Below are 44087 nucleotides of genomic sequence, written 5' to 3' on the forward strand. Positions count from 1 at the left end.
GCCGTGGTCAACGTGACCGATCGTGCCCACGTTCACGTGCGGCTTGGTGCGGGTGAATTTACCTTTTGCCATTTTTCGACTCCGAAAAAAACGATTTCAACGCATGCAGATGGGTCGCAAGCCTGTCGTTGCAACCCCAGAAAACTGGTGCCCTTTGCGGGAATCGGACCCGCGACCTCTCCCTTACCAAGGGAGTGCTCTACCACTGAGCCAAAAGGGCTTTTGTTCTAACCAAATCGCTTCCGGCGCCGAACCGGGTCTCTGGAGCGGGAGACGGGAATCGAACCCGCGTCATCAGCTTGGAAGGCTGGGGCTCTACCATTGAACTACTCCCGCATCGGGGGCACTTCAAGGCACCCAAAGCGCTAGATCCAATCGCTCTTAGAAACCAAATTCATCGCTGGTGGAGAGGGCTGGATTCGAACCAGCGTACTCGTAAGAGGGCAGATTTACAGTCTGCTGCCATTAACCACTCGGCCACCTCTCCGGCGAACCTCGAAATATAGCACGATTTTGTGACTACACAGGATTCCCAGCAAAAGATGAAGCGTGGAAACCTGCTCGAGGTGTGAAGCCTCTGATTATGAGCGAAGTTCGGAGCCTCCCGACTGCTGCGCCTCACGCCATGCACGGGCTTGGCCGAAATGACCGCAGCCGATGAACGGAACCGGCGGCCGAAGCGCAGAAAGCGGCGACGGATGATTCGACATCAGCACCTTATGGCGCTCAACGTCGATCAACGCGCGCTTACTTTGCGCGTGCGAGCCCCATAGCATAAAAACAACAGGCCGTTCGCCCTGCGCCACGTGGCGAATCACGGCGTCGGTGAGCACCTCCCAGCCGCGGCCCGCGTGGCTGGCCGGCTGGGCCTCTTCGACCGTGAGACAGGTGTTGAGCAGCAGCACCCCGTGCGTCGCCCACTTCACGAGGCTGCCGCCCGGGTTCGGAAACGCCGGCGGCGGCGTGCCCAGGTCGCGCTGGAGCTCCTTGAAGATGTTGCGCAGCGACGGTGGCAGCGCCACGCCCGACGCCACCGAGAAGGCCAGGCCCTCGGCCTGCCCTCGCCCGTGGTACGGGTCCTGCCCCAGGATCACCACCCGCACGTCTTCCGGCGGCGTGAGTTCGAGTGCGCGCAACGGTTGCGGCGGAAAGATCACCGCGCCGGCGTCGAGACGCTCGCGCAGGAAGCCCTGCAGCTTCTGGCCGACCGCGCCGCCAAAGAAATCGTCGACCAGCGGCTGCCAGCCCGGTGCCACCGGCCAGTCGACAGGATCGCTGCTCGACAGCTGATCCGGCCGCGTCATTTGAACAACGCAGCGAGGGCCTCGCCGGGTTCCTTGGCGCGCATGAAGGCTTCGCCGACCAGGAAGGCGTTGACGCCCGCGGCGCGCAGCGTGGCGACGTCCTCGCGTGTGGCAATGCCCGATTCGGTCACTGGCAGGCGATCCGCCGGCAGCTTGGGCAGCAGATCGATCGTCGCCTGGATCGACACCTCGAAGTTGCGCAGGTTGCGGTTGTTGACGCCGATGAGCGCCGTCTTGAGCTTCAGCGCGCGCTCGAGCTCGGCCGCGTCGTGCACTTCGACCAGCACCGCCATGCCCAGCCCGCGCGCAATGGCTTCGTAGTCCTTCATCTGCGCGTCGTCGAGGCAGGCGGCGATCAGCAGGATCGCGTCGGCGCCCATCGCGCGCGATTCGTACACCTGGTAGGCGTCGACGATGAAATCCTTGCGCAGCACCGGCAGGTCGCACGAGGCGCGCGCCTGCTTGAGGTAGTCGACGCCGCCCTGGAAGAACTGCTTGTCGGTCAGCACCGAGAGGCAGGCCGCGCTGACCACGCCGTCGCCCTCGGCATAGCTTTGCGCGATGTCGGCCGGAATGAAGTCTTCGCGCAGCACGCCCTTGCTCGGGCTGGCCTTCTTGACCTCGGCGATCACCGCCGCCTGGCCCGCTGCGATCTTGGCGCGCAGCGCGGCTTCGAAGTCGCGCGTGAGCACCCGGCTTTCGGCGTCGAAGCGCACGGCCTCGAGCGGGGCACGCTTCAGTGCGGCGGCGACTTCCTGGCGTTTGACGGCGACGATCTTGTCGAGAATGTCTGACATGGCTTGCTCTGCTTTCGGTGGCACGACGGCCTGATTCTCAGAAGGAGGTGGAGGCCTTGACCAGCTCAGTGAGCTTGGCCTTCGCCGCACCGGATGCGATGGCCTGGCGCGCACGTTCCACGCCGGCCGGCACCGAGTCGACCACGTTGGCCGCGTAAAGCGCCGCCCCCGCATTCAGCAGCACGATGTCCAGCGCCGGACCAGCCTGGTTGTCCAGCACGCCAATCAGCATCGCCTTCGACTGCTCGGGCGTCTCGACGCGCAGCGAACGGTTGCTCGCCATCTGGAAGCCGAAGTCCTCGGGGTGCAGCTCGTACTCGCGGATCTCGCCGTCCTTGAGCTCGCCGATCATGGTGGCGGCGCCCAGCGAGATCTCGTCCATGCCGTCGCGGCCGTAGACCACCAGCGCATGCTCGGCCCCGAGGCGTTGCAGCGCACGCACCTGGATGCCCACGAGGTCGGGGTGGAACACGCCCATCAGGATGTTCGGTGCGCCGGCCGGGTTGGTCAGCGGGCCGAGGATGTTGAAGATCGTCTTGATGCCGAGCTCCTTGCGCACCGGCGCGACGTTCTTCATCGCGGGGTGGTGGTTCGGCGCAAACATGAAGCCGATGCCGACCTGCGCGATGCACTGCGCGATCTGCTCGGGCTTGAGGTTGATGTTGACGCCCAGCGACTCCAGCACGTCGGCACTGCCCGACTTGCTCGACACGCTGCGCCCGCCGTGCTTGCTCACCTTGGCGCCGGCCGCGGCCGCCACGAACATCGAGCAGGTCGAGATGTTGAAGGTGTGCGAGCCGTCGCCGCCGGTGCCGACGATGTCGACAAGGTTCGTGGTGTCGGCCACGGGCACCTTGGTCGACACCTCGCGCATCACCTCTGCGGCTGCGGTGATCTCGCCGATGGTTTCCTTCTTGACGCGCAGGCCGGTGATCAGCGCGGCCATCATCACGGGCGAACACTCGCCGCTCATGATGAGCCGCACGATGTGCAGCATCTCGTCGTGGAAGACTTCGCGGTGTTCGATGGTGCGCTGCAGCGCTTCCTGGGGGGTGATCATGGGAATGTCTCCTCGGTGTGTGCGTGTAGCCAGGCCTCAGGCCTTGAAGAAGCCGCGGATCGCCGCGACCGCGCGGTCGACGCCTGCGGCATCGACATCCAGGTGCGTCACGAAGCGCAGGCGGTACAGCCCGGTCGCAAGGATGCCCTGCTGGTTGAGGCTGGCGAGCAGCTCCGCAGAACGCGCCTGCGCCGCCCCCGTGAGGTCGACGAACACGATGTTCGTGTGCGGCGCCTCGACGGTCAGGCCTTCGATGCCCTCGAGCCCCTGTGCGAGCCGTTGCGCCAGCGCATGGTCGTCGGCCAATCGGTCGATGTGGTGATCGAGCGCGTGCGACGCAGCTGCGGCAAGCAACCCCGCCTGCCGCATGCCGCCGCCTGCCATCTTGCGGATGCGGTGCGCGCGCGCAATGAACTCACGCGAGCCAACCAGCGCCGAGCCGATGGGTGCGCCCAGGCCCTTGCTGAAGCACACCGACACGCTGTCGAAGCACTGCGCGATGCGGCGGGCTTCGGCTCGGATGTCGCTGCGCTTGTTCAGCGCGGCCTGTGCGGTGGCGGCATTGAGGAGCCGCGCGCCATCGAGGTGCCGCTGCAGCCCCTTGCTTTTCGCCAGGTCGGTCGCAGCCTGCACGTACTCGAAGGGCAGCAGCTTGCCGCCCAGCGTGTTCTCCAGCGCCAGCAGCTTGGTGCGCGCGAAGTGCGCGTCGTCGGGCTTGATGGCCGCCTCGATCTGCGCGAGCGGCAGCGTGCCGTCGGGCGCGTGGTCCAACGGCTGCGGCTGCACGCTGCCGAACACCGCGGCGCCGCCGCCTTCCCAGCGGTAGGCATGCGCCTGCTGGCCGACGATGTACTCGTCGCCACGGCCGCAGTGCGACAGGATCGCGCACAGGTTGCTCTGCGTGCCGGTGGGCACGAACAGCGCCGCCTCGAAGCCCAGCAGCGCGGCGATCTTCTCCTGCAGCGCGTTGACGCTCGGGTCGGCGCTGAAGACGTCGTCGCCCAGCGGTGCGGCCGCCATGGCCTCGCGCATCGCGGGCGTGGGCTGCGTGACGGTGTCGCTGCGCAGGTCGACGAGGGAGGAGCGGTCGGTCATGATGATCAGTCCAGGAAGTTCTTGAGCATGGCGTGGCCGTGCTCCGTCAGGATGGATTCGGGATGGAACTGCACGCCTTCGATGCGCACATCGTGTGCGAAGCCGGTGTGCCGCACGCCCATGATCTCTCCGTCGTCGGTCCACGCGGTGACAGCCAGTTCCTTCGGGCAGCTCTCGCGCTCGATCGAGAGCGAGTGGTACCGGTTGACGATGAACTTCTGCGGCAGCCCCGCAAACACGCCCTCTTGCGTGGTCGTGATCTCGCTGGTCTTGCCGTGCATGAGCTGCTGCGCGCGCACGATCTTGCCGCCGAAGGCCGCACCGATGGCCTGGTGGCCCAGGCACACGCCCAGGATGGGCAGCTTGCCCGCGAAGGCCTCGATGGCCGCCACCGACACGCCCGCCTCGGCCGGCGAACACGGCCCCGGCGACACCACCAGCCGCGTCACGCCCGAAGCGATCAGCTCACCGATCTGCGCCACCGTGATCTCGTCGTTGCGGTGCACCTGCACGTCCGCCCCCAGCTCGCCGAAGTACTGGACGATGTTGTAGGTGAACGAATCGTAGTTGTCGATCATCAGCAGTTTCATGGCTTGCTCACAATCCGGTGCACGCCCTTCACGACGGGGAACACGTTGAAGTTGATGAGAAGGCCCAGCTTCAGGCCCGAGAGGCGCAATGCGGCCAGCACCTGCGCGCGGTGCAGGTCGGTCAGCACATCGACCGCCTTGAGTTCGACGATGACCGACTGCTCGATCACGAAGCCCGCGCGGTACACCTCGCCGAGCGACCGGCCCTTGTAGGTGGCCGACAGCGCCACGTCGCGCGTGAAGCCGATCTCGCGCTCGGCGAGTTCGATGGCCAGCGCTGCGGCATAGGCCCCTTCGTCGAGCCCCGTGCCGAGCACGCGTTGCACCTCGACGGCGGCGCCGATGATCTCGTGCGAGAAGTCGTTCTGGATATCAGGTGCGGAATTCATCGTATTACCTCCGTGCTGCGCACTGCGGTGCGAGCTTGCTTGGGGCGGCCCGGCGCTGCGCTCATTCCAGGCCTTCCTCGACCAGTTCGGCGGCACGCAGGAGTGCGCGCGCCTTGGCTTCTGTTTCTTTCCACTCCAGCTCGGGCACCGAGTCGGCGACCACGCCGGCCGCGGCCTGCACGTGCAGCATCTGGTCTTTCACGATGCCGGTGCGGATCGCGATGGCCACGTCCATGTCTCCGGCATAGCTGATGTAGCCGCAGGCGCCGCCGTAGAGGCCGCGCTTGGTGGGCTCGAGCTGGTCGATGAGTTCCATCGCATGCACCTTGGGCGCGCCGGTCAGCGTGCCGGCGGGGAAGGTGGCCTTGAGCACGTCGATGGCGGTCATGCCGTCCTTCAGCGTGCCTTCGACATTGCTCACGATGTGCATCACGTGGCTGTAGCGCTCCACCGCGAAGGCCTCGGTCACCTTCACGGTGCCGGTCTTGGCGATGCGCCCGATGTCGTTGCGCGCCAGGTCGATCAGCATCACGTGCTCGGCGCGCTCCTTCGGGTCGTTGATGAGTTCCACCTCGGCGGCCTTGTCGAGCTCGATCGACGCGCCGCGCGGACGCGTACCGGCCAGCGGGCGGATGGTGATCTTCTGCTCACCGTCGCCCGTGTTCTCCTGGCGCACCAGGATCTCGGGCGAAGCGCCCACCACATGGAAATCGCCCAGGTTGTAGTAGTACATGTAGGGCGACGGGTTCAGCGAACGCAGCGCGCGGTACAGCGACAGCGGCGACTCGGTGTAGCGCTTGCTGATGCGCTGACCCACCTGCACCTGCATGAAGTCGCCGGCGGCGATCATCTCTTTGGCGCGCTCCACGGCCGCGATGTAGTCGGCCTTGGCAAAGCTGCGCTCGGGCGGGTGCGCCTGCGTGGGCTTCACGACGGGCGCGCTCACCGAGTACTTGAGCTTGTCCTTCAGCTCGCGCAGGCGGCGCTTGCCCACGGCATAGGCCTCGGGCTGCTTCGGGTCGGCGTAGACGATGAGGTAGAGCTTGCCCGACAGGTTGTCGATGACGGCCAGCTCTTCGCACTGCAGCAGCAGGATGTCGGGGCAGCCCAGCGCATCGGGCGGGCAGCTTTTTTCGAGCTTGCGCTCGATGTGGCGCACGGTGTCGTAGCCGAAGTAGCCGGCGAGGCCGCCGCAGAAGCGAGGCAGGCCGGGCCGCAGCGCGACCTTGAAGCGCTTCTGGTAGTCGGCCACGAAGTCCAGCGGGTTGCCCTTGGCGGTCTCGACGACCTGGCCGTCGGTCACGACTTCGGTGACGGCCTCGTCGCCGAAGCCGGAGGCACGCAGCAGCGTACGAGCAGGCAAACCGATGAAGCTGTAGCGCCCGAAGCGCTCGCCACCGACGACCGATTCGAGCAGGAAGCTGTGCTTGCCGCCGCCCTGCGAATGGGCGAGTTTGAGATACAGGGAAAGAGGCGTTTCGAGGTCGGCAAAGGCCTCGGCCATCAGCGGGATGCGGTTGTAGCCCTGGGCGCTGAGGCTCTTGAATTCAAGTTCGGTGATCACGGATCGTTCTCCAGTTGCCTGCCGACGCTCCTTCGGTCGGTGGCAAGGTCATTCACGAGAGTGGCCCGGTGCCGGCATGCGTGCCGGCTCGGAACCGCGGGCGCACGGCGTGCGCCGCGCAATCAAACAGTCAGCGATGTATGGCGACGCCAGGGCCAGGCTCCCCGGCTGCCTTCACCTGTTTGAATGATGTGATGAACGAACATGGAGCGCTGAGTTTAGCCCACGAAAACGAGGCCTTGTGCAACCGCTGGCTTCAGGGTTCCCCCGGAGCCTGCGACATAAAACAAAAAGATACATTCGCACGACCGTTCGCAAATTCAAGGAGACTCACTTGCTCGCACCCTCGCTTCCGGCCGTGTTCTCCCGCTTCGCGGCGCTCGCTTTTCTCTCCTGTGTGCTCTGCACCGGCGCCTCGGCCGCGCAGGTCGACGTGGCCGGCGTCAAGCTCGAAGACCAGATGGACCTGCGCGGCGCCCCGTTGGTGCTCAATGGCGCGGGCATCCGCTACAAGACCATCATCAAGGTCTACACAGCCGGGCTGTACCTGGGCAAGAAGGCCTCGACCACCGAAGAGGCGCTGGCCGTGCCGGGCCCCAAGCGCGTGGCGATCACCATGCTGCGCGACATCGACGCCAACGAGCTCGGCAAGCTCTTCGTCAAGGGCGTGGAAGACAACTCGCCCAAGAGCGAGATGGTCAACCTGATCCCCGGCCTGCTGCGCATGGGCCAGATGTTCGCGGACCAGAAACAGCTCAAGGCCGGCGACACCTTCACCATCGACTGGGTGCCCGGCACGGGCACGCTGATCACGGTGCGCGGCGTGCCGCAGCCCGACCCGGTGAAGGAAGTCGCGTTCTTCAATGCGCTGATGCGCATCTGGCTCGGCCCGAACCCGGCCGACTGGAAGCTGAAAGACGCGCTGCTCGGAAAGCAGTAAGGGGCAGTCCGTCCGTCAGGCCGCCGCGAGGTCGGCCAGCGAATCCACGAAGCCGTCCGCATCCACGCCGCGCACCGGCTCGCCGTGGTTGTAGCCGTAGGTGACGAGCACCACGGGGCAGCCGGCGGCGCGCGCGGCACGTGCGTCGTTGCTCGAGTCACCCACCATCAGCGTGCGCGACGGCACCGTGCCCAGCGCCTCGCAGGTCTTCAGCAGCGGCAGCGGGTCGGGCTTCTTGCGCTCGAAGGCATCGCCGCCGAACACCTGTTCGAAGAAACCGTCGAGCCCCTTCGCGGCCAGCAGCGGCTTGGCGAACGCCGTCGGCTTGTTCGTGAGGCAGGCCAGCCGCAGCCCGCGCGCACGCAGCGCCTTCAGGCCTTCGACCACGCCGGGGTACGCGGCCGAATGGCGGCCGTTGATCTCCAGATAGTGGTGCTGGTAGCGCTCCCACGCGCGATCGAACAGCGCCGCCGGGGCCGGCGCGCCCACGTGCGCCAGCGCCGACAGGATCAGGTGCTCCGAGCCCTTGCCCACCATGCGCTCGATGGCGGCGGGCAGCACCGGCGGCAGGTCGAGGTCGCGCAGCATGCGGTTCAGGGCCTCGGCAAAGTCGCCGAGCGTGTCGACCATGGTGCCGTCGAGGTCGACGATGGCAGCGTCGAAGCGGGAGAGATCGGTGCGAAGAGTGTCCAAAACAGGCGGCTCCCGGAGAGCAAAGTAAGTGGAGGATGCGCGAGGCACGCATTCTCCCCCGGCCGCAAAATAGGCGCCCATGACCCCCACGACGACCCCGCCCTCCGCCCCTCGCCCCATCCGCACCGCCGCCACGCTGGTCGTCTTGCGCGACGGCCCCGATGGCCTCGAGGTGCTGATGTTGCGGCGGGCCGAGAAGGCCAACGACCAGAACAGCGGCGCCAGCGTCTTTCCGGGCGGCATGGTCGATGCGCACGACCGCCTGCTGCACCCGCTGTGCACCGGCCTGGACGACGCCGCCGCGAGTGCGCGCCTGGGCCTGCCCGAAGGCGGGCTCGACTTCCACGCCGCGGCGATCCGCGAATGCTTCGAAGAGGCCGGCCTGTTGCTGGCGAACGATGCGCAGGGCCGGCCGGTCGAGCTGCTCGCGCTCACGTCGGGCGAGCTCGACGCGATGCGCGCCGCCGCCGAACGCAGCACCGACGCGCTGCTCGCGCTGTGCGCCGAACGGGGCTGGTGTCTCGCCGTCGACCGCATCGCGTACTTCAGCCACTGGCTGACGCCGCCCGGCATGCCGCGCCGTTTCGACACGCGCTTCTTTGCGGCGGCGATGCCCGTCGGCCAGGCCGTGCGCCCCGACGGTCGCGAGACCGTCGAGCACCTGTGGCTGAAGCCTGCCGATGCAGTGAGCCCCGCACGCGGCCTCAAGCTGTTGAACGTGACGCGGCGCGTGCTCGAACAGCTGGCCACCTTCACCTGCGTCGACGGCTTCATGGCCCATGCGCGCGCACTGCGCCGCATTCCACTGACCATGCCGCGGCTGGCCGATGGCCCCGCAGGCCGTCGGCCGGTGAACATGGAAGAACCCGCCTACGACGAGATCGGTCACCTCGACCCCGACGGCCAGGGCGGCGGTCGCTATGCGCTCGAAGCGGGCCTCGTCACGCCGCTGTCCGCGCGCGTGGTGCGCGTCGTGCACGACAGCGGCCTCAACAGTTTCGTGATCGGCGGTACCGAGGGCTGGGCGCTGATCAACCGCGTGCCCGGCGACGCGGCGCACGAGGCCGCGCTGCGGGCTGCAGCGCCCGGACCGGTGCGATGGGTGTTGTCGGCTGACGCTGCGCCGCAGTCCCTGGACCTTGGCGGTGCCACGCTGCGGGCGTTGGGCGCGCGAGGTTTCCTGCTGGTCGAAGAGCGCATGCTGTTCACGGACGACGCAACGACGCCCGCACCCGAGACGGACCACAGCGTCGAATGGATCGTGCCCTCGCGCGGCTTCATGCGCCGCCCGGCGTCGGCTGCCGCCGACTGAGCCTCTTCAGGCCTGCTGCGCTTCCGTCAGCGCCTGCGCCGCCACCACCGCCTCGGTGCGGTTGCGCACGTTGAGCGCGCGGAAGATGGCTGCAAGGTGGATCTTCACCGTGCCTTCGCTGATGCCCAGGCTGCGCCCGATCAGCTTGTTCGGCTTGCCTTGCGACAGCAGCTGCAGCACCTCGACCTGCCGCTCGGTCAGCACGCTGCGCAGGTGTTCCAGGGTCTGGGTGCCGCCGCCATTGCCACGCGCAAAGGGCTCGCCCGCCGCGGCAGACGAGGCCGACACGCCGGCCACGATGCCCGGCGGCAGCGCCGTGAGCATCATCGGCGGCACATACACGCCGCCCGCCAGCACCAGGCGCACGGCCGACAGCATGACTTCGGGTGAATAGGCCTTGGGAATGAAACCGAGCACGCCGCGTTCGAGCGCGCTGCGCATGATGGACGGGTCTTCGTAGCCCGACAGCACGATCACGGGCACGGCCGGGTGTCGTCGCCGGATCTCGTCGATGTGGGCCTGCCCGTCCGCGCCGGGCATGTTGAGGTCGATCAGGGCCAGGTCGAGATCGTCGGTCGCGCCGGCAAGCAATTCGTCGACGCTCAGCGCCAGGACGAACTCGATGCCGGCACCCAGTTCCGACAACTTGGCTTTGACCGCCTCGATGACGAGCCGGTGGTCGTCGGCGATCAGAATTTTCATGGCATACCCCAGTGTCCCAACGTCAATGTGCATTGGATTCTTCTGCGACTGCGAAGATAACGGCGATTGCCCCGTCCAGCAAGGCCGCTGCGCCCTACCAACGGCATAGACCCCAAGCGGTATGGCGGCCCGGTGGACCCCTTGAAAAAATGAACGCCCACTCGAACCACCGGGGACATGGGCATGTGCGATCGCTGCAGACGCCGGTGCACGGCATGCTTCGCAATGCACGCTTGAGAAGCGGGCACCCCTCATGGCCCGCCTGCTCGACTGCTTCTCGCCCTTCATCGCTTTCGGTCTCGGCCTGGACGCATCGATCGCCGCCGGGCAACCCACCCTCCCCCACGGCGACGCCCAGCGCGAAGCCCTGCGCTTGCTCGACATCGCACGTGCCGATGCGAAGGTGGCGGGCGCCAGCGCGGCGCAGATCGAATCGGCCGCCTTCGCGATGGTCGCGTGGCTCGACGAGATCCTGGGGCGCCACCCCGATGCGGTGGACGGCGCCGCGCCGCTGCAGGTGCAGCTGTTCAACTCCAACAACGCGCACAGCGAGTTCTTCCACCACCTCTCGGCCCTCGGCGCGCAGGACCACGCGGTGCGCGAGGTCTACTGGCACGCGCTGGCGCACGGCTTCAAGGGCCAGTACTACTTCGAGTCGGGCGACGAAGGCGAGCTGGGCAAGCTGAAGGACCTGCACGGCCGGCAGCTGCAACCGCCGCCGCTCGAACTCGGCAGCCTCGCGCAGGACCGCATCACGCCGCAGCCCTATGGCGTGCCCGACCCGCGCGGCCCGGCCGACATGCGGCGGCGCGACCGCACCGTGCTGCGCACCGGCACCGCGCTGGCCGTGCTCGTGCCCGCGCTGTTCCTGCTGTGGCACTGGCTGGCCGGGCCGCCGGCCGCCGACACGGCGCTCACGCAGCGCATCGACCGGCAACTCGCCAGCTATGCCTGCGCCGACCTCGAAGCGTCGATCGACCCCGACGGCCGTCCGCGCGTGACCGGCTTCGTCTCGCAGCGCGACGACCTGCTGAAAGTGGCGGACGACGTCGCGGCCATCCCCGGCGTGCGCGCGCCCCACTTCGACATCGGGCTGCGCGTGTGGCCGCACTGCGAGGTGTTCGCCATCCTCAAGCCCTCGCAGGCGCGCAACCGCCAGAAGGGCTACGGGCTGAGCGTGAGTGCCCCGTCAGCGCACGACGGCCGGCTGCGCGAGGGCGATCCGGTGCGCGTGCAGGTGGTGGCGCCGCGCCACGAGAGCTACATCTGGGTCGACTACTACACCGCCGACGGCTCCGTGATGCACCTGAACACCGGCCAGGCGCCGACACGGCTGCGCGCGGGCGAGTCGCTGGAGCTGGGGCGCGACATCCCCTCGAGCTGGCTCGTGAGCCCGCCCTTCGGCAACGTGCTGATCACCGTGCTGTCGGCGCCGATGCCGTTCAGCGAAACCTCCGACCGCCCGCCGTACGAGATGGCCTCGGCCTACCTGCTGCGCCTGCGCGAGGCGCTGGCGGCCAGCAAGAACAGCGAGCGGCTCATCGCCGATTTCATCTTCCTCGAAACCATGGCGCGCTGACCGGGCCCTTCCTCCCCATGTTCGACACGCTCTCGCCCGCGCACCTCTTCTGGCCCTTGCTTGCGGCCTGCCTCATTGGCCTGGCGCTGCTGTACGCCGCCGTGCGCGACGCTGGCCGCGGCGCACGGCGCCGGGGGCTGCTGCGGCGCGTCGACGCGCTCGGTGCGCCGGCCGATCACGCCGCCGTCGATGCGCTGAAAGAGGCCATGGCGCAGGCGCGCAACTCGCTGCGGCAGGCGCCGCGCACGCGCGCGACGGCGCCGTGGTTCCTCTTCATCGGCGGCCCGGCCACCGGGCTGCCGGGGCTGCTCTCGGCCGCCCGCGCCGAATGCGTGGCGCCGCCCGCGAACGAGGCACCGGGCACCCCCTGGTGGCGCTGGTGGACCACCGGCGCGCTCACGGCCATCGAACTGCATCCCGACGCCATCGGCGACCAGGCCGGCACGGCGCCCGCGCGCGGGCTCTGGCTGCAGTCGCTGCTGGCGCTCGCCGAGCGGCGTGAACGCCTGCCGCTGCACGGCGTGGTGGTGTGCGTGGCGGCCGGCGACCTGCTGCACGGCGATCCGGCGCTGCGCAAGCGCGCCACCGCGAACATGCGCCGCCTGCTCGACGAGGCCGGCGAGACGCTGCGCCTGCAGCTGCCGGTCTACCTCGTCGTCACAGGCCTCGAAGGACTGAAGGGCTACGCCACGCTGCGCGCCGCGCTGCCGCCCGAGGTGCTCGCCCAGGCGCTCGGCCACCGCGTGGAACACCCGTTCGCAGCGCACGCCACGCGCGCCGCCGACCGGCTCGATGCGCTGTTCGATCCGCTCGTGGACCAGCTGCACGGCCTGCGCATGGCCCTGCTGCGCGAGCAGCCGGGCCCCGCGGGACGGCTCGCGCTGCATGGCTTCGTGGAAAGCGTGCGCACCTTGCAGCCGGCCTTGCGGCAAGTGGCGCAGGGGCTGTTCGAGGGACACGGCAAAGGGGCGCGCGCGCCGCGCTGGCGCGGGCTGTACCTCACGGCCACCGCATCGGAGGGCGGTGCGGGCGCCGCGTTCGTGAGCGACCTGTTCGGCCGCTTCCTGCCGGCGGACCAACCGCTGGTGCGGCCGGGGCGCTTTGCGCCCACGGTGCCGGCGGAACTGCGCTGAAAGCCTTGGATGCGGCTGACGCTACTTGGCCGCAGCCTCCACGCGGATCTGCCGCGCGCCGAAGCTCACGTTGAGCACCTGCGCCTGGCCCGGCACGACCGCGCGCACCTCGCGCCAGCGTGCGCGGTCGAGGTCGCGGAACGCGGCCATCACGCCGATCGCCTTGGCATCGGCCGGCAGGGTGAGCTCGAGCTTGCGGCTCTCGCCGGGGCGCAGCAGCATCTCTTCGCGCTGCACCAGCTCGGCGCCGAGCGTGGCCTGGTCTTTCTCGAACAGCGAGAAGAAGTCGGCGCCCTCGAAGGGGCCTGGCGACTTGAGTGCGTAGACGCGCACCGTGAGCGGCGAAGCGCGCCCGCGCGCATCGGGGTTGGCATCGGCGCCGGCGGTGAGCGTGATCGACACCGGCGTGACCACCGGTTTGCTCGCACAGCCCGCCAGCCAAAGACCCGCTGCAGCAAGGCCAAGGGCCGCGATACGGCGTCGCGATGCGACAGCAAGGAGGCCCTCATAGGACGAATGGTGTGTACCCAGCGTGCGCATGCTATTCCCTTCGTTGCATTGACCGGTCCTGACGCATCTTTGATTATCACCAGCGAACTCGAACAGGCAACATGCTGACTCCACAACTCGTCGACGCACTGCTCACGCCCATCGGCGAGGCCTCGCCTTGCGGGGACGACCTGGAGTACGACGCGGACTTCATGGCGCTCATCGCTGCGGCGCAGGGCAAGGCCGAGCAGCAGTTCGGCGACACCGTGATCCCCGCTGTCGAACCCGACTGGCGCGACGTGGCCGAACGCGCCGATGCGCAACTGCGTCGCAGCAAGGACGTGCGCGCCGCCGTGCTGCTGCTGCGCGGCGCCACACGCCTGCAAGGCGCGGCCGGCTTCGCCGCCGGCCTGCAATTGCTCACCGGGCTGCTCGACACCTTCTGGGACGGCATACATCCAAAGCTGGATGCGGACGACGACAACGACCCCACCATGCGCCTGAACGCGCTCGCGCCGCTGGGCGACGACAGCATGGTGCCGCGCGACCTGTACGACGCCACGGTGGGCCACGCGCCCGGCGTGGGCCCGATCCGCGTGCGCGACATCGCCATCGCGCACGGCGTGCTGAACGCCGTCGGCGGCGAGGCTTCGTATTCGCCGGCGCAGGTGCATGGCGGGCTCGAGGCCCTGCACGCCGCGCACCCCGAACAACTGCAGGCCGCCATCGGCCTTCCCGCGCTGCTCGACCGCCTGCAGAAGCTGCTGGGCGAGCGCACCGGCCGCACCGATGCCATCGACCTGGGCACGCTGCGCACCGTCGCACGCGCGGTCGCGAAGGCCTGCACGGCGGCAGCCGGCGCGCCGGAGGCGTCTGCCGATGAAGGCACAACCGCAGACGGCGACGCACCCTCCGGCAACGCCGCCCGACCCGCCGCAGCGCGCGGCGAGATCCAGAACCGCCAGGACGCGGTGCAGATGCTCGACCGCGTCATCCGCTACCTCGAACAGGCCGAGCCCGGCAACCCCGCGCCGCTCCTGATCGAACGCGCCAAGAAGCTCATCGGCGTGAGCTTCCTGGACATCATGGCCAACCTCGCGCCCGGCGCGATGGACGCCATCGAGACCGTGACGGGCAAACGCCAGTCCGAATGACCGCCCCCGTTTCCACCCGTCCCCTTTCATTCCCGCAAGGAGCATCGCCATGGCCAAGAGCAGTCAGAAATTCATCGCACGCAACCGGGCGCCCCGGGTCCAGATCGAATACGACGTCGAGCTGTACGGCGCCGAGAAAAAGATCCAGCTGCCCTTCGTGATGGGCGTGCTGGCCGACCTGTCGGGCAAGCCCGCCGACCCGCTCGCGTCCGTGGCCGACCGCAAGTTCCTCGAGTTCGACGTCGACAACTTCGACGCCCGCATGAAGGCCATGAAGCCGCGCGCCGCCTTCGCGGTGGAGAACTCGCTCACCGGCGAGGGCGACCTGAAGGTCGAGCTCACCTTCGAGAACATGGACGATTTTTCGCCCGCCGCCGTGGCCCGCAAGGTGGGCGCGCTCAACAAGCTGCTCGAGGCGCGCACGCAGCTGTCGAACCTCGTGACCTACATGGACGGCAAGGGCGGCGCCGAAGACTTGCTGGCCAAGGTGCTCGAAGACCCGGCCCTGCTGCAGACGCTGGCCGCCAGCAAGAAGCCCGAAGACGGCGAAGCCGCCGCCTGAGCCCGCCCGAATTTCCTGACAGACACACACCGGTACACGAGGAGAAACCATCATGGCCGACGCACTCGAGCAGAGCGCACTGAAAGACGTTGCGTATGCGGGAAGCGACTTTTCGTCGCTGCTGCAAAAGGAATTCAAGCCGCGCAGCGACGAAGCCAAGAGCGCTGTCGAAGCCGCCGTGCTCACGCTGGCGCAGCAGGCGCTGAGCAACAGCACCGTCATCGGCAAGGACGTGACCAAGTCGATCCAGGCCATGATCGCCGCGATCGATGCCAAGCTCACCGAGCAGGTCAACAAGATCATCCACCACCCCGACTACCAGAAGCTCGAGAGTGCATGGCGCGGCCTGCACTACATGGTGAACAACACCGAGACCGACGAGAACCTGAAGATCCGCGTGATGGACATCTCCAAGCAGGAGCTGGCCAAGAACCTCAAGAAGTTCAAGGGCGCGGCCTGGGACCAGAGCCCGATGTTCAAGAAGATCTACGAGGAAGAGTACGGCCAGTTCGGCGGCGAACCCTTCGGCGCGCTGGTGGGTGACTACCACTTCGACCAGAGCCCGCCCGACGTCGAGCTGCTCGGCGAGATGGCCAAGATCGCCGCCTCGGCGCATGCGCCCTTCATCACCGGCGCCAGTCCCAACCTGATGCAGATGGAGTCGTGGCAGGAGCTGGCCAACCCGCGCGACCTGACCAAGATCTTCTCCACGCCCGAGTACGCCGGCTGGCGCAGCCTGCGCGAGTCGGACGACTCCAAGTACCTGGGCATGTGCATGCCGCGCTTCCTGGCGCGCACGCCCTACGGCGCCAACACCAACCCGGTGGAAGAGTTCGACTTCGAGGAAGACACCGCCGGCGCCGACCACAGCAAGTACGCCTGGGCCAATGCCGCCTATGCGATGGCGACCAACATCAACCGCTCCTACAAGCTGTACGGCTGGGGCTCGCGCATCCGCGGCATCGAGTCGGGCGGTGCGGTGGAAAACCTGCCGCTGCACACCTTCCCCAGCGACGACGGCGGCGTGGACCAGAAGTGCCCCACCGAGATCGCCATCAGCGACCGGCGCGAGGCCGAGCTCTCCAAGGCCGGCCTGCTGTCGATGATCCACCGCAAGAACTCCGACTTCGCGGCCTTCATCGGCGCCCAGTCGCTGAACAAGCCGGCCGAGTACGACGACCCCGACGCCACGGCCAACGCCAACCTGGCGGCGCGCCTGCCTTACCTCTTTGCCTGCAACCGCTTTGCGCACTACCTGAAGTGCATCGTGCGCGACAAGGTCGGCAGCTTCAAGGAGCGCGACGACATGCAGCGCTGGCTCAACAAGTGGATCATGAATTACGTGGACGGCGACCCCGCCAACTCGTCGGAGATCACGAAGTCGCAAAAGCCGCTGGCGGCGGCCGAAGTGGTGGTGGAAGAGGTCGAGGGCAACCCGGGCTACTACACCTCCAAGTTCTTCCTGCGCCCGCACTACCAGCTCGAAGGCCTCACGGTCTCGCTGCGGCTGGTGTCGAAGCTGCCCACGGCCAAGGGCGCGGGTTGAAAAAAATCTGCGCAATCTTCTTGAAATCCCGCTTCCGTTTCGTTCTATGAGTAACTGCCGGGCATCGGGACTTTCCTCCCACCACCGGCAGCCAATTTTTTCGTTTCGATCATCAACCGCCCGCATGCAATCGGGCTCCAAGGAGTAGGAACATGTCTTCTGACTTTCACATCAAGTTCGACGGCGTCACCGGTGAATCCACCCACAAGGATCACAAGGACGAGATCGAAGTCCTGTCCTGGTCGTGGGACGTGAGCAACGCCTCGGGCGCTTCCTCGGGCGGCGGCTCGGGCAAGGGCAAGGCCACGCCGGGCAGCTTCAGCTTCGTGCACACCTTCGACAAGGCCTCGCCGGTGCTGGCCAAGAACTGCGTGAGCGGCAAGCATTTCAAGGACGCCGTGCTGACCTGCCGCAAGTCCGGCGACGGCCAGGGCGAGTACCTGAAGGTCACGATGAAGGAAGTCTTCATCTCCCACGTCTCGCCGGCCGGCTCGCAGGGCGGCGACGTGATGGAGAACGTCGCGGTGAGCTACAAGGACATCGAGTTCGCCTACAAGGCCCAGAACGACAAGGGCGCCACCACCGGTGACGTGAAGTTCGGCTGGAACACCGCGTCCACCGAAATCCGATAAGCCCCCTTCCGGCGCTGTGCGGCAGCGAGGGCCGGGCCCGTGCCCGGCCGCGTCCGCCAGCCCAAGGAGCACACATGGCACACACGTACATCACCAAGCTGGGTGGGTCGGCCTACAACATCGACTGGGCAGTGGGTGCCACCGGCACCAACGGCCAGGCCGACGTCATGCTGATCCAGACGCTGTTCAACATCCTGTACTTCGACCACGAAGGCAACCCGGGCGAGAGCCGCTCGCAACGCTACTTCCCGCCCGGGGATGCGGCAGCACTGGTGGTCGACGGGCGCTACGGTCCGCTGACGCAGCGCTACATCGACCACTTCCAGGACACGCTGCGCGCGGCGGACGCCTGGAGCATGCGCCCGGACCATCGCATGGACCCGTTCTTCGGATCGTCGTACAGCCCGATCCAGCACGAGCCCTATGCGCTGACCCTGCTGTCGCGGTACTGCCACTTCGGCGACATCGACACCGGGGTGTATTCGTACCGCGACCTGCCCAACAACCCGGAAGCGCCGATCACGCTGCGCAATGCGCTGCACCAGCACAAGAAGGTCCCGGCGCAGTACGCCTACCACCCCCCGAAGAAGAAGCCCGCCTTCAATCCGTGAGTGCGCAGCCGGCCCGGGACACCAGGCCGCTGCGGCAGACGGAAAGAAAGCCTCTCGCGCCGCCCACCCGGGCGGCTTTTTCTTTCAGGGGGTCGGCGCGGCCGGCTCGTCGATGTCCAGCAAACGCGTCGCGTCGTCGTCATCGCGGATCACCCACAGCGTGAGCGCCGTGTAGTTGTCATGGCCCGGCTTGGCGTTGGCCTTGATCTGCGCGTCGAGCAGCTCGGTCCACTGGCTCGGCGTGCGCGACGCATGCAGCGTGTCGACCAGGCACTCGTCGCCCAGCGGCTCCCACACGCCGTCGCTGCACAGCAGCAGCACGTCGCCGGGCATCAGGCGCATGCGGTCGGACACCGCGATGTCGGGCGGCTCCTCGATCGAGCCCAATGCCGACAGCAGCATGTTGCGCTGCGGATGCAGGCGCGCGCCCTCCTCGTCGAGCATGCCGCCCGCGACCATCTGCTGCACCAGGCTGTGGTCGGTGGTGCGCGCCACGATGGCGCCGCCGCGGAACAGGTAGGCGCGGCTGTCGCCGCTGTGGACCCAGGCCAGCACCTCGCGCTCCAGGTCGATCACCGCGAACACCACCGTGGAGCGCATGCCGGCGAGCTTGCCGCCTTCGGCCTGGCGCGCCACCACGTCGAGATTGGCACGTTCGACCAGCGCGCGCAGCGCGGCCTCGTCCAGCGAGGGCGCGGCGGAGAAACCGCCGAGCATGCTGGCGCGCACCGTGGCCGCCGCCACGTCGCCGCCGCCGTGGCCGCCCGCGCCGTCGGCCACCAGGCAGGCGACGTAGCGATCGTCGTGCCAGTGGCCGTGCACGTCCTCGTTGTAGGTGCGCCCGCCCTGCCGGGAGAGCGTGACGATTTCGATTTCCAAGCGGGGTGCCTCGCGAGTGCTGGGGGTTGTTCTGGTTGTCTTTTCAGGGGTCGGACTTCAGGCGCGCCATCTGCTCTTCGTAGGCCGCGAGGAAGGCCTTGCCGAAGAGGCTGTGGAAGTCGTCCTCGGCCTCGCTCGCGATGCCGCCGTACAGCGCCACGAACTGGTCCCAGAGCTTGGCCTTGCGGTTGGCGGCAAAGAGCGCGTCGAGCGCGGTCTTGGCGCTGATCTTCTTCTCGAGCTCGGCCGGCTCGAAGCGCCCGATGACATGGGCCAGCGCCGCGCGCATGCCCACCATCACGCCGAACTGGTGCGCGCGCAGGTCGTCGAAGGCGTCGCGCATCGCGGCCTCGGGCGGCATGAAGCCGCGCACGCCGGGCCCCAGCAGATGCGCCAGCGCGACCTCGACCGTGGGCGAGAACTTCAGCGGGTTGTTGGCCTGCGCCGCGATCATCGTGACCTCGGCGCGCACCTCGCGCTTGAACTCCTGGCGCGTGAGCAGCAGCTGCAGCGTGCCTTCGGTGGCCGAACGCAGCATCGAACCGATGCGCTCCATGAGGCCGGGTGTGAGCATCTCGGGCGGCTGGTGCGTGCTGGCCAGGCCGCGCAGGAAAGCGGCGAGCAGTTCGTCGTCGGAGGCAGTGCGTGTGGGCGACGCTGCCGGCGTTGCGGGTGACGGCGCGACATGCACGGGCGGCGGTGGTGGTGGTGGCGGTGGCGGCTCCGCAACGCGGCCGGCGTTCTCGGGTCCGCTGATGCGGATCGGCTGGCCTGTCATGTCGTCGAAGTTGGCCAGCGGTGCGGCAACAGGGGGTGGTGGCGGCGGTGGCGGCGTGATGGCCTTCGGCGGCGCAAAGCCGAACTGGTCGATCGGCAGATGGTCGGAGCGCGGCACCGGCGTGGCAGGCGCGGCGCGTTGGAACGCGGCCAGCGGATCGGCGTCCGACGCGGTGTTGGGCTGCAGCAGCGGATCGGCCAGCGGCGACAGCGCGAGCGGATCGCCACCGATGCCGCCGGCCCCTGCCGTGCCGCCGAACAGCGAATCGATGCTCGCCGCCTTGCCGTGCGCGGGCGGTGCGCCCAGGTCCGAGAAGTCGTCGAGCGCACCGAGCCCGGCAGCGGGCGCGGCCGACGGCGCGGCGCCCAGCAGGTCGGCGAAGGGATCGATCTGCGCGGCCTGCGCATTGCGCGAGCCGGTGGCCATCGGGTCGGGGAACAGGATGGCATCGGCAGGCGCCGCTGAAGCAGCAGGCGCCGGCGCCGCAGGCGCGGTGGCCGGTGCAAGGCCCGCCAGCAGATCGGCAAAGGGATCGTCGCTCGATGATGACGCAGCCGCCACGGGCACCGCCGGGGCGCCGCCGAACATGGTGTCGGGAATGGCCTGTGGCGAAGACGGCGCCGCCGCAGCGGCCATCACGCGCACCGCCAGCTCGAAGCTCCCCACCACCAGGCGCGCGCCGTCGGTCAGCACGGCCTCCTTGCCGGACCCCAGCGACACGCCGTTGCACTGCATCGGGTTGCTGCCACGGTCGATGACGACGTACTGCCCGTCGCGGCACAGCACCTGTGCATGCACGCGCGAGACGGTGCGGTCGGGATCGTCGAGCACCAGCGTGTTGGTCTCCGCGCGGCCGATGGTGCCGCCGTGGGGGCCGAACTCCGCGGCCATCGGCGGCCCCGCCGGGAGGCCTTGCCGGGTGACAACAGTGATTTGAATCATGAACCGGCCCTCAGGGCGACGCCCAAACGCTGCTTGCATGTGGCAAGCAAGGAAACGCTGAAGGAGTATTCATTTCGGGTGTCGCGTTGGCAATCTCGCCGGAAGAGGTATGCCTTTCAAGGGGATCGATCGGTCCGGGTCCAGTCGTCGATGCACGAGACTTCTATGGCGCCAGCAGCAGCACCAGCGCCTGGCTCGGCACGACGCGCACACCGGGACAGTTGGTGCTGTTCTGCAGCGAGACGCTGGTCAGGCGCGTGGCCGGCATGCCGCAAAAGAGCACGGTGAAGGCGGCCGTCAGGTGACGGCTCGGCCCCATCACCGTGCCCGAGGCCACGCCCATCATGACGCCGGCGTTGTCGCCGTTGGTCATCGGAATGGTGGTGCCCAGGTTGTGCGCCGGCATGCCCATGAGCAGGATGGTCGGGCAGTTGGGAATCGCCATCGGCCCCATCGCGATGTTGGGGTACGGCACGGGAATGGGCGATGGCGCGGCCGGCGTGATGCAGACATCGGGAAAGCCCATGTCGGTGCCCATCATCTGGCAGTTGGCGAACATGTGGGACTCCGGTTGCGGTGAGATGCGGTTCAGCCGAAATGGATCTGGCCGCCGCGCGCCTTCACGAGGTCCTGCCCGTTCAGCAGCAGGTGCTGGCCGGAGATGCGCGCCAGCTGCTGGGCCTCGCATTCGAGGTGCGTCGCCTGCACGCGGTCGATGCCCTCGGTGGTGCGCACATGGCTCTTGCTGAAGTGCGCCACCCGTTCGAAGACCGTCGAGAACACCGAGCCCACGAGCTTGATGGTGCTGCCGATGAAGTGCAGCTTCTTCCCGACCCATTGCGTGTCGTCCACGGCGAACCGGGCCGTCTGCGCGCGCAACGCGAAGTGCTCGGCGGCCAGCGTGAGCGCACCGCCCTCGACCTCCAGCCGCGTCGGCCCCTGGCAGCGCAGCACGTTCTCCACGTCGTCTTCGCGCTGCAGCACGGCCACCACCCACAGCTCGTCGGGCGCCACCAGAAGGCCAGCCACGGTGTCGCCAATGCAGGGCTCGAGCAGGCAACTGACGGCGCGCCGGCCGCGCACGCGCTGCGAACCGCTGGCGATGGTGAAGCCGCCCTCGTCGCTGGCGACGACCAGGCCGACGCAGTGCTGGGCCATCGTCGGCCCGCCGAGGTCGACCGTGCGCTTGCGGGGCATCGCGGCGGTGCTGTTGCTGTGTGTCATGGAGGATCTCCTGGGAGCATGTGAGGTGCGGGCGAGCGGTGCGGCGTGGCCTTCAGCCGACCACGGCCCAGCGTTCGGCCTTGGCCAGTTCGGGATCGGTTTCGAGCGCGCGGGCGCGGTCCGTCATGCGGGCGTTGTCGGTGGCGGCGCCGTGCAGGCAGGCGCGCAGCAAGGTGGCCTGGCGCAGGTCGGCGCCGCTCAGGTCGGCGTGGCGGAAATCGGCGTAGGTCAGCTCGGCCCCGGTCATGCTCGCGCCCGCCAGTTGCGCCTTCGCGAAGTGGCACTGGTACAGGTCGGCCTCGTCGAAGCGCGCACCCTGGAACTGGCCCGCCGTGAACAACGACTGCCGCAGCTTCGCGCCGCTGAAGTTCGCCTGCGCGCCCTGCGCCTCGCAGAACAGCACGTGGCTTCCGCTGGCGCGCGAGAAATTGGCGCCGCCGACCCGCGCACCCTGGAAGTTGCATTGCTGGATCGATGTGCCGGAGAAGTCCGCGCCGCTCAGGTCCGCCGAGGAAAACTGGCAGCCGTCGAGCACCAGCCCCACGAAGGAGCGGCCGGGCATCGCACTCTGGATGAAGGCACTGCGCGTCATGCGGGCGCGCGCCCAGGTCAGCTGCGCGAAGTCGCACTGCAGCACCGTCGTGTGCTTCCAGTGGGTGTCGTCGGCGTTCACGTCGAGCAGAGACGTCTCGGTGAACGTCGCCGCCTCGAGGTCGGCGCCGGCCAGGCTGGCGTGGTCGAGCTTGCAGCGCGACACCGTCGCCATGCCGAGCCAGGCCTGCCCCAGCTGGGCATGCGCGAGCGCGCATTCGCTGAAGGTGGCGTTGTGCAGGTTCGCGCCGCGAAAGTCCGCGTGGTCGAGCTTGCAGCGGTTGAACACGGCGCGGCGCAGGTTGGCGCCGCTGAACATCGCGCCGTCGAGCGTGCACTGGTCGAACACGCTCTCGCGCAGGTCCGACTCGCGGAAATCCGCGTCCTGCAGGTCGGCCTGGGTGAACACGCCGCCGCCCAGGAAGGTGCGCGCGAACTGGCCCTTGCGCAGGTTCAGGCCGTCGACCGGTTCGCCCATGCTCAGGGCAAAGGAGAGCGTCTCGGCTTTCACAGCGGTCGCTCCGCGGCGTACTGCGCCTGCTGGTCCGGCGACAGGCGCGGCCAGGTGCGCACGCGCTCGAGCAGGGCGCCGTCGAAGCGCACGTCGCCGTCGAGCCTGGTGCGCGACAGGTCGGCGCCGAACAGGTTGGCCTGGCGCAGGTCGGCGCTGCGCAGGTCGGCATGCTGCAGCACGGCGTCCTTGAAGCTGGCGCCCGCCAGCCGCGCGCGGGACAGTCCGGTGCGGCGCAGCAGCGCGCCTTCGAGGTTCGCCAGCCGCGCGTCGCAGCCGTCCAGCTGGGCCAGCGACAGGTGCGCGCCCGTGAGCTGCGCCTTGACCAGCTTGGCACCACGCAGGTCGACCTCGGCCAGGTTGGCGTTCTTCAGGCTGGCCTGCGACAGGTCGGCGCCCGCGAGCGAGCAGGCCTTGGCGAACACGACGCCGTCGAGCTGCGCGCCTTCGAGCCGCGCGCCGGCCAGGTTGCATTGCAGGAACGTGGCGGCGCCCAGCCGCGCGCCGCGCAGGTCGATGCCGCCCAGGTCGCACTCGATGAAGTTGCTGCCCGAGAGATCGGCCTCGGTGAGCTGCAACCCCTGCAGCTTCAGCTTGTAGAAAAGCGACTGCGCGCCCTGCACGCGGCTCCAGTCCGCCACGCCCCAGGTGGTGTCGAGCAGATGCGCCCCCGCGATGCGCGCGCCGCGCAGCTGCGTGGCCGCCAGGTCGCAGCCGCTGAGCATCGTGCCGGCCAGCGTGGCATCGTCCAGCACGGCCCCGGCCAAGGTGACGCGCCCGAGGTTGGCCGCCGTGAAGTCGGTGCCGATGGCCACGGCCTGGTCGAGCTTCGCATGTGCCAGCACCGCCCGCGCAAAGCAGGCGCCCGACACGTTGGCGCCTTGCAGGTTGGCGCTTTCGAGCCAGGCGTCGGTGAAGTTCACGTCGCGCAGGTCGAGGGCCGACAGGTCGGCGCCCGTGAGATCGATGCCCGGCAGGTTGCGCAGCCCGTGTTCGAGCATCCATTTGAGCTGCGTGCGGCCGTCGATGGCGGCCTGGCCTTGCAGCGGATATGCGGGCGGCTGCAGATGGGCGCTTTGCAGGTAGGCGGCGCGTTCCGCTGCTTCGCGCTGGCCCAGCTTGCGCTCGACCACGGCAGCATCGAACACGGCGCCCTGGCTGCGCTGGGCCATCAGCTCGGCCATGTGCAGGTCGGCGTTGTAGCGCGGCGGTCCGCGATGCGCGAGCTTCTTCAGGTCGACCTTGCCCGCGTCTTCCAGGTCCATGGCGCGCTTCAGCTCGTCGACGATGCGCTCGACGCCGGCCCACTGCTGCACCCGCGCTTCCTCGCGCTTGGCCTTGATGTAGGCCGGCAGTTCGGCCAGGGGCGGCGTTTTTTCCGGCGGCGGCAGCTGCAGGCCGAGCGCATCGGGGTCCTTGCCCTGCGCGGCGGCGGCTTCGCGGGCGAGCTGGATTTCCATCTCGGCACGGCGGCGCTGCGCGTCGCCTTGCAGGCCGTCCATCTGGAAGGCCTCCTGGACCTGCTCGCTCGACGGATCGGTCATGTCGATGCCGTCGGGCAGCAGGTCGGTGTCGTTCAAGGCCTCGATGCCGCCGTCCACCGGGTCGCTGCGGCGCGCGAGCACGTCCACGTAGTGGGCGTCGTCCTTCGCTTCGCCCAGGCGCTCCACGCCGCCGAGCACGGCGGCGATGTCGGAGCCGTCGTCCTCCGCGCATTCAGCCATGCCGTGGAAGACCAGCGCCATGCGTTGCGCATGCGGAAAGAACCAGACGGTCGTGAGGCGCATCGGCACTTCGCGCAGCTTCTGCTGCGGTGGCGCGCCCTTGCCGCCGGCGAGGTTGTAGTTGACGAACATCCGCACGCGCAGCGCAGGCAGCCGGCCTTCGATGCGACTTTGCGTGGGATGCAGGTTGTCCAGCGCAAAAGGCTCGTCGCCCTTCAGCGGCGCGGCCAGCCACTGGTCGCTGGGGGCGAGGTTGAAATGCTTCCAGTCGAGGTCCGGCGCAAAGCCGGGCGAATGCGCCTGGAGGTAGGTCTCGTCGTAGGTGCCGCGGTAGGCCACGCGCTGCGGGTGCACGGTGTCGAGCGGGCCGAAGCCGGCGGGAATGACTTCGGAGCGCGGCGTGAGCACGCGCGAACGCGGCAGCTCCAGGTTGGGCAGCCAGCGCCGCCCCTGGGTCTCCACGCGTCCCGCGCCCACCGCATTGAGCGGGTAGTCGGGGCCGCCGTAGGCCTTGTCCCAGGTCAGCGGAATCGGCTCGACCGCGGCAGGCGGCACGGCCTTGGGCGCGTCGCCGTCCCAGTAGCGGTCGGCAAAAGCCAGGATGGTTTTCTCGGTGCCGCCCAGGCGCACGCGCACCGCGCAGCCCTGCGTGGCCTCGGGCCCCGGGTACGCATGGCCGTGCACCAGGAATTCCGGCGTGAGCTTGGCAATGCCCTCGTCGAGCATCGGCACCGCCATCTCGCCGGCCACGAAATTCCACAGCGATTGCTCGCCCCAGATGCGCCCGCGGTCGCCCTGCTCGAAAGGCACGTGCAGGAAGCCGCTCAGGCACAGGCCGAAGCGCTTGCGGTACTCGACCGCGCGACTGAGCAGCCCCAGCGACAGCGGCTTGTAGACCTGCATCAGCCGCCTCCCGATCCGCCGCCCGATCCTGATCCGCCGCCTGATCCGCCACTTCCTGACCCGCCACCCGACGGGCCGGGTGCAGGTGGCGCGGTCGGCGGCGTCGGCTGCGTGGGCGCCGCCCGGGGCGCCTCGTGCGGGGCCGGCGGGCCCGGTGGCGTTGCGACGGTGGCCGGCAACACGGCATCGCCGGCGGCCGCTCCGATGCCTGCGCCGATCAGCACGCCGCCCGGTCCCAAGGCAGCGCCGCCGACCACGGCACCGATGGCCGCGCCCGCGCCGGCCCGGCCCTGCGCGAGCCGGCGATCGGCCGCCGACGCCATCTCGTTCAACTTGCTTTGCAGCACCGGCATGTCGTCGAGTTCGGCCGCCGTGTCGCGCAGCGCCTTGGCCGCGTCGGCGTATTGCTGCAGCGTGGCGGCGACGCCGGAGACCCCCATGGCCGCGGCGCCCAGCCCGGCCAGCGCCGACACCGCCACCATCGCGCCCGCCGCGGCGCCGCCGCCGGCGCCGGGGTTCACGACCTTGATGCCGGTCGAGTCGATGTCGAAGGCCGACAGGCTCAGGTCGAGCGCGCCGATGTTGCCCATGCGCAGGCCCGCGCAGTTCTCCATGCTGATGGCCAGGGCGTTGTCGATCGAGGCGCCCATGAAGTTGCCCATCTGCAGGCCCAGGAAGGTGCTGGTCGCCAGGCCCATGTTGGCTTCGTTCGACATGCCCAGGTAGCCGCTGCTGTTCGAGCCGAGCACGGTCGTGTTGGAGCCGGTCGAGGTCTGGTTGATGTTTGCGTACGACATCAGGTCGACGTCGCCCGCGCTCACGATCTTGATGCCCGAGGTGGCGGCGATCATGTGGCTGCCGCCGCTGGTGTCCTTGCGGTCGGCGGCCGAGGCGACGCTGATGTTGCCCGAGGCCCCGATGCCCAGCGTGCCCACCGCCATGGTCACCGGGCCCGAGGTGAGCGCCAGCGAAGCCGAGTACTGCGTCATGGCGCCCGTGACGTTGGTGTTCAGCGTCTGGCCGATGATCATGTCGACCTTGCCGGCGATCTGGTTGAACTGCCCCTTGTCGCCGACGATGTTCTGCTGGTGCTGGCCGATGTGGTTGTACTGGCACCAGGTCACGTTGGTGTGCTGGTGCTGGTGAATGATGTTGCGCTGGTCCTTGTCGACCTCGCGCTTCTCGTTGCCGATGGTGTGGACCGTGCGGTCGTTGTCCACCGTGATGCTCTGGTCGTGGCCCACGGTGGTCGAGTCGTCCACCTCCACGGAACGGGACATGTTGCGCTCGGCGTGGATGTTGACCAGCTCCTCGCCCTTCTTGTCCTCGAACATGATCTCGTTGTAGTTCGCGTTGCCGCCGCCCGGCGTGGAGCGCGTCTTGAAGCCGCTCTGCGTGGCCGACTTGTACGGGATCGGCTGGTCGTCGTTGTAGACCCGCCCCACGATGATCGGCCGGTCGGGGTCGCCGTTCATGAAGTCGACGATCACCTCCTGGTGGATGCGCGGCGCGAAGTAGCCGCCCCAGCCCTTGCCGGCCCAGGGCTGCGAGACGCGGATGCGGCAGGTCGACTTGTCGTCGCGCTGGTCGTAGCGGTCCCAGTGGAAGTGCACCATCACGCGGCCCATCTCGTCCACGTCGTGCTCCTTGCCCTTGCCGCCGACCACGATGGCACTCTGCGGGCCCGGCATGGTCACGCGCGGCGTGAGCCGCGGCGGGCGGAACGAGGTCTTGGCCGGCAGCGCCGTGATCAGGAAGGTGCCGGTGCCGCGCGTGGCGCTGCGCAGCGCCGGCGTGCTGCGGATCATCTCGACCAGCGGCGCCAGGCAGTCGACATTCACCGCGTCGGCCGCGATGGCCTCGCGCAGCACCTCTTCGACGGGCTGCGAGGCGGCCTCCTGGCCCAGGCCTTCGTAGCCCGGATGGGTCACGGCGAAGATGCAGCCGCCGATCAGGTAGTCGCCGTTGCGCGTGCCGTCGGGGTCGCCCTCGAGCGTGAAGCTGCGCCCGGCCGTGACGTCGGGCCAATGCGTGATCGCCCAATGCAGTTGGCGGCGCGCCATCATCTCGTCGGCGCGGCGCGGAACGACCACGTCGGATTCCTTCGGCTTGAAGTACCCACCGGGGTACTCGAAGACCTCGAGGCTGGAGAGCTCGTGGTCGTCGGCCACCGTCGCGGTCGGCTTGAGCACCCGGTTGATCGCCTTGTAGTCGGTGTCGCGCGAGGCGTAGGTGCCCGACTGGAACTGGCGCGCACTGACCCACTGCTCGAACTCGTTGAAGCGCGCCTCGCCCGCGCCCTTGGGCATGAAGCGCATCACGCCGGACACCGGCAGCGCGGCGTGCGCCATGTCGCTCGCATCGGACAGGCACATGGTGCCGGGCGTGTCGTGCGCGTCGAACCAGTAGTAAATGCCTTCGTCTTCCAGGATGCGCGAGAGAAAGCTGAAGTCGCTTTCCTGGAACTGCACGCAATAGCGGCGCGGGTCGTGGGTGGCGATCACGCCGTCGACGTTGGTCTTCTTGATGCTCGTGATGGGGCTGTCCTCGAACACCGCGTCGAGCACCTCGAGCACCGGCTTGTCCTGCAGGATGCGCGAGTTGATGCGCTTGGTGAGCAGCCAGAACCACGAGCGCAGGCTGATGCGGTACTCGAAGTAGCGCCCGATCTGCGCCATGCGCGTGAAGCGCACGGCATGGCCCTTGGCATGGCGTTCGTGCTTGCCCTCGTCGGCATCGAAGAACTCGATCACCACGTCGAAGGCCCGCCCGAGGATGTCGCTGGCCGAGATGTCCTCGCGCGCCGACAGCACCGTGAGCTCGTAGCTCGACGGCCGCGCCAGTCCCTCGTGCCCCACGATGCGCCAGAACTTCAGGTCGTCGTTGGCGGGGGAATCGCTGTCGATGCGGAACTCGAGGTCGGCCATCTTGTGTCTCTGGAGGTTGGGGCGTCCGGTCGTCGGGGCGCCCGTCAGTCGAACGCGTAGGTGAAGTCCGCGTCCTTCACGTCGAGCGCCACGCGGCGGATCTCGCCGCCCGAGGCCAGGCGTTGCAGGTACTCGACGGAAATCGTGGGCAGCACGGTGTTGGTGAGGATCGCGTCGATCACGCGCCCGCCCGACTCCGGGTCCTGGCAGCGCGCGACGACCTGCTCGATCACCGCCTCGGTGTATTCGAAGGGCACGCCGTGGTTGGTCTCCACGCGCTTCTTGATGCGGCCCAGCTGCAGCCGCACGATCTTCTTCATCATCTCGGGCGACAGCGGGTAGTAGGGAATGGTGACGATGCGGCCCAAGAGCGCGGGCGGGAACACCTTCATGAGCGGCGCCTTCAGCGCATCGGCCAGCGCATTCGAATCGGGCAGCAGTTCGGGGTCGCGGCACATGCTCATCACGAGCTCGCTGCCCGCGTTGGTGGTCAGCAGGATGATCGTGTTCTTGAAATCGATCATGCGGCCCTCGCCGTCTTCCATCCAGCCCTTGTCGAAGACCTGGAAGAAGATCTCGTGCACGTCGGGGTGGGCCTTCTCCACTTCGTCGAGCAGCACCACGCTGTAGGGGCGGCGACGCACCGCCTCGGTCAGGATGCCGCCCTCGCCGTAGCCCACGTAGCCCGGAGGCGCACCCTTGAGCGTGGAGACGGTGTGCGCCTCCTGGAACTCGCTCATGTTGATGGTGATGATGTTCTGCTCACCGCCGTACAGGGCCTCGGCCAGCGCCAATGCGGTCTCGGTCTTGCCCACGCCCGAGGTGCCGCAGAGCATGAAGACGCCGATGGGTTTCTGCGGGTTGTCCAGGCGCGCGCGCGAGGTCTGGATGCGGCGCGCGATCATCTCCAGGCCGTGCTTCTGGCCGATGACGCGCTGGTTGAGCGTGTCGGCCAGCTTGAGCACCGCTTCGACTTCGTTCTTGACCATGCGGCCGACGGGAATGCCGGTCCAGTCGGCGACCACCGAGGCCACGGCCTGTTCGTCGACCGAGGGCAGGATGAGCGGCGACTCGCCCTGCACCGCATGGATCTTCGTCTGCAGTTCGTGCAGCTCGGCGAGCAGCGTGGCGCGGTCGGGGCCGGCCTCGGCGGCAGCTTCACCGGCCGCCGGCTCGTCGACCGGCTTGTTGCCCGCGCGCAGCTTGCTGCGCAGTTCGAGCAAACGATCGACCAGCCCCTTCTCTTCCTGCCAGCGCGCATTCAGCGCCTCGAGCTGCACCTTCGATTCGGCCAGCAGCGTGGCCACGAGCGCGGCGCGCTTGGTCACGTCGATGCCGATGGCTTCTTCGCGGCCGATGATCTCCTGCTCGACCGTGAGGCCCTCGATGCGGCGCATGCAGTCTTCCACCTCGGGCGGCGTCGCATGCTGCGACACGGCCACGCGCGCGCAGGCCGTGTCGAGCAGGCTCACGGCCTTGTCGGGCAGCTGGCGCGCGGGAATGTAGCGGTGCGAGAGCTTCACGGCCGCCTCGATCGCCTCGTCGAGCAGCTGCACGCGGTGGTGCTTCTCGAGCACGCTGGCCACGCCGCGCAGCATGAGGATCGCCTTGGTCTCGTCGGGCTCTGGCACCTGCACGACCTGGAAGCGCCGCGTGAGCGCCGGGTCTTTCTCGATGTACTTCTTGTACTCGGCCCAGGTGGTGGCGCCGATGGTGCGCAGGTTGCCGCGCGCCAGCGCCGGCTTGAGCAGGTTGGCCGCGTCGCCGGTGCCGGCCGCGCCGCCAGCGCCGACCAGCGTGTGGATCTCGTCGATGAACAGGATGATCGGTGTGGGCGAGCTCTGCACCTCGTCGATCACCTGGCGCAGGCGCTGCTCGAACTCGCCCTTCATGCTCGCGCCGGCCTGCAAGAGGCCGATGTCGAGCGTGAGCAGCTTCACGTCCTTCAGCTGCGGAGGCACGTCGCCGCGCGCCAGGCGCTGCGCGAAGCCTTCCACCACCGCGGTCTTGCCCACACCCGCCTCACCCGTCAGCAGCGGGTTGTTCTGGCGGCGGCGCATGAGGATGTCGACGATCTGGCGGATTTCCTCGTCCCGCCCGGTCACCGGATCCATCTCTCCCTTCTTGGCTTTCTCCGTGAGGTCGACAGCAAATTTCTTGAGGGCATCGCCCTTGCCCATGGCGGCCGGCGCCATCGCGCCCGAGTCTTCGCCGGGTGCACCGCTGCCCATGCCGGTGCCGTCCTGGGCGCGCATCTGCGCTTCGGGCGAGGCGTCGCAAATCTTGGGGAAGTTGTCGGCCAGGTCTTCGACCTTGATCTTCTCGAACTGCTTCGACAAGCCGAACAGCGGGTTGCGCAGGCTCTGCGTCTTGAGCATGCCGACCAGGATGTAGCCGGTGCGCACCTGCGCCTCGCCGAACTGCAGCGTGGCGTAGGTCCAGGCGCGCTCGATGGCGTTCTCGATGTGCGGCGAGAAATCGCTGATGGCGGTGGCGCCGCGCGGCAAGCGGTCGAGCGCGGCCGTCATGTCTTTCGCGATCACCGACACGTCGAGGCCGTAGTGCTGGATCACGCGGTGCAGGTCGGAGTCCTGTGCCTGCAGCAGCTGGGCGAACCAGTGCTCCAGCTCCACGTACGGGTTGCCTCGCATCTTGCAGAAGACGGTGGCGCCCTCGATGGCCTTGTAGGCCAGCGAGTTGAGTTTGCCGAAGAGGGCGGTGCGGCTGATTTCACTCATGGAGGACTCCGTATCTCATCTAGACGATTGGCGAGGGGGTGGTTTGAAACGCCGGGGCCGAACGGCGCGCAATGCGCACGTCGGCCGCGTCGCGCGCGCGGGGTGTCGTGCCGAGCCACGAGGCCCAGCCCAGGCGCGGCGCGTTGCCCTCGCGCTGGCCGAGCCGGGTGGGCGGCACCTGGGCCTTCTCGAGCACCAGCTCGGCGTCCCATTCGAGTTCGTCGCCCAGCAGCTGCTGCATCCAGCGCTGCAGCACGGGGCGTGCCGGTCCGATGGGCAGGAACATGCGGTACTGGTCGAGCGTGAGCGGCCCCAGGTGCAGCCGCACGCGGTGCTGGCGGTCCCAGGCGCGCGTGCCGAGCATCGCGCCCATGCCCATCGCGCGTGAGCTCTCGCCCTGCCCCAGCCGCGTGACCTCGTCCGTGGGCACGCGCATCCAGTGGCCGACCCAGCGCTCCAGCGTCACCGGCACGCCGAAGTAGCTGCACAGCACCGACGCCACGCCCTCCACGTTGTGCACACGGCGCGCGAGCCAGCCCGAGAAGTGCAGCCGCGCGTCGTCATGGATCTCGTCGCGCCCGATGCGCCCCGGCGTGCCGATGCCGACCAGCGCTCCGACCTGCAGGCGGAAGCGGTCTTCGCCCGGCCGGTCGAGCGCGACGGCAGGGCGCGCCTGCGCCCACGCGCGGTAGAAGTGCAGCGAGAAGCGGTGCGAAAAGCTGTCGAGAAAGGCCAGCCAGGTCGGGTCGCCGTGGTTCAGGCTGCGCTCGCGGATGAAGTCGCTCAGGTGCACCGGCAGCGGACCGTTGGGGCCGATGTAGCCGAAGAAGTGCTGGCGCAGGCGCGGCGGCGAGGCCTCGGTCGCGCGCTCGAAGCGGCTGAAGCTGGCGGGCGCGAACGAGAGCGACGGCTCCTGCCCCACGCGCACCGGTTCGGCACTGGGCAGCAGCGCGCGCCCCCAGCGCGGCGTGGTCTTCGCAATCGACTCCAGCCGGCGCATCACCGCGAAGTAGTCGTACGCCCAGGGATCGCTCGACCAGGCCTGCACCGCGGCATCGACACGCGCGCGCGCACCGACATCGGGGGCCGCCGGATGGACGCGCGCTACAGGATCTGGCGCGTCCCGCACAGCGGCCTCCAGCGCATCAGCTCGCCCTTGCCCGACAGGCGCAGCACGGTCTCGACGAAATGGTTCACCTCGACATGCCGCGACAGGTAGCGCGCGAGCACGGCGCCGAACAGGAACACGCTGTGGCCGTGGAAGGCGTCCTTGTCGACCTCGAGCGTCACCTCGAGCCCGCGCCCGAAGGCGATCGGCCCTTTCATCGGCAGGCGGCGCGCCACCGGCTGGCTCTTGACCGACAAGAGCCCGCGCACCTGGCCCTGGCGCATCTCGTCGGCATGCACGGCATAGAGCATCAGCGTCTCGCGCAGTGCCGCCGCGCCCTGCTCGGGCGTGCTGTCGGACAGCGAGAGGTAGTTGAGTGCCAGGTGGTCGATGACGCGCCAGCCCAGCCCCTGGCTCACGACCGGCGACACCGGGCGCGAGGGTCCGCGCACCATGCGCGCGCGCTGCACGGGGAAGGACTCGACGCAGTCGAAATCGTTGTCGCGCCCCATCGGCAGCAGCAGCGGCAGGTCGCGGTTGGTGCACAGCGCCGTCACCGCGAGCTGGCGCAGCGCGGCCGGGTACGGCGCCTGCTGCGGATCGACGATCTGCAGGTAGACCTCGGAGCCGATGTGGCTGCTGCGATGCCCTTCGGTGCGCTGGCGCACCGACAGCATGCGCGGCTCGCGCGTGGTCGTGAAGTAGGCCGGGTGGTTGTGACGCGCGCCGTGGAAGGCCGAGTAGAACGGGCGAAACGCCTGCTCGACCGCCGCGCTGTCGGTGCCCGGCGCGCCGTGGCCGATGACCTCGGTGACGGTGTGCACCTCGAAGTCCTGCGGTCGCGTGCGGTCGGGCAGCAGGTGGAACTGGCTCACGCCTTCGGTCAGCGGCACGCGGTCCAGGCGCCGGCTGAACAGGTTGACGGCCGGCACGCAGTGCAGCTGCACGTTGTCGGTGCCGACCAGCTTTTCGAGCGCCGCATCGCCGCGCGAGAACAGCAGCACGATCTCGATGTCGGTCACCGGCATGGCGGCGAGCAGCGGCTGCAGGCCCGCGATGCGCGCGAACTGGAAGCGCGGCGCAAAGGCGAAGTACTCCTGCAGCAGCCGGAAGCCCGAGAAGCCGGTGGCGGTGACGGGCAGCAGCGCCTCGTCGTCCTCGAAGCCCACGGCCTGGATCGCCGACGGCGGCAGGCTGCGCGCCTCGCCCTGCAGCGCGCCCGAAGGCGCGAGCGGACGCACCATCACACCCACGGGCTGGCCGAGCGCGCACTCGTGCAGCTGCCACGCCACGTCTTCGCTGCCGCCGAAGTGCAGCACCAGGTCGTCGAGCGCGAGCTGGCTGAAGTTCAGCCCCGCCGTGGCGCGCAGGCCGATGCGCAGGCCGCCGCGGATGCTGCGCGCCTGCGGGTGCGTGCCCAGCGGCAGGTCGGGCGCGTAGGTGAAGTACTGCGCGCGCTGCACTTCGATAGGCCACAGGCGCAGCGCGCTCGCGGTGCGGAACTCGCAGTGCGTGTTCTGGCCCACGGCCTGGCGTGCGCGCAGGCCGCTGCCGCGCGGCAGCGTGGGGCCGATGGCCAGGTTGGCGTCGTCGGGGTAGGGCGCAAAACTCACCACGGCCATCGCGGGCGTGGGCGCCAGGAAGTTCGGGTAGACGATGTCGAGCAGGTGCCCGGTGAAGCGCGGGTACTCGGCATCGAGCTTGAGGTTGACGCGCGCCGACAGGAAGGCCGTGGCTTCGATCAGCCGCTCGACATACGGGTCGGCGACCTCCTGCCCTTCGATGCCCAGGCGGTGCGCGATCTTCGGAAAGGCGCGCGCGAACTCGGAGGCGCTTTCGCGGAAGTAGCGCAGTTCCTGTTCATACAGGGTGAGAAGCCGGGGGTCCATGCGGGGGACTTATCTCGGGCTTTGGCTCACGTCCTCGATCTCGATGCGGCCTTCTTCCAGATCAACACGGCTGCGCATCAGGAACTCCAGCGGCACGGGTTGCGCCCAGAGCATGCCGCGGATCTGCAGGCCGATGCTGTTGTGGGAGTCCAATGCCGAGCCTTCCATGACGAGTTCCACTTCGAGAGTGCGGGACAGGATGCGTGGCTCGAACTGCAGGATTGCGTTCTTCAAAGCCTGTTCCATGCTGACACGCTGCACCGACGAGGTGAACTGGCCAGACAGCATAGGCAATCCGTAATTGATGACGGAGCGCGCGGCGTTGGGGTACTGGCGGTCGTCCATCTGCAGGCCGAAACCGGTGGCGTTGAACAGCCAGCTCAGGTCGCGCAGCACGGCCTGGCGCAGCGCCTGCTTGGTCAGCGTGCGCTTGTCGTCGCCCTCGCGCTTCTCGTCGGGCGCATGGTCGACGAGCCGGTCGAGCAGCGAGGGCTGCAGCCGCTCCTGCGCGGCAGGCGCATTGGCATCAGCCACCGCCGCTGCTTTCTTCGCCGCCTTCGGCGGCGGGCGTGAACAGGATCTCGCGCACGTCCATCAGCGCGTACTCGCCGGCATCGCTGCCGAGCACGCGTTGGCCGTAGCCGGCCCAGACCTCGGGGCGCAGCTCGCGCCAGTCGGTCTTGCGTGCCAGGCGCAGCGCGCCGTCGTCCTGCGCCTCGGTGCCTTCGTAGCGCGTGGGAATGAGCGCCAGCGTTTCGCCGCCGTTCTCGAACTGCAGGTGCGCGGGCATCCAGACGCAGTCGCGCAGGTCTTCGGGCGGCTCGATCTTGATGTGCGCCAGCCGCGCGTAGGGAATCCAGTAGTACTTGCCGTTGACGAAGGCCTCGAGCACGGGGCCCAGGCGCATGTCGGCATCGGCCAGCCATTCGAAGGGCGCGCCGTCGATCGAGCCGGCGATGGCGGGTGCGCCGTCGAAGGCGCGCTGGCGCAGGTCTTCGGCCAGCCCGCTCTCGCCGCGGCCTTGCCGCAGCAGCGATTCGATGAGCAGTGCCAGCCATTCGTCGGGCTGGCCGAAGATCATCGGCGTGCGCGTGCCGGCAAACACCTCGGCGCGCAGGCCTTCGCAGCGCACGGCCTCGCCGTACACCTGCTTCATGGGCACGGCGAGCGCGTCGAGCTCGGCCGCGACGTTGAGCTGGTTGAGCGCGCGCTCCCACTGCCCGAGCACGCACAGCAGCTGCGCCATGAAGACGCGCAATTTGGCGTCGGCGGGCTTGGCGCGCACCTCGTCGCTCAGGGCCTGGAGGGCGCCGGCCGGGTCGGCGGACTGGAGCAGCGCGGCGGAAGCGGTGGTCATGGTGAGGGCTCCGTGAAGGTCGTCACTGGGTGGCGGTGATGGTGGCGGTGCGCACCGCGCCGCGCAGGCCGGAGTGCTGCTGCGCGGCCGACTTGATCTCGACCTTGCGACCCGCGAACACCGTGACCTCGCGCGGCTGGCGCGGATGCCCGCCGGTAAGGATGGCCTGGCTGATCACGCGCGCATCGGTCAGCACGATCTCGAGGAAGGGGTCGGCCACCATGTGGTCGCCGCTGGCACGGTAGACGAAGATCGACACCTCGAGCTTGTCTTCCTGGCTCGCGAGCAGGCTCGAGATGGAGGCGGTGGCGGCGTCGCACTCGCGCACCACCACCAGCGGGAAGATGCGCACCTTGCCCTTGGTGGAACCGGGCGGCGCAGCCACTTCCATCTGGTGGCAGTAGCCGCCGATGTCGATGAACTCGATGCCGCGCTCCGACTCGCCCTTGACCTTGGTGCCGCGGCTGTCGATCGACATCATGAAGTCGTTGGCGGTCTCGCCCGCGAGCAGGTCGAGCATGCGCAGCAGCTCGTCGGGGTCCAGGATGCCTTCAGCGGACAGACTCATTGCAATCTCCTTGAGAAAAAATTCCGGTCATCAGCGCACGGGCGCGTCCCCGGCCGACCAGGACACCATGGCGGCGAACAACGGCCGCTTCTGAGGATTCGGCTGGCCGCGCAACCGCAGCTCGGCCATCGGCGATTCGGCCACGCCCGAGCCGAACAGGCGCGGTGCGCTCTGCGGCGTGGCAGGCATGGCAAACACATACAGGCGCGCACCCGCGCCGGCGAACCAGGGCAGATCGAAGCGCTTGGCCGCGGGCGCCTCGCGCGTGCCGCGCTCGAAGCGGTTGCTGTCGCCGGGGTCGTCGGGGTACACGGCGCGCAGGCCGCCCTGCGCATCGAGCCCGGCCACCACGAGATCGACCGAGTGGCCGCTGGTGTTGCGCACCTGCAGCGCCGCGCGCTCGCCGGGGCGCAGCGCCAGCGCCGGGCCGGCGGCGCGGCGCGCGGGTTCGCTGCGCACCAAGCGGTCGCCGTTCCAGATTTCGAGCACGGCGTCGAAGCCGTCGAACGGCGTGTCGTCAGCGCCCGCACCCAGTGCCTGCAGCTGGTTCCACCACTTGAGCCGGGCCAGCGCCTCGAGGCGCCGCTGCACGGCGGTGCTGTCGGGCAGCAGCTCGGCGCGGCCAACGGCGTTGCCACCGAGCGACGGCGCGAGCAGCTCGAGGCGCTGGCCGCCGGTGCCCAGGTCGGTCCAGCGCACGTCGGCGGTGCTGTCTGCGTCGGCCGCGAGCACCGAGGCCGGGTAGTCGAGGTTCAGGCGCGGTGGCGGCTGGCCGCTGTCGCTGCGCACGCGCAGCGCGATCGCGGGCGGCGGTGCGAGCGGCGAGACGCTCCAGGTCGCCGCGCCCGACAGGGCCCGCAGCGCTTCGGGCACCGGCAGGCGCGCGCTGTCGAATTCGGCCTGCGCCAGTGCAGCCTGCGCGCTGCGCACGGTGCCGTCCTCGCGCGTGGCCAGCACGCGCAGCGCCTGGCGCGGCTGCAGGCCGTCGATCTGGCCGGCGGGCACGGTGAGCGTGTCGCCGCTGCGCTGCGCGCGCCAGACCGGCTGCGTCGAGGCCGCGGCCACGCTGTTGGCGAACAGCCGGCCGTCGAGGTTGCCCTCGGCCACCGGCGAGGGCAGCTCGCGCGTGGGGAAGCGCTGGGCGAGTTCGTCGATCACCGGCGGATAGAGCGCGAGCACGCCGTCGAACAGCGCGCGCCAGGTGGCGGGCTTGCGCTCCAGCGCGCCGGCCACGGCCCAGGTCAGGAGGCCCTGCGGGCGCGCCGCGCGGCTCTGGCGCGGCAGGCGCAGCTCGGGCGTGATCTGGTGGCTTTCGGAGGCGTAGAAGGCGACATAGCGGGCGCGCGCCACGCGGGCGACGGCGGGCGGTGTCGCGGGCGATGCGGCGGCCGGTGGCGGGCCTGCGCGCAGCTGCGCGGCGCGCAGGCCGCGCCAGCGCACCTCGTCGTCGGGCGGGCCTTCGGCGGTGGCGGGCACGGCGGCGGCTGCGGCGCCGCGCGTCATCGAGGTGGCGGCGCAGGTGTCGAACACCGACCACACGAACACGTCGCGTGCGAGGAAGGCCTGCACCCAGGCGTCGAAGTCGACATCGCGCACGCCGCCTGCAAGTGCGCTGTCGGCCCCGATGGCACCGCGCACATCGCGCGCAAGAAAGTTTTCGGCCAGGCCGTCGGGCTCCTGATAGCGCTTGGTGGTGTCGCGCCAGCGCGTGCCGTGGCCGGAGAAGTACAGCAGCACGAAGTCGCCGCTCTTCGATTGCGCGAGCAGGCGGCCGAGCGCGGCGTGGATGGCCTGCGCCTCGGGCAGTGCGGCACCGGGCACGCCGTCGGCCAGCACGGCGATGTCGGTGGCGGCGAAGCCCTGCTTGAGGAGTGCGTCGCGCATCAGCGTGACGTCGTTGCGCGGCGCCTGCAGCCACAGGGTTTGGGGCTGGTTGACGAGTTCGGAGACGCCGACGAGCAGGGCGCGTGGGGTGGCGAAGGCGGTGCTGGTGCAGATGAGCAGCAACGCCATCAGCAACGCTCGCAGAAAGTACCCCTGCATTGCTCCTTCCCCTTCCGGGGGAAGGCTGGGATGGGGGCAGGCAGAGCGCCCGATGGATACGCCGCTTGCCCCCACCCCTGCCCTCCCCCGGAAGGGGAGGGAGACAGACGGGGGCAGCGCGGCACGCGTCATGGCTGTTCCGAAGCCGGCCCGGCCGACGCAACCAAGGGCGACGACGCGAGCACCGACAGGCCGCCCACCGGATCGGCCACGCGCAGCCGCCAGACGCCGTTGGCACCCGGCCCGCCGACCACTTCGGCCGACATCGTGCGCAGCAGGCGATCGGCCTCGTCGATGCGAACGCCCTCGTTCCAGCGCACGACCAGGTTCGCCTGCGCCACAACCGGCGCCGTGGGCACCGCGCGAAAACGCACCTCGTCCTCTTCCGCAGTGCTGCGCCCACCGATGAGCCCCACGTTCTGGATCACCGCGAACAGCGCCACCGCAGCAAACGCCGGGCGCACCCACCCTTCGGCGCCGAACCAGCGACGGATGCTGCCCCACCAGCCGTCCTCGGGCCGCGGCTGCGGCCGGGCGGGCGATGGCGACGGTGCGGCGGGGGTGTCGTCCTGCGGCTGCGCCAGCGCGCGGCCGAGTTGCAACCCCGCATCGCGGTACAGCGCCTGGTAATCGGTGCGCGGGTCTTGCGGGCCGAGCGGCGTGCCCGACAGCACCGAGAACGCACCGCCCACGGCGCGCAGCGCAATGCGCCCCGGCTCCGGTGCAATGGCGGACGCCGCGTGCGCGGCCCATTCGTCGTGCACCGCGCGGATCGCGGCCAGCCGCGTGGCCGACACCTCGCCGAGCACGCGCGCGGCCAGCTGCGGGCTGGGTTCGAGCGTGAGCATGTTCCAGGCCTGGACCACGCCGAACATCGGCTCGAAGGGCTCGTCGTCGGGCTCCAGCAGCACGTCGAAGTCGGAGGCCCAGTCGGGCTCACCGGCGGCCATCCAGCCCTGCCAGAGGTCGCCGTGGATGCAGCGGTCGAGCAGCACGCCGAGCAGGCGCCCGTCGTGCACCACGCTCACGAGGCGGCCCGGCGCCCAGCGCGCGGTGAAGGCGCGCCGGGCGACAGCCTCGCGGCGCCGGGCCAATTCGGTCAAGGGGAGCAGCAGGTCCGACGTTACGGGCGTGCCCGCGCCGCTGCCGTGCGGCATTGCGACGGTGGCAACGTCCGGCGCGGCATCACCGGGCGGCGCGCCGGTTTCGAACGCATGGCGGATCACGCTGAGCGGGGGCCAGAGGTCGGTGGTCATGGCGTCTGTTCCTGAATGGCTATGTCTTCAGACATAAGACGCTTCAGCCCCGAGGATTTTGAAAACCTGCAGGATCGCCGCCATGTTGTCGGCCTCGATCGCGATGCCCAGGGTCTGGCCGATCCAGCTGCCGATGCGGGTCTGCGCATAGCCGGCGCCCAGCCCTTCGCGCTTGTGCACGAGGCCCAGCCGGCCGGCGCGGTAGTGGTACGAGGCGATGGCGTGGCGCGAGGCCACACCCGACAACCCTCCCTCGGCCTCCTGCCCGAAGCCCTCGCACAGCAGGATGCGCTCGGGCTCGGGCAGCCCGGCGATGAAGGCGCGCGCCGCCAGCTGCACGGCCTGCGCGCTGAGGCCGTGCTCGGCCAGGCAACCGTCGAGGTCTTCGCCGGGCCCGAGTTCGTCTTCGAGCTGGGCCTCGGTGATCTGGTCGCCGATGGAGACCTTGCGGCGAAACGAACTGGCGCGCGTGCAGTCGATGAGGTAGCGGCGGAAGTACGCGCACAGCGCGAAGGCGGTGGACGGCGCGCTGTGGCCGGCGCGCTCTTCCGACTCGTCGGGGTCGGCGTCGAGCCGCAGCACCTTCACGTAGATGAACTGCGCCACCAGCTCCTGCCGCCCCTCGCCCAGCACCTGCAGCTCGGGCGGGTTGCAGGCCACGAGCGCCTCGCCCACGATGCGGTACATGGTGCCCATGTCGTCCGAGGACAGCGTCTGCCGGCGCCGCCAGAGGCGGACGAGTTCAGAGCTTTCCGCGGACGAGAGGGTTTCCTGCATGAAGGGCCAAGGGGTCGAAAGAAGCGGGATCAGTCGTCGACGCAGACGCCTTCCGAGGGCACGAGGCACTGCGGGAGATTGGCGCCGGCCGGCCCACCGCGCGTGCGGATCGCACCCGACACCGCTGCCTGCGCCACGGCCAAGCCGCGTGGCAGCAGGATCCACAGCTGCCCGCGCTCCTTCATGCGGCGCGCGTTGGTCGCCGCCTGCTGGCCGTTGCCGAAGAAGTAGTCGGCCCGCACCGCGCCGCGGATGGCGCCGCCGGTGTCCTGCGCGATGGTCAGGCGCTGCATGGGCGCGCCGCTGCCGGGCGTGCGCGTCGACACGAACACCGGGTAGCCCAGCGGTGTGCTGCGCGGATCGACCGCGATCGAGCGGCCGGCCGACAGCGGCACGCCGAAGGCGCCCACCGGACCGCCCGCGGGCGAGGTCGATTCCTTGAAGAACACGTAGCTCGGGTCCTTGATGCCGGAGCCGGTCACCGCGCCGGCCGTGCGACGGCCCGGCACCACCACCGCGCCGCTGGCCGTGGGCCGCGCCAGCGTGAAGCCGCGCGTGCGGATCACGCTGTTGTCGATGGCGCCCGTGTCTTCGTCATCGCCGTCGTCCAGCGTCAGCTCGAGCGAGCCGCCGCGCACCTTCACGGCGCTGCGCGGCTTGCCGTTGGCGGCCTGCGCGATGGTCGGGCGGAAGGGCTGGCCGTTCTGCTCGGCGTAGGCCACGCGCACGACTTCGCCGCTGGGCAGCTTGATGCGGCCCGAACCCTGGATCTGCATCTCATACAGCGCGGTGGCGCTGCTCACGAAGGCCAGCACCTTGGCATTGGGCGCGCCCTTGGTCTCGATCTCTTCGCGCGTGTAGTACGGCAGCAGGCGCTTGCCGTCGATGCGCAGGCGCACCTTGCGGTCGAGCGTGTCGCGGGTGATGGCAGACAGGTCGAGCGCGTACAGGCCCGGTGCGCCCATGTCGCGCGTGCTCAGGCCGCTTTGCACGATCACGTTGCGGCCCTCGACCTTCGCGGCCACCGTGGCGCTGCCGGCCGGGAGCTTGCGCGCATCGACGAACAGCATGTCCTCGGGCTGGCCGTAGACCGGGTAGATGAACGGCGCGACGTAGGTGCGGCTGCCCGCGATCTCCGGCTCGAAGTAGCCGGTGACCACGCCGTCGGGCTTGCGGTCGTCGTCGCGGATCTGATAGGCCGAGAACTCGCTCTCGAAGAAACCGCGAATGGCCTGCGTGCTCTTGCCGTCGACCTTCAGTGCGCGGTCGCACACGTCCTTCCACTCGGCGCCGCGGCCGTTGAGCACCTTGCAGCTGCCGAGAAACGCCGGCCAGCTTTCCGAGAAGTCGTCGCGCGCCCAGCCCGGCACGGCGTCGAAGCCGACCGAGGTGTAGGTGGCGAGCTGGGTCGAGAAGGTGCGCGCCTGCCCGGCCACGCTGCCGCCGGTGGGACGGGCCGGTGCGGTCGCGGGGTCGGTCGTGGCGGTCGGCGTGGCGGCTGTGCCCGTGGCAGACGGCGGCGTGTTGGCGCAGGCGGCCAGCAGCACCAGCGCGACCACGGCGGCCGTTCGGCAAAGGGGGAGCGCGAAGTGCGGCGACGGTGACGTGTGCATGAAAGTCTCCTGGTCGTGGTCGTGGAATGGGGGCCGAAAGCGGCCGACGCTCTACAGACGATTACTTCTCGACGATTTTGAAATTCGCGACGCCATAGACGTCGTTGCACGGCGGGGCGCCCGGCGCGCACACCGGTTTGCCCAACAGCGGCGACGGCCCGGTGCCGCGCGTGGCTTCGAGTGCCGCGAGCACCGGCAGCGGGAACTGCGGGAACACGCCTTCGTTCTGCACGCCCGAGGCGCCGAAGTCGCGCTCGTGCTCGCTCACGAGCACCGCGAACTGGTTGGTGCCGGCCGGCCCGCCGGCGTCCATCGGCCAGGAGGCGCGCGGCAGCGCCAGCGCGGCGTTGGCGGTGATCTTGTTGTACTTGTCGAGCAGGTTCGGGAACAGCAGGAACATCTCGCCGCCGCTGGACAGCAGGAACACGTAGACGAAACCGTCGCGCTTGCTGCGCACCTCGAAGGCCAGCTTGTCCTTGCCGATGGCGACCTCGGCCTTCTTCGGCGTGGCCGTGACTTCGAAGCCCGGGGCGGCGCCTGCCGCGAGCGATTGCAGGGATTCGGCGGGGGTGCGTGGCTTGGGAGGCGGCGGGGGTGGCGGCGGCGGTGGGGCCTCGGCGACCTGGGTGGGGGTGTCGGGGGGCGGTGCGGGCGTGGCGGTTTGCGCCGTTTTGCCGGCATCGCCTTCGCTGCCCGAGCGGCCGAGGAACCACCAGCCACCGCCCGCTGCGACGACCAGCACGGCGGCGACGACGGCGCCGAGGACGGCCTTGTTGCTGCCGCCGCTGCCCTTGCTGTTGTTGTTCGCGACAGGTGCCTTGACGGCGATGGGCTTCGGCATGTGGGCCGTGCCGATCACAGTCGGTGCATCGGCACCCGACTGACTTTTGCTTCGTGCGCCCGACGGCGGCACGGTGCGCGGCGTGGGCGCGATGCTGTGGCCGACCTCGAGACCCAATGCCGCGCGCAGCTCCGCCATCGATTGCGGCCGTGCCTCGGGCCGCACGCCCAGGCCCGCATCGATCGCCGCGAGCAGCCGGTCGCTGTAGCGCTGGCGCAGGATGTCGTTGCCCGCCAGCGGCACGTAGCTGTCGGACAGCAGCCGCGCCACCGAGGGCGGCGGTGCCCGGCCGCACACGGCGACGTGCATCACGGCGGCGAGCGCGTAGACGTCGGTCCATGCGCCCTGCGACATGTCGGGCATCTCGGCGTACTGCTCGATGGGCGCGTAGCCGGGCTTGAGGATGACGGTGATCGCCTGCGTCTTGTCGGTGATCACGCGGCGCGCGGCACCGAAGTCGAGCACCACGGGGCGGCCGGAGCCTTCGAGCAGGATGATGTTGTCGGGGGCGATGTCGCGGTGGTAGCAGTGGGCGTTGTGCATCACGGCGAGGGCTTGCGTGACGCCGTCCATGATGCGGGTGAGCCAGGCTTCGTCGACGCCTGCGGGGATCGCTACGAGTGCCTCTCGCAAGGTGTCGCCCTTGTAGAAGGGCATGACCATGTAGGTGGTGCCCTTTTCTTGCCAGAAGCGGTAGACCTTGAGGAGCGAGGGGTGGTCGAACTGGGCGAGGAGGCGGGCTTCGTTGATGAAGCTGCGCATGCCGAGGTCGAAGGTTTCTCTGTGTCTTTCTGACAAGGGGACTACGGTGCCGTCTTGCTGTCTTGTGGAGAGCGAGGTGGGGAGGTATTCCTTGATGGCTACTACGCGCTCCAGCGTGTGGTCCCAGGCCTCGTAGACGACGCCGAAGCCGCCTTGGCCTACGACTCGGGTGACTTCGAATTCGGCGAGGCGGCTGCCTACGGGGAGGAGGCCTGCGTCGTGGGTTGCGGTTGCTGGGCTGGTGACGGGGGTGCCTGAGGCTGTGGTGAAGCCGCCGGCGGTGATGACGGTGGCTCCGCCTGTGTCAGCTTCGGTTGTGGGAGTGCGTGAGACGACTCGGGTGCGGTCGTCTTCCGGTGGGGTGGTGTTGGAGTCGGTCATCGACTGGCTCCTGTTATTTGGACTGCGTTGTGAGGTTGCTTTCCGGGGCCGGGTCTCGCCCCGGCAGGCGACCTACTTTTCTTTGCTTCGCCAAAGAAACGTAGGCAAAAGAAAGGCGACCCT

General features: G+C 69.1%; 37 protein-coding genes, 3 tRNA genes and 1 pseudogene. 9 read left to right on the top strand and 32 right to left on the bottom strand.

Annotation, left to right across the window (positions count from 1 at the left end):
• From AC07Q9_RS31140 to trpE, 11 genes and pseudogenes are all read right to left on the bottom strand, one after another.
• Positions 1-72, bottom strand: a pseudogene (locus AC07Q9_RS31140) (GTP-binding protein); the annotation flags it as partial.
• 73 nt (positions 73-145) lie between these two features.
• Positions 146-220 (bottom strand) — tRNA-Thr (locus AC07Q9_RS31145).
• A 42-nt stretch (positions 221-262) separates the two neighbouring features.
• Positions 263-336, bottom strand: a tRNA-Gly gene (locus AC07Q9_RS31150).
• A gap of 65 nt (positions 337-401) precedes the next feature.
• Positions 402-487: transfer RNA gene (locus tag AC07Q9_RS31155), tRNA-Tyr, on the bottom strand.
• 94 nt (positions 488-581) lie between these two features.
• Positions 582-1304, bottom strand: a complete 723-nt coding sequence (locus AC07Q9_RS31160) for a uracil-DNA glycosylase (protein WP_495312912.1) — start codon at positions 1302-1304, stop codon at positions 582-584.
• Positions 1301-2101, bottom strand: a complete 801-nt coding sequence (trpC, locus tag AC07Q9_RS31165) for an indole-3-glycerol phosphate synthase TrpC (protein ID WP_495303304.1) — start codon at positions 2099-2101, stop codon at positions 1301-1303. The genes AC07Q9_RS31160 and trpC overlap by 4 nt, the downstream gene beginning before the upstream one ends.
• 37 nt (positions 2102-2138) lie before the next feature.
• Positions 2139-3161 (bottom strand): anthranilate phosphoribosyltransferase, encoded by a 1023-nt coding sequence (gene trpD, locus AC07Q9_RS31170; protein ID WP_062479304.1) that lies wholly within the window; start codon positions 3159-3161, stop codon positions 2139-2141.
• A 36-nt stretch (positions 3162-3197) separates the two neighbouring features.
• Positions 3198-4256, bottom strand: coding sequence for a low-specificity L-threonine aldolase (gene ltaE / locus AC07Q9_RS31175; protein WP_495312913.1), 1059 nt, complete (start codon positions 4254-4256; stop codon positions 3198-3200).
• A 5-nt stretch (positions 4257-4261) separates the two neighbouring features.
• Complete coding sequence (locus AC07Q9_RS31180; protein ID WP_495312914.1) at positions 4262-4846, bottom strand: aminodeoxychorismate/anthranilate synthase component II; 585 nt, start codon at positions 4844-4846, stop codon at positions 4262-4264.
• Positions 4843-5235, bottom strand: coding sequence for a GxxExxY protein (locus tag AC07Q9_RS31185; protein WP_042579858.1), 393 nt, complete (start codon positions 5233-5235; stop codon positions 4843-4845). The genes AC07Q9_RS31180 and AC07Q9_RS31185 overlap by 4 nt, the downstream gene beginning before the upstream one ends.
• 61 nt (positions 5236-5296) lie before the next feature.
• Positions 5297-6799 (bottom strand): anthranilate synthase component I, encoded by a 1503-nt coding sequence (gene trpE / locus AC07Q9_RS31190; protein ID WP_492683728.1) that lies wholly within the window; start codon positions 6797-6799, stop codon positions 5297-5299.
• Between the two features lie 334 nt (positions 6800-7133).
• Here trpE and AC07Q9_RS31195 point away from each other — a divergent pair, with 334 nt between their 5' ends.
• On the top strand, positions 7134-7739 hold the full coding sequence (locus AC07Q9_RS31195; RefSeq protein WP_492683727.1) for a chalcone isomerase family protein: 606 nt from the start codon (positions 7134-7136) through the stop codon (positions 7737-7739).
• A gap of 15 nt (positions 7740-7754) precedes the next feature.
• Here the strand turns inward: AC07Q9_RS31195 and AC07Q9_RS31200 are convergent, their stop codons facing one another.
• Positions 7755-8432, bottom strand: a complete 678-nt coding sequence (locus AC07Q9_RS31200; protein ID WP_495312915.1) for a phosphoglycolate phosphatase — start codon at positions 8430-8432, stop codon at positions 7755-7757.
• Positions 8433-8511: 79 nt separating this feature from the next.
• On the opposite strand from AC07Q9_RS31200, the gene AC07Q9_RS31205 reads away from it, so the two are divergent.
• On the top strand, positions 8512-9744 hold the full coding sequence (locus tag AC07Q9_RS31205) for an NUDIX hydrolase (protein ID WP_495312916.1): 1233 nt from the start codon (positions 8512-8514) through the stop codon (positions 9742-9744).
• A gap of 6 nt (positions 9745-9750) precedes the next feature.
• Here AC07Q9_RS31205 and AC07Q9_RS31210 read toward each other — a convergent pair whose 3' ends face one another.
• Positions 9751-10446, bottom strand: coding sequence for a response regulator transcription factor (locus AC07Q9_RS31210; protein WP_099794842.1), 696 nt, complete (start codon positions 10444-10446; stop codon positions 9751-9753).
• A 253-nt stretch (positions 10447-10699) separates the two neighbouring features.
• On the opposite strand from AC07Q9_RS31210, the gene AC07Q9_RS31215 reads away from it, so the two are divergent.
• Complete coding sequence (locus AC07Q9_RS31215; RefSeq protein ID WP_492683722.1) at positions 10700-12025, top strand: DotU family type IV/VI secretion system protein; 1326 nt, start codon at positions 10700-10702, stop codon at positions 12023-12025.
• A gap of 17 nt (positions 12026-12042) precedes the next feature.
• Positions 12043-13158, top strand: coding sequence for a type VI secretion system protein (locus AC07Q9_RS31220; protein ID WP_492683721.1), 1116 nt, complete (start codon positions 12043-12045; stop codon positions 13156-13158).
• 21 nt (positions 13159-13179) lie between these two features.
• Here the strand turns inward: AC07Q9_RS31220 and tssJ are convergent, their stop codons facing one another.
• A complete protein-coding gene (tssJ, locus tag AC07Q9_RS31225) occupies positions 13180-13698 on the bottom strand; it encodes a type VI secretion system lipoprotein TssJ (RefSeq protein ID WP_495312917.1) in 519 nt (172 codons plus the stop codon).
• Between the two features lie 71 nt (positions 13699-13769).
• Between tssJ and tssA the strand changes: the two genes are divergently transcribed.
• From tssA to AC07Q9_RS31250, 5 genes are all read left to right on the top strand, one after another.
• Positions 13770-14801 carry a type VI secretion system protein TssA gene (gene tssA, locus AC07Q9_RS31230; RefSeq protein WP_495312918.1) on the top strand — a complete coding sequence of 344 codons (1032 nt, stop codon included), beginning with the start codon at positions 13770-13772 and terminating at the stop codon, positions 14799-14801.
• Between the two features lie 49 nt (positions 14802-14850).
• On the top strand, positions 14851-15363 hold the full coding sequence (gene tssB, locus AC07Q9_RS31235; RefSeq protein WP_489062736.1) for a type VI secretion system contractile sheath small subunit: 513 nt from the start codon (positions 14851-14853) through the stop codon (positions 15361-15363).
• A 52-nt stretch (positions 15364-15415) separates the two neighbouring features.
• Positions 15416-16909, top strand: a complete 1494-nt coding sequence (gene tssC / locus AC07Q9_RS31240) for a type VI secretion system contractile sheath large subunit (RefSeq protein WP_489062735.1) — start codon at positions 15416-15418, stop codon at positions 16907-16909.
• A gap of 152 nt (positions 16910-17061) precedes the next feature.
• Complete coding sequence (locus tag AC07Q9_RS31245) at positions 17062-17541, top strand: Hcp family type VI secretion system effector (RefSeq protein ID WP_489062733.1); 480 nt, start codon at positions 17062-17064, stop codon at positions 17539-17541.
• A 74-nt stretch (positions 17542-17615) separates the two neighbouring features.
• A complete protein-coding gene (locus tag AC07Q9_RS31250) occupies positions 17616-18152 on the top strand; it encodes a hypothetical protein (protein WP_492683719.1) in 537 nt (178 codons plus the stop codon).
• Positions 18153-18236: 84 nt separating this feature from the next.
• On the opposite strand, the gene AC07Q9_RS31255 is transcribed toward AC07Q9_RS31250, so the two are convergent.
• The 18 genes from AC07Q9_RS31255 to AC07Q9_RS31340 form a co-directional block, all read right to left on the bottom strand.
• Positions 18237-19031 carry a PP2C family protein-serine/threonine phosphatase gene (locus AC07Q9_RS31255; RefSeq protein WP_495312919.1) on the bottom strand — a complete coding sequence of 265 codons (795 nt, stop codon included), beginning with the start codon at positions 19029-19031 and terminating at the stop codon, positions 18237-18239.
• Positions 19032-19074: 43 nt separating this feature from the next.
• A complete protein-coding gene (tagH, locus tag AC07Q9_RS31260; protein ID WP_495312920.1) occupies positions 19075-20751 on the bottom strand; it encodes a type VI secretion system-associated FHA domain protein TagH in 1677 nt (558 codons plus the stop codon).
• A gap of 163 nt (positions 20752-20914) precedes the next feature.
• Entirely contained in the window at positions 20915-21310 is a 396-nt protein-coding gene (locus AC07Q9_RS31265; RefSeq protein WP_099794832.1) for a DUF4150 domain-containing protein, read from the bottom strand.
• Between the two features lie 29 nt (positions 21311-21339).
• Positions 21340-21975 (bottom strand): DUF3540 domain-containing protein, encoded by a 636-nt coding sequence (locus AC07Q9_RS31270; protein ID WP_495312921.1) that lies wholly within the window; start codon positions 21973-21975, stop codon positions 21340-21342.
• A 52-nt stretch (positions 21976-22027) separates the two neighbouring features.
• Positions 22028-23077: a pentapeptide repeat-containing protein gene (locus AC07Q9_RS31275; RefSeq protein ID WP_495312922.1), complete on the bottom strand. Its 1050-nt coding sequence runs from the start codon at positions 23075-23077 to the stop codon at positions 22028-22030.
• Positions 23074-25704 carry a DUF2169 family type VI secretion system accessory protein gene (locus AC07Q9_RS31280; protein ID WP_495312923.1) on the bottom strand — a complete coding sequence of 877 codons (2631 nt, stop codon included), beginning with the start codon at positions 25702-25704 and terminating at the stop codon, positions 23074-23076. Before AC07Q9_RS31280 ends, AC07Q9_RS31275 begins: the two co-directional genes overlap by 4 nt.
• Positions 25704-28631 (bottom strand): type VI secretion system Vgr family protein, encoded by a 2928-nt coding sequence (locus AC07Q9_RS31285; protein ID WP_495312924.1) that lies wholly within the window; start codon positions 28629-28631, stop codon positions 25704-25706. Before AC07Q9_RS31285 ends, AC07Q9_RS31280 begins: the two co-directional genes overlap by 1 nt.
• A 44-nt stretch (positions 28632-28675) precedes the next feature.
• Positions 28676-31369, bottom strand: coding sequence for a type VI secretion system ATPase TssH (gene tssH, locus AC07Q9_RS31290; protein ID WP_159273679.1), 2694 nt, complete (start codon positions 31367-31369; stop codon positions 28676-28678).
• A gap of 19 nt (positions 31370-31388) precedes the next feature.
• Positions 31389-32498 (bottom strand): type VI secretion system baseplate subunit TssG, encoded by a 1110-nt coding sequence (gene tssG / locus AC07Q9_RS31295; RefSeq protein ID WP_495312925.1) that lies wholly within the window; start codon positions 32496-32498, stop codon positions 31389-31391.
• Entirely contained in the window at positions 32474-34366 is a 1893-nt protein-coding gene (gene tssF, locus AC07Q9_RS31300) for a type VI secretion system baseplate subunit TssF (RefSeq protein WP_495312926.1), read from the bottom strand. Before tssF ends, tssG begins: the two co-directional genes overlap by 25 nt.
• A 9-nt stretch (positions 34367-34375) precedes the next feature.
• Positions 34376-34900: a type VI secretion system baseplate subunit TssE gene (tssE, locus tag AC07Q9_RS31305; RefSeq protein ID WP_492683710.1), complete on the bottom strand. Its 525-nt coding sequence runs from the start codon at positions 34898-34900 to the stop codon at positions 34376-34378.
• A complete protein-coding gene (locus AC07Q9_RS31310) occupies positions 34893-35723 on the bottom strand; it encodes a type VI secretion system accessory protein TagJ (RefSeq protein WP_495312927.1) in 831 nt (276 codons plus the stop codon). The genes tssE and AC07Q9_RS31310 overlap by 8 nt, the downstream gene beginning before the upstream one ends.
• A gap of 22 nt (positions 35724-35745) precedes the next feature.
• The gene (locus AC07Q9_RS31315; protein ID WP_495312928.1) at positions 35746-36291 is read right to left on the bottom strand and encodes a type VI secretion system tube protein Hcp; all 546 of its coding nucleotides are present in this window, start codon (positions 36289-36291) and stop codon (positions 35746-35748) included.
• Between the two features lie 30 nt (positions 36292-36321).
• Positions 36322-38334 (bottom strand): caspase family protein, encoded by a 2013-nt coding sequence (locus AC07Q9_RS31320; RefSeq protein ID WP_495312929.1) that lies wholly within the window; start codon positions 38332-38334, stop codon positions 36322-36324.
• A gap of 128 nt (positions 38335-38462) precedes the next feature.
• Positions 38463-39590 carry a hypothetical protein gene (locus tag AC07Q9_RS31325; protein ID WP_495312930.1) on the bottom strand — a complete coding sequence of 376 codons (1128 nt, stop codon included), beginning with the start codon at positions 39588-39590 and terminating at the stop codon, positions 38463-38465.
• A gap of 27 nt (positions 39591-39617) precedes the next feature.
• Positions 39618-40367: a hypothetical protein gene (locus tag AC07Q9_RS31330; protein ID WP_070063873.1), complete on the bottom strand. Its 750-nt coding sequence runs from the start codon at positions 40365-40367 to the stop codon at positions 39618-39620.
• A 29-nt stretch (positions 40368-40396) separates the two neighbouring features.
• On the bottom strand, positions 40397-41980 hold the full coding sequence (gene mltA / locus AC07Q9_RS31335; RefSeq protein WP_495312931.1) for a murein transglycosylase A: 1584 nt from the start codon (positions 41978-41980) through the stop codon (positions 40397-40399).
• A 61-nt stretch (positions 41981-42041) separates the two neighbouring features.
• Positions 42042-43964 (bottom strand): protein kinase domain-containing protein, encoded by a 1923-nt coding sequence (locus AC07Q9_RS31340; protein ID WP_495312932.1) that lies wholly within the window; start codon positions 43962-43964, stop codon positions 42042-42044.
• Between the last annotated feature and the right edge of the window lie 123 nt (positions 43965-44087).

The sequence above is a fragment of the Variovorax sp. GW821-FHT09A10 genome (assembly GCF_059418385.1).

What these genes read in the sequence shown, in the direction of transcription:
- tssC (WP_489062735.1), top strand. Translation starts at nt 15,416, where the DNA reads ATGGCCGACGCACTCGAGCAGAGCGCACTGAAAGACGTTGCGTATGCG.
- AC07Q9_RS31330 (WP_070063873.1), bottom strand. Translation starts at nt 40,367, where the DNA reads ATGCAGGAAACCCTCTCGTCCGCGGAAAGCTCTGAACTCGTCCGCCTC.
- trpD (WP_062479304.1), bottom strand. Translation starts at nt 3,161, where the DNA reads ATGATCACCCCCCAGGAAGCGCTGCAGCGCACCATCGAACACCGCGAA.
- mltA (WP_495312931.1), bottom strand. Translation starts at nt 41,980, where the DNA reads ATGCACACGTCACCGTCGCCGCACTTCGCGCTCCCCCTTTGCCGAACG.
- tssF (WP_495312926.1), bottom strand. Translation starts at nt 34,366, where the DNA reads ATGGACCCCCGGCTTCTCACCCTGTATGAACAGGAACTGCGCTACTTC.
- AC07Q9_RS31310 (WP_495312927.1), bottom strand. Translation starts at nt 35,723, where the DNA reads ATGACCACCGCTTCCGCCGCGCTGCTCCAGTCCGCCGACCCGGCCGGC.
- AC07Q9_RS31265 (WP_099794832.1), bottom strand. Translation starts at nt 21,310, where the DNA reads ATGTTCGCCAACTGCCAGATGATGGGCACCGACATGGGCTTTCCCGAT.
- tagH (WP_495312920.1), bottom strand. Translation starts at nt 20,751, where the DNA reads ATGATTCAAATCACTGTTGTCACCCGGCAAGGCCTCCCGGCGGGGCCG.
- tssB (WP_489062736.1), top strand. Translation starts at nt 14,851, where the DNA reads ATGGCCAAGAGCAGTCAGAAATTCATCGCACGCAACCGGGCGCCCCGG.
- ltaE (WP_495312913.1), bottom strand. Translation starts at nt 4,256, where the DNA reads ATGACCGACCGCTCCTCCCTCGTCGACCTGCGCAGCGACACCGTCACG.
- trpC (WP_495303304.1), bottom strand. Translation starts at nt 2,101, where the DNA reads ATGTCAGACATTCTCGACAAGATCGTCGCCGTCAAACGCCAGGAAGTC.
- tssH (WP_159273679.1), bottom strand. Translation starts at nt 31,369, where the DNA reads ATGAGTGAAATCAGCCGCACCGCCCTCTTCGGCAAACTCAACTCGCTG.
- AC07Q9_RS31205 (WP_495312916.1), top strand. Translation starts at nt 8,512, where the DNA reads ATGACCCCCACGACGACCCCGCCCTCCGCCCCTCGCCCCATCCGCACC.
- AC07Q9_RS31180 (WP_495312914.1), bottom strand. Translation starts at nt 4,846, where the DNA reads ATGAAACTGCTGATGATCGACAACTACGATTCGTTCACCTACAACATC.
- AC07Q9_RS31285 (WP_495312924.1), bottom strand. Translation starts at nt 28,631, where the DNA reads ATGGCCGACCTCGAGTTCCGCATCGACAGCGATTCCCCCGCCAACGAC.
- AC07Q9_RS31270 (WP_495312921.1), bottom strand. Translation starts at nt 21,975, where the DNA reads ATGACACACAGCAACAGCACCGCCGCGATGCCCCGCAAGCGCACGGTC.
- AC07Q9_RS31280 (WP_495312923.1), bottom strand. Translation starts at nt 25,704, where the DNA reads ATGCAGGTCTACAAGCCGCTGTCGCTGGGGCTGCTCAGTCGCGCGGTC.
- AC07Q9_RS31220 (WP_492683721.1), top strand. Translation starts at nt 12,043, where the DNA reads ATGTTCGACACGCTCTCGCCCGCGCACCTCTTCTGGCCCTTGCTTGCG.
- AC07Q9_RS31245 (WP_489062733.1), top strand. Translation starts at nt 17,062, where the DNA reads ATGTCTTCTGACTTTCACATCAAGTTCGACGGCGTCACCGGTGAATCC.
- AC07Q9_RS31320 (WP_495312929.1), bottom strand. Translation starts at nt 38,334, where the DNA reads ATGCAGGGGTACTTTCTGCGAGCGTTGCTGATGGCGTTGCTGCTCATC.
- AC07Q9_RS31315 (WP_495312928.1), bottom strand. Translation starts at nt 36,291, where the DNA reads ATGAGTCTGTCCGCTGAAGGCATCCTGGACCCCGACGAGCTGCTGCGC.
- tssJ (WP_495312917.1), bottom strand. Translation starts at nt 13,698, where the DNA reads ATGCGCACGCTGGGTACACACCATTCGTCCTATGAGGGCCTCCTTGCT.
- AC07Q9_RS31250 (WP_492683719.1), top strand. Translation starts at nt 17,616, where the DNA reads ATGGCACACACGTACATCACCAAGCTGGGTGGGTCGGCCTACAACATC.
- AC07Q9_RS31185 (WP_042579858.1), bottom strand. Translation starts at nt 5,235, where the DNA reads ATGAATTCCGCACCTGATATCCAGAACGACTTCTCGCACGAGATCATC.
- AC07Q9_RS31215 (WP_492683722.1), top strand. Translation starts at nt 10,700, where the DNA reads ATGGCCCGCCTGCTCGACTGCTTCTCGCCCTTCATCGCTTTCGGTCTC.
- AC07Q9_RS31160 (WP_495312912.1), bottom strand. Translation starts at nt 1,304, where the DNA reads ATGACGCGGCCGGATCAGCTGTCGAGCAGCGATCCTGTCGACTGGCCG.
- AC07Q9_RS31325 (WP_495312930.1), bottom strand. Translation starts at nt 39,590, where the DNA reads ATGACCACCGACCTCTGGCCCCCGCTCAGCGTGATCCGCCATGCGTTC.
- AC07Q9_RS31340 (WP_495312932.1), bottom strand. Translation starts at nt 43,964, where the DNA reads ATGACCGACTCCAACACCACCCCACCGGAAGACGACCGCACCCGAGTC.
- tssA (WP_495312918.1), top strand. Translation starts at nt 13,770, where the DNA reads ATGCTGACTCCACAACTCGTCGACGCACTGCTCACGCCCATCGGCGAG.
- AC07Q9_RS31210 (WP_099794842.1), bottom strand. Translation starts at nt 10,446, where the DNA reads ATGAAAATTCTGATCGCCGACGACCACCGGCTCGTCATCGAGGCGGTC.